Annotated in this window: 53 protein-coding genes and 1 tRNA gene (2 of these 54 running past the window's edge); 26 read left to right on the forward strand and 28 right to left on the reverse strand. The window is 59.3% G+C overall.

What is annotated here, in order from left to right:
- Positions 1 to 466 carry the 3' portion of a 3-methyl-2-oxobutanoate hydroxymethyltransferase gene (gene panB / locus V6R85_RS11475; RefSeq protein WP_111833883.1) on the forward strand. It extends 374 nt beyond the left edge of the window, so 466 of the gene's 840 nt are visible here — the last part of the coding sequence; its start codon lies off the left edge, out of view; its stop codon occupies positions 464 to 466.
- Between the two features lie 158 nt (positions 467 to 624).
- Here panB and rhaI read toward each other — a convergent pair whose 3' ends face one another.
- Positions 625 to 1,917: an L-rhamnose catabolism isomerase gene (rhaI, locus tag V6R85_RS11480; protein ID WP_111833930.1), complete on the reverse strand. Its 1,293-nt coding sequence runs from the start codon at positions 1,915 to 1,917 to the stop codon at positions 625 to 627.
- 188 nt (positions 1,918 to 2,105) lie between these two features.
- Positions 2,106 to 4,202, reverse strand: coding sequence for a bifunctional rhamnulose-1-phosphate aldolase/short-chain dehydrogenase (locus V6R85_RS11485; protein WP_111833884.1), 2,097 nt, complete (start codon positions 4,200 to 4,202; stop codon positions 2,106 to 2,108).
- A 200-nt stretch (positions 4,203 to 4,402) separates the two neighbouring features.
- Between V6R85_RS11485 and V6R85_RS11490 the strand changes: the two genes are divergently transcribed.
- From V6R85_RS11490 to V6R85_RS11520, 7 genes are all read left to right on the forward strand, one after another.
- Complete coding sequence (locus V6R85_RS11490) at positions 4,403 to 5,233, forward strand: DeoR/GlpR family DNA-binding transcription regulator (protein WP_003507004.1); 831 nt, start codon at positions 4,403 to 4,405, stop codon at positions 5,231 to 5,233.
- A gap of 47 nt (positions 5,234 to 5,280) precedes the next feature.
- Entirely contained in the window at positions 5,281 to 6,291 is a 1,011-nt protein-coding gene (rhaS, locus tag V6R85_RS11495; protein ID WP_003507005.1) for a rhamnose ABC transporter substrate-binding protein, read from the forward strand.
- Between the two features lie 209 nt (positions 6,292 to 6,500).
- Positions 6,501 to 8,036 carry a sugar ABC transporter ATP-binding protein gene (locus tag V6R85_RS11500; protein WP_162695478.1) on the forward strand — a complete coding sequence of 512 codons (1,536 nt, stop codon included), beginning with the start codon at positions 6,501 to 6,503 and terminating at the stop codon, positions 8,034 to 8,036.
- A gap of 13 nt (positions 8,037 to 8,049) precedes the next feature.
- Positions 8,050 to 9,051 (forward strand): ABC transporter permease, encoded by a 1,002-nt coding sequence (locus tag V6R85_RS11505; RefSeq protein ID WP_003507007.1) that lies wholly within the window; start codon positions 8,050 to 8,052, stop codon positions 9,049 to 9,051.
- Positions 9,048 to 10,058 (forward strand): ABC transporter permease, encoded by a 1,011-nt coding sequence (locus tag V6R85_RS11510; RefSeq protein WP_003507008.1) that lies wholly within the window; start codon positions 9,048 to 9,050, stop codon positions 10,056 to 10,058. The genes V6R85_RS11505 and V6R85_RS11510 overlap by 4 nt, the downstream gene beginning before the upstream one ends.
- Positions 10,059 to 10,061: 3 nt before the next feature.
- On the forward strand, positions 10,062 to 10,385 hold the full coding sequence (rhaM, locus tag V6R85_RS11515; protein ID WP_060724897.1) for an L-rhamnose mutarotase: 324 nt from the start codon (positions 10,062 to 10,064) through the stop codon (positions 10,383 to 10,385).
- Positions 10,382 to 11,764, forward strand: a complete 1,383-nt coding sequence (locus tag V6R85_RS11520) for an FGGY-family carbohydrate kinase (protein ID WP_111833885.1) — start codon at positions 10,382 to 10,384, stop codon at positions 11,762 to 11,764. The genes rhaM and V6R85_RS11520 overlap by 4 nt, the downstream gene beginning before the upstream one ends.
- 55 nt (positions 11,765 to 11,819) lie before the next feature.
- Here the strand turns inward: V6R85_RS11520 and V6R85_RS11525 are convergent, their stop codons facing one another.
- The 4 genes from V6R85_RS11525 to V6R85_RS11540 form a co-directional block, all read right to left on the reverse strand.
- Entirely contained in the window at positions 11,820 to 12,656 is an 837-nt protein-coding gene (locus V6R85_RS11525) for an alpha/beta fold hydrolase (RefSeq protein ID WP_003507013.1), read from the reverse strand.
- A gap of 253 nt (positions 12,657 to 12,909) precedes the next feature.
- The gene (locus V6R85_RS11530; protein ID WP_111833886.1) at positions 12,910 to 13,605 is read right to left on the reverse strand and encodes an FkbM family methyltransferase; all 696 of its coding nucleotides are present in this window, start codon (positions 13,603 to 13,605) and stop codon (positions 12,910 to 12,912) included.
- Positions 13,606 to 13,766: 161 nt separating this feature from the next.
- Entirely contained in the window at positions 13,767 to 15,689 is a 1,923-nt protein-coding gene (locus V6R85_RS11535; RefSeq protein ID WP_223564893.1) for a putative bifunctional diguanylate cyclase/phosphodiesterase, read from the reverse strand.
- 21 nt (positions 15,690 to 15,710) lie between these two features.
- On the reverse strand, positions 15,711 to 16,217 hold the full coding sequence (locus tag V6R85_RS11540; RefSeq protein ID WP_111833887.1) for a molybdopterin-dependent oxidoreductase: 507 nt from the start codon (positions 16,215 to 16,217) through the stop codon (positions 15,711 to 15,713).
- Between the two features lie 616 nt (positions 16,218 to 16,833).
- Between V6R85_RS11540 and V6R85_RS11545 the strand changes: the two genes are divergently transcribed.
- Both V6R85_RS11545 and V6R85_RS11550 read left to right on the forward strand, forming a co-directional pair.
- A complete protein-coding gene (locus V6R85_RS11545; RefSeq protein WP_099087377.1) occupies positions 16,834 to 18,270 on the forward strand; it encodes an NAD-dependent succinate-semialdehyde dehydrogenase in 1,437 nt (478 codons plus the stop codon).
- 150 nt (positions 18,271 to 18,420) lie between these two features.
- On the forward strand, positions 18,421 to 19,518 hold the full coding sequence (locus tag V6R85_RS11550) for a DNA alkylation repair protein (RefSeq protein ID WP_111833888.1): 1,098 nt from the start codon (positions 18,421 to 18,423) through the stop codon (positions 19,516 to 19,518).
- Positions 19,519 to 19,525: 7 nt separating this feature from the next.
- Here V6R85_RS11550 and V6R85_RS11555 read toward each other — a convergent pair whose 3' ends face one another.
- From V6R85_RS11555 to V6R85_RS11575, 5 genes are all read right to left on the reverse strand, one after another.
- Positions 19,526 to 20,551: a sulfate/molybdate ABC transporter ATP-binding protein gene (locus tag V6R85_RS11555; protein WP_087745830.1), complete on the reverse strand. Its 1,026-nt coding sequence runs from the start codon at positions 20,549 to 20,551 to the stop codon at positions 19,526 to 19,528.
- Between the two features lie 5 nt (positions 20,552 to 20,556).
- Positions 20,557 to 21,444, reverse strand: a complete 888-nt coding sequence (gene cysW, locus V6R85_RS11560; RefSeq protein ID WP_020012071.1) for a sulfate ABC transporter permease subunit CysW — start codon at positions 21,442 to 21,444, stop codon at positions 20,557 to 20,559.
- Between the two features lie 3 nt (positions 21,445 to 21,447).
- Entirely contained in the window at positions 21,448 to 22,287 is an 840-nt protein-coding gene (cysT, locus tag V6R85_RS11565; protein WP_080570316.1) for a sulfate ABC transporter permease subunit CysT, read from the reverse strand.
- Between the two features lie 57 nt (positions 22,288 to 22,344).
- Entirely contained in the window at positions 22,345 to 23,331 is a 987-nt protein-coding gene (cysP, locus tag V6R85_RS11570; RefSeq protein ID WP_020012073.1) for a thiosulfate ABC transporter substrate-binding protein CysP, read from the reverse strand.
- Between the two features lie 315 nt (positions 23,332 to 23,646).
- Complete coding sequence (locus V6R85_RS11575) at positions 23,647 to 24,717, reverse strand: enoyl-CoA hydratase/isomerase family protein (protein WP_111833890.1); 1,071 nt, start codon at positions 24,715 to 24,717, stop codon at positions 23,647 to 23,649.
- Positions 24,718 to 25,000: 283 nt separating this feature from the next.
- Here V6R85_RS11575 and V6R85_RS11580 point away from each other — a divergent pair, with 283 nt between their 5' ends.
- Positions 25,001 to 25,258, forward strand: coding sequence for a DUF2934 domain-containing protein (locus tag V6R85_RS11580; protein WP_003507032.1), 258 nt, complete (start codon positions 25,001 to 25,003; stop codon positions 25,256 to 25,258).
- A 67-nt stretch (positions 25,259 to 25,325) separates the two neighbouring features.
- Here V6R85_RS11580 and V6R85_RS11585 read toward each other — a convergent pair whose 3' ends face one another.
- On the reverse strand, positions 25,326 to 26,132 hold the full coding sequence (locus V6R85_RS11585) for an SH3 domain-containing protein (RefSeq protein WP_003507035.1): 807 nt from the start codon (positions 26,130 to 26,132) through the stop codon (positions 25,326 to 25,328).
- 256 nt (positions 26,133 to 26,388) lie between these two features.
- On the opposite strand from V6R85_RS11585, the gene ubiG reads away from it, so the two are divergent.
- Positions 26,389 to 27,141 (forward strand): bifunctional 2-polyprenyl-6-hydroxyphenol methylase/3-demethylubiquinol 3-O-methyltransferase UbiG, encoded by a 753-nt coding sequence (ubiG, locus tag V6R85_RS11590; RefSeq protein WP_111780448.1) that lies wholly within the window; start codon positions 26,389 to 26,391, stop codon positions 27,139 to 27,141.
- Positions 27,142 to 27,179: 38 nt separating this feature from the next.
- Here ubiG and V6R85_RS11595 read toward each other — a convergent pair whose 3' ends face one another.
- The 4 genes from V6R85_RS11595 to V6R85_RS11610 are packed head-to-tail and all read right to left on the reverse strand — an operon-like array spanning position 27,180 to position 29,602.
- Positions 27,180 to 27,608, reverse strand: a complete 429-nt coding sequence (locus V6R85_RS11595) for a DUF1178 family protein (protein ID WP_003507039.1) — start codon at positions 27,606 to 27,608, stop codon at positions 27,180 to 27,182.
- A complete protein-coding gene (locus V6R85_RS11600) occupies positions 27,605 to 28,465 on the reverse strand; it encodes a carbon-nitrogen hydrolase family protein (protein WP_003507041.1) in 861 nt (286 codons plus the stop codon). Before V6R85_RS11600 ends, V6R85_RS11595 begins: the two co-directional genes overlap by 4 nt.
- Before the next feature lie 30 nt (positions 28,466 to 28,495).
- On the reverse strand, positions 28,496 to 28,750 hold the full coding sequence (gene grxC / locus V6R85_RS11605) for a glutaredoxin 3 (RefSeq protein WP_060724909.1): 255 nt from the start codon (positions 28,748 to 28,750) through the stop codon (positions 28,496 to 28,498).
- Between the two features lie 60 nt (positions 28,751 to 28,810).
- Entirely contained in the window at positions 28,811 to 29,602 is a 792-nt protein-coding gene (locus V6R85_RS11610; RefSeq protein WP_111833891.1) for a ComF family protein, read from the reverse strand.
- Positions 29,603 to 29,745: 143 nt separating this feature from the next.
- On the opposite strand from V6R85_RS11610, the gene V6R85_RS11615 reads away from it, so the two are divergent.
- On the forward strand, positions 29,746 to 30,627 hold the full coding sequence (locus V6R85_RS11615; RefSeq protein ID WP_003507048.1) for a methyltransferase domain-containing protein: 882 nt from the start codon (positions 29,746 to 29,748) through the stop codon (positions 30,625 to 30,627).
- Positions 30,628 to 30,637: 10 nt separating this feature from the next.
- Here the strand turns inward: V6R85_RS11615 and V6R85_RS11620 are convergent, their stop codons facing one another.
- The 6 genes from V6R85_RS11620 to V6R85_RS11645 form a co-directional block, all read right to left on the reverse strand.
- The gene (locus V6R85_RS11620; protein ID WP_003507050.1) at positions 30,638 to 30,832 is read right to left on the reverse strand and encodes a Flp family type IVb pilin; all 195 of its coding nucleotides are present in this window, start codon (positions 30,830 to 30,832) and stop codon (positions 30,638 to 30,640) included.
- A 93-nt stretch (positions 30,833 to 30,925) separates the two neighbouring features.
- Positions 30,926 to 31,240: a hypothetical protein gene (locus tag V6R85_RS11625; RefSeq protein WP_020808898.1), complete on the reverse strand. Its 315-nt coding sequence runs from the start codon at positions 31,238 to 31,240 to the stop codon at positions 30,926 to 30,928.
- A gap of 230 nt (positions 31,241 to 31,470) precedes the next feature.
- Entirely contained in the window at positions 31,471 to 31,884 is a 414-nt protein-coding gene (mutT, locus tag V6R85_RS11630; RefSeq protein ID WP_020012084.1) for an 8-oxo-dGTP diphosphatase MutT, read from the reverse strand.
- Complete coding sequence (locus V6R85_RS11635) at positions 31,881 to 32,657, reverse strand: GNAT family N-acetyltransferase (protein ID WP_020808897.1); 777 nt, start codon at positions 32,655 to 32,657, stop codon at positions 31,881 to 31,883. Before V6R85_RS11635 ends, mutT begins: the two co-directional genes overlap by 4 nt.
- Positions 32,658 to 32,675: 18 nt before the next feature.
- The gene (gene argJ / locus V6R85_RS11640) at positions 32,676 to 33,917 is read right to left on the reverse strand and encodes a bifunctional glutamate N-acetyltransferase/amino-acid acetyltransferase ArgJ (protein WP_080864808.1); all 1,242 of its coding nucleotides are present in this window, start codon (positions 33,915 to 33,917) and stop codon (positions 32,676 to 32,678) included.
- 88 nt (positions 33,918 to 34,005) lie between these two features.
- Entirely contained in the window at positions 34,006 to 34,869 is an 864-nt protein-coding gene (locus V6R85_RS11645; RefSeq protein ID WP_026364016.1) for a peptidylprolyl isomerase, read from the reverse strand.
- 242 nt (positions 34,870 to 35,111) lie between these two features.
- Between V6R85_RS11645 and secA the strand changes: the two genes are divergently transcribed.
- The 5 genes from secA to V6R85_RS11670 all read left to right on the forward strand — a co-directional run bounded on the left by secA (position 35,112) and on the right by V6R85_RS11670 (position 42,897).
- Entirely contained in the window at positions 35,112 to 37,829 is a 2,718-nt protein-coding gene (secA, locus tag V6R85_RS11650; RefSeq protein ID WP_003507062.1) for a preprotein translocase subunit SecA, read from the forward strand.
- Between the two features lie 147 nt (positions 37,830 to 37,976).
- Positions 37,977 to 38,870 carry a DMT family transporter gene (locus V6R85_RS11655; RefSeq protein ID WP_080864806.1) on the forward strand — a complete coding sequence of 298 codons (894 nt, stop codon included), beginning with the start codon at positions 37,977 to 37,979 and terminating at the stop codon, positions 38,868 to 38,870.
- Positions 38,871 to 38,941: 71 nt separating this feature from the next.
- Complete coding sequence (gene mdoC / locus V6R85_RS11660) at positions 38,942 to 40,144, forward strand: glucans biosynthesis protein MdoC (protein WP_111833892.1); 1,203 nt, start codon at positions 38,942 to 38,944, stop codon at positions 40,142 to 40,144.
- 57 nt (positions 40,145 to 40,201) lie between these two features.
- On the forward strand, positions 40,202 to 41,617 hold the full coding sequence (uppV, locus tag V6R85_RS11665) for a Wzx-type polysaccharide biosynthesis protein UppV (protein ID WP_111833893.1): 1,416 nt from the start codon (positions 40,202 to 40,204) through the stop codon (positions 41,615 to 41,617).
- 8 nt (positions 41,618 to 41,625) lie between these two features.
- Positions 41,626 to 42,897, forward strand: coding sequence for a GNAT family N-acetyltransferase (locus V6R85_RS11670; protein ID WP_107677240.1), 1,272 nt, complete (start codon positions 41,626 to 41,628; stop codon positions 42,895 to 42,897).
- A 54-nt stretch (positions 42,898 to 42,951) separates the two neighbouring features.
- On the opposite strand, the gene uppQ is transcribed toward V6R85_RS11670, so the two are convergent.
- The gene (gene uppQ / locus V6R85_RS11675; RefSeq protein ID WP_111833894.1) at positions 42,952 to 43,587 is read right to left on the reverse strand and encodes a polysaccharide biosynthesis GNAT family N-acetyltransferase UppQ; all 636 of its coding nucleotides are present in this window, start codon (positions 43,585 to 43,587) and stop codon (positions 42,952 to 42,954) included.
- Positions 43,588 to 43,883: 296 nt separating this feature from the next.
- Here uppQ and V6R85_RS11680 point away from each other — a divergent pair.
- Both V6R85_RS11680 and V6R85_RS11685 read left to right on the forward strand, forming a co-directional pair.
- Positions 43,884 to 43,968: transfer RNA gene (locus V6R85_RS11680), tRNA-Leu, on the forward strand.
- Between the two features lie 268 nt (positions 43,969 to 44,236).
- Positions 44,237 to 44,752 carry a disulfide bond formation protein B gene (locus V6R85_RS11685; protein WP_111833895.1) on the forward strand — a complete coding sequence of 172 codons (516 nt, stop codon included), beginning with the start codon at positions 44,237 to 44,239 and terminating at the stop codon, positions 44,750 to 44,752.
- A 31-nt stretch (positions 44,753 to 44,783) separates the two neighbouring features.
- Here V6R85_RS11685 and V6R85_RS11690 read toward each other — a convergent pair whose 3' ends face one another.
- Positions 44,784 to 45,341 carry an HNH endonuclease gene (locus tag V6R85_RS11690; RefSeq protein WP_003507075.1) on the reverse strand — a complete coding sequence of 186 codons (558 nt, stop codon included), beginning with the start codon at positions 45,339 to 45,341 and terminating at the stop codon, positions 44,784 to 44,786.
- Positions 45,342 to 45,687: 346 nt separating this feature from the next.
- On the opposite strand from V6R85_RS11690, the gene V6R85_RS11695 reads away from it, so the two are divergent.
- From V6R85_RS11695 to V6R85_RS11705, 3 genes are all read left to right on the forward strand, one after another.
- Positions 45,688 to 45,987, forward strand: coding sequence for a hypothetical protein (locus V6R85_RS11695; RefSeq protein WP_165001489.1), 300 nt, complete (start codon positions 45,688 to 45,690; stop codon positions 45,985 to 45,987).
- Positions 45,988 to 46,122: 135 nt separating this feature from the next.
- Positions 46,123 to 46,728 (forward strand): transglutaminase-like cysteine peptidase, encoded by a 606-nt coding sequence (locus V6R85_RS11700; RefSeq protein WP_336377054.1) that lies wholly within the window; start codon positions 46,123 to 46,125, stop codon positions 46,726 to 46,728.
- 261 nt (positions 46,729 to 46,989) lie between these two features.
- Positions 46,990 to 47,781 (forward strand): metallophosphoesterase family protein, encoded by a 792-nt coding sequence (locus V6R85_RS11705; RefSeq protein ID WP_111833896.1) that lies wholly within the window; start codon positions 46,990 to 46,992, stop codon positions 47,779 to 47,781.
- Between the two features lie 31 nt (positions 47,782 to 47,812).
- On the opposite strand, the gene V6R85_RS11710 is transcribed toward V6R85_RS11705, so the two are convergent.
- The 4 genes from V6R85_RS11710 to V6R85_RS11725 form a co-directional block, all read right to left on the reverse strand.
- A complete protein-coding gene (locus V6R85_RS11710) occupies positions 47,813 to 49,039 on the reverse strand; it encodes a glycosyltransferase family 4 protein (protein WP_080866918.1) in 1,227 nt (408 codons plus the stop codon).
- Positions 49,036 to 50,373 carry a polysaccharide pyruvyl transferase family protein gene (locus V6R85_RS11715; protein WP_111833897.1) on the reverse strand — a complete coding sequence of 446 codons (1,338 nt, stop codon included), beginning with the start codon at positions 50,371 to 50,373 and terminating at the stop codon, positions 49,036 to 49,038. The genes V6R85_RS11710 and V6R85_RS11715 overlap by 4 nt, the downstream gene beginning before the upstream one ends.
- Entirely contained in the window at positions 50,361 to 51,845 is a 1,485-nt protein-coding gene (locus V6R85_RS11720) for a lipopolysaccharide biosynthesis protein (protein WP_003507087.1), read from the reverse strand. The genes V6R85_RS11715 and V6R85_RS11720 overlap by 13 nt, the downstream gene beginning before the upstream one ends.
- A gap of 162 nt (positions 51,846 to 52,007) precedes the next feature.
- A complete protein-coding gene (locus V6R85_RS11725; RefSeq protein ID WP_111833898.1) occupies positions 52,008 to 53,243 on the reverse strand; it encodes a glycosyltransferase family 4 protein in 1,236 nt (411 codons plus the stop codon).
- Between the two features lie 493 nt (positions 53,244 to 53,736).
- On the opposite strand from V6R85_RS11725, the gene V6R85_RS11730 reads away from it, so the two are divergent.
- The 3 genes from V6R85_RS11730 to V6R85_RS11740 all read left to right on the forward strand — a co-directional run.
- Positions 53,737 to 55,056, forward strand: coding sequence for a hypothetical protein (locus tag V6R85_RS11730; RefSeq protein ID WP_111833899.1), 1,320 nt, complete (start codon positions 53,737 to 53,739; stop codon positions 55,054 to 55,056).
- A gap of 143 nt (positions 55,057 to 55,199) precedes the next feature.
- Complete coding sequence (locus V6R85_RS11735; protein ID WP_111833900.1) at positions 55,200 to 56,312, forward strand: acyltransferase family protein; 1,113 nt, start codon at positions 55,200 to 55,202, stop codon at positions 56,310 to 56,312.
- 183 nt (positions 56,313 to 56,495) lie between these two features.
- A protein-coding gene (locus V6R85_RS11740; RefSeq protein WP_111833901.1) for a hypothetical protein crosses the window boundary here: on the forward strand, positions 56,496 to 56,828 show its 5' end (the start). 579 nt of this gene lie beyond the right edge of the window; the window shows 333 of its 912 coding nt (coding positions 1-333); the start codon lies at positions 56,496 to 56,498; the stop codon falls past the right edge of the window.

Consider the following 56,828-nt stretch of genomic DNA (forward strand, 5'->3'; position numbering starts at 1 on the left):
GGCGGAGACCATCGCCTTTCTGGTGGCGCGCGGCATTCCCGTCTTCGGCCATGTCGGGCTGATGCCACAGCTGGTGCACACCGCCGGCGGCTTCCGCTCGCTCGGACATTCGGACGCGGAAACGCAGAAAATCTGGCGTGACGCGATTGCAGTCGATCAGGCCGGCGCCTTCGCCATCGTCGTGGAAGGCACCGTCGAGCCGCTGGCCCGGGAACTGACCGAAAAACTCGCCGCGCCGACGGTCGGCATCGGCGCATCTCCGGCCTGCGACGGGCAGGTGCTCGTTTCCGACGACATGCTCGGCCTTTTCACTGACTTCAAACCGAAATTCGTCAAGCGTTTCGCCGATCTAGGTTCGACCGTTTCGGAAGCGGCGGCAAGTTATGCAGATGAGGTGCGCTCCGGCGTGTTTCCGGGGCCGGAGCATACGTTTCAGGTTCGCAGGCAATCGCCTTCGCGCGATTGAAGGATCCGGACTGACTTGCTGGACAACGCCCTGACTAAAACTCGGTGTCATCCTCGGGTGAAGCCCGAGGATGACGGAGGAGAGGTTGAGGCGACGCTGTCAGCTCTCAGCGGTATATTCGGCCTGATCGCAGGCTTTGCATCCAGCAAAGCGAACGACTACACAATCCCGCCACTACCGCCAACCGAAGCCGGGCGCTCCGCCGCAACCTGCTTGCGATAACCACTCGCCCGATAGGTCGCCACCGGATCGATAGCGCCGCCCGCCAGCTGCCGGGCCTTGGCGAGGATCGGCTCCACATCGGTACGGTAAGCCCTTTTCAGCATATCTGATGCCATCAGCGCATCATTATCCTGCTGATAGCCATCGAGAGCCGCGCGATCCACCAGCAGCGCCTGCGCGTAAGCGCGGCGGATTTCGTTGGCGCTGGAAATCAGGCTTTCTATCGGGTCCGTCACATTGTGCGACTGGTCGATCATATGGGCGGGATGGAAACCCTTCACGCCGCGATATTCGGCATCCACCAGTTCGTTGAAAACGAGGAACAGGCGATATGGCTCGATTGAGCCGGCATCCAGATCGTCATCGCCGTATTTGCTATCGTTGAAGTGGAAACCACCGAGCTTGCCGAACTGGATGAGCCGGGCGACGATCATCTCGATATTGGTGTTCGGCGCATGGTGGCCGAGATCAACGAGGCAGAAGGCCTTTTCACCGAGCGTATTGGCGATCAGGTAATTGGTGCCCCAGTCCTGCACGACAGTGGAATAGAAAGCCGGCTCATACATCTTGTGTTCGGAAAAGATACGCCAGTCATCCGGCAGCGCCTTGTAGATATCGGCCATGGCCGCAAGATAACGCTCGAAACTTCTGGTGAAGTTGCTCTGGCCCGGGAAATTGGAGCCATCGCCCACCCAAACCGTCAGCGCCTTCGAGCCGATGGCGTTACCGATCTCGATACATTCGATGTTGTGCTCGACGGCCTGCCGGCGCGTCGCGGCATCCGTGTGGCTGAGCGAACCATATTTGTAGGAATGGCTCTGACCCGGCGCGTCCGAAAACGTGTTGGAATTCATGGCATCGAAGCCGAGACCCAGCGCAGCGGCATGGGCCTTCAAACGCTTCGGGTCCTGTTTGTCCCACGGAATGTGAAGGGAGACGTTCGGCGTCGCCCGTGTCAACTGGTTGATGACAGCGCAATCATCCAGCTTGTCGAAAATACCGCGCGGCTCGCCCGCGCCGGGAAAACGGGCAAAGCGGGTGCCGCCGGTGCCAACGCCCCAGGACGGCACGGCAACGAAAAACTCCGCGACCTTGGCCGTGACTGCGTCGATATCGATATTGCGACGGGCCAGCTGGTTGCCAAGCGCCTGATAATCGTCCTTCAGCGCGCCAGCGCGTTTTTCGTTTTCGGCCGCGATGATGTCGGCGGCGATTTTCGTCTCGGTCATCTCTTCCTCCCGGGAATCGGTCCAGTGCATGCTAGTTCATCGCGCTCACCTCCGTCATTCCGGCCTTGAGCCGGAATCCAGCCGACGCACGTCTGTGCGGCGGAGAGAGTCTTTTCAGCCCAAGGACTTGGGCTGGCTGGATTCCGGCTCAGGGCCGGAATGACGGAAGTGAGAACGTGCCGAACGTCCTACCGCGTAAAGCTCTGCGCGTTGCCGGCATCGACATTGATGATGTTGCCGGTCGACTTGGCGGAAGCATCGGACGCCAGGAAGTAGATCGCTTCGGCGATGTCTTCCGGGAACACATTGAGCTTCAGCATCGAGCGCTTGCGGTAATGCTCCTCCAGATCGGTCACCTCGATCTTGGACGAGGCCGCGCGCTGCTCGCGCCACTCTCCGTTCCAGATTTTCGAGCCACGCAGCACGGCATCGGGATTGACGGTGTTGACGCGAATACCCGCTTCCGCCCCTTCCAGCGCGAGGCAACGGGCCAGATGAATTTCCGCAGCCTTCGCCGTGCAATAAGCGGAAGCATTGGGCGAGGATGCAAGGCCGTTCTTGGACGCAACGAAAACGACGTTGCCTCCGAGGTTCTGACGCCGCAGCAGCCGGAATGCTTCCCGCGAAACGAGGAAATAGCCCGTGGCGAGAATGTCGATATTCTTGTTCCACATGGCAAGTGTCGTGTCTTCCACCGGAGCGGAAGAGGCAATGCCGGCATTGGAGACGAGAATATCCACGCCGCCGAATTCCACGCTCGCTTCCGCGAAGGCGGAAATCACGGCATCTTCCTTCGTCACGTCAAGCTTGACGGTACGCACCGCGTCAGTGCTGTAACGCTTGGCGAAATCGCCCTTGGCCGCATCCAGCGCCGCTTCGTCAATATCGGCGAGCACCACGCAGGCGCCCTCGCCCGCCAGGCGTTCGGCGGTTGCACGGCCGATGCCGCCGGCGCCACCGGTGACAAAAGCCACGCGACCGGCAAGGCTCTTCGGCTTCGGCATGCGCTGCAGCTTTGCCTCTTCCAACAGCCAATATTCGATATCAAAGGCTTCCTGCTCGGGAAGGCCCTGATAGTCGGACACGGTGGAAGCACCGCGCATGACGTTGATGGCGTTGACGTAGAATTCGCCGGCGATACGGGCCGTCGCCTTGTCCTTGGCGAACGACAGCATGCCGACACCGGGGATCAGGAAAATCACCGGGTTCGGGTCGCGCATATCAGGTGAATTGTCGTGGCGGCAGGCTTCGTAGTAGCGCGTATAATCGGCGCGGTAAGCCTCCAGCGCCTCGTCGAGACCCGCCATCAACGCGTCCACATCAGGATGTGCGGTATCGAGATCGAGGATCAGCGGGCGGATTTTCGTGCGCAGGAAATGGTCAGGGCAGGAGGTGCCGAGCGCGCCGAGCGGCTTCAAATCCTTGGAATTGACGAATTCGAGAACCGGATCCTGATCGTCGAAATGGCCGAGCTTGCGCTCCTCGCGGCCGATGCGGCCACGGATTTCCGGCATTAGTCGGGCAGCGATGGCGCGGCGCTCGGCAACGGGCAGACTTTTCGCCACAGCACCGCCGAAAATCGTCTTGCCTTCGGTCTGCGCCGTAAACCATTCGATCGCCTTGTTGATGATGGCGAGCGTCAGTTCGTAACACGCCTTGGCGTCATTATCCCAGGTGAACAGGCCATGGCTTTCCAGCACGACGCCCTTGGCCTGGGGATTGGCTTTTACGAAAGCCTCAAGGTCGAGGCCGAGCTGAAAGCCCGGACGGCGCCAGGGAAGCCAGCCAATGTCATCGCCGAAGATCTGCTGCGTCAGCTCTTTCGAGTTTTTGGAGGCGGCAATCGCGATGATCGCATCGGGGTGCATGTGGTCGACATGATCATAAGGTACGAAACCGTGCAGCGGCGTATCGATGGAGGCCGCGCGCGGATTGAGGTTGAAGGTGCAATGCGGCAGGAAGCCGACCATGCGATCCTCGTCCTCCACACCCTTGTAAATGCCCTTCAGCGCTTCCAGCTTATCGAGATAAAGCGTCGCAAAACCGTCGAGCTTGATGGTGCCGACATCGCCGCCGGAACCCTTCACCCACATGACACGGACCTTCTCGCCCGTCAGCGGATCGGTTTCGAGCACCTTTGCGGATGTGTTGCCGCCACCGTAATTGGTGATGCGCTTGTCCGCACCCAGCAGATTGGAGCGATAAAGCAGCTTGCCCGGCTCATCGAGCGTCTTGGCGTAAGCATCGTCCCAACGGCTTTCGAGAAGGCGGGATTTTCCCGTCATGTCTTCCTCCCAATATCTGTCTGCATTCGCGGAGCCGATACCGGCCCGCCTCCTTTGAGGACAGATATCGCGCATCCAAAAGCACAATGTCAATCAAAAACGATCATAAATTTTCATGTTGCAGTGCGATATTGATTAATTTGATCGTTCTTGATTGACAACGTAAAGAGATTGCGAATAATCACGATCAGGAGGACCCCATGCACGAACGCGAACGCCATCGCATCATCTTGAGCGCCACACAGGAAAAAGCTGTCGTGACGGTGCAGGATATTGCCGAACTGACGGATGCGTCGGAAGCGACGATCCGCAGGGATATCGCGTCGCTGCACGTTCAGGGCAAGTTGCGCCGCGTGCGTGGTGGAGCCGAAGCGGTACATCCGCCGCAGCTCGGCAATCTCGCGGCAAGGCCGTTCCGTGTGTCCGAATCGGTCAACATCGACAAAAAACGCGCAATTGCGCGCAAGGCGGTTGATCTCTGCAATGATGGCGATGCGATCATCCTGAATGGCGGCACGACGACATTCCAGATGGTGCATTACATGGCGGCGCGCCGTCTGCAGGTGATGACCAATTCCTTCGCGATTGCGGAACATCTGGTCAAGCATTCCAAATGCAATGTCAGTGTGCCGGGCGGCGCGATCTATCGCGACCAGAGCCTCATCCTGTCGCCATTCGAGAATGATGCGATCCGCAATTTTTATGCACGACGCATTTTTCTCGGCGCACAGGGCGTGGGTGCGCTCGGCATCATGGAGTCAGACGCACTGGTCATCCAGAGTGAGCAGAAGCTGATGCGACAGGCGGAAGAACTGATCGTGATGGTCGATTCTTCGAAATTCAGAAAACGATCCAGCCTCATTTTATGCCCGCTCGAAAACGTCTCGACCATCATTACCGATGACGGGATTTCCGATGAGGCGGCGAGGATGGTGGAAGATGCCGGCGTCGAATTGCTGATCGCCGGCGCGGTGAAGGATGGCAAGACAGCCACCCCATCGGATGAAGAGGATTCTTCTTCGGTCGCCTGAGGAGCACCGGAGGGAGGAAAAAGGTTCAAAACGGGAGGAAAAGGGACATGAAACTTACACGCAGAACATTGACGAGCGCTCTGGCGCTCAGCGCGGCGCTCTCCGTCGCAGGACTGGGCGGCGTTGCCCAGGCAGCCGATGTGAAGATCGCACTGGTGGTCAAATCGCTCGGCAACGGCTTTTTCGAAGCCGCCAACAAGGGCGCGCAGGAGGCCGCAAAAGACCTCGGCGGCGTCGAGATCATCTATACCGGCCCGACCAGCACCACGGCGGAAGGCCAGATCGAAGTCATCAATTCGCTGATCGCGCAGGGTGTCGACGCCATCGCCATTTCCGCCAATGACCCCGACGCCGTGGTTCCGGCGCTGAAAAAGGCGGCGCAGCGCGGCATCAAGGTCATTTCCTGGGATTCCGGCGTTGCACCTGAAGGCCGCATTCTCCAGCTCAACCCCTCGTCCAACGCACTGATCGGCAAGATGTGCCTGCAGCTTGCCGCATCACATTTGGAAGGCGGCAAGGGCGATTTCGCCATTCTTTCGGCCACCACCACCTCCACGAACCAGAATATCTGGATCGACGAGATGAAAAAGCAGCTGAAGGATTTCCCCGGCCTCAACCTCGTCACGACAGTTTACGGTGACGACCTTGCCGACAAGAGCTACCGCGAAGCGCAGGGCCTGCTTTCCTCGCAGCCGAATGTGAAGGTCATCGTCGCACCGACGACGGTTGGCGTTCTCGCCGCCTCGCAGGCTGTAAAGGATGCGGGCAAGATCGGTCAGGTCTTTGTGACCGGCCTTGGCCTGCCGTCCGAAATGGCCGGCGCCATCAAATCAGGCGCGACCAAGGAATTCGCCATCTGGAACCCGATCGACCTCGGTTACTCCGCCACCCAGATCGCCTATCGCCTCGTAAAGGGCGAAGCCGATGGCAAGCCGGGCTCGGAAATCGAAGCTGGCCGCATGGGCAAGATCAAGGTTGGCGAAAACAGCGAAGCTGCTATGGCCGATCCCTTCGTTTATGACGCGAAGAATATCGATCAGTTCTCGAAGATTTTTTGACCTGAGTAGCAGCTGACGGCGAGCGGAGGGCACCCCCCTCTGCCCTGCCGGGCATCTCCCCCTCAAGGGGGAGATCGATATGCCGCACCCGCCCGTTCCATAGGCAGGGTGTTATCCGCTTGCCGATCTCCCCCCTTGAGGGGGAGATGCCCGGCAGGGCAGAGGGGGGTGCCCCTTGCCGCTCCACTCAAAACTGACCGGTAAGACGGATGATGCGTGCTGAAACCAAAATCTTAGACGTTACCGAGGCTTCCAGCGTGACGCCCATTCTGGAAATGCGCGGCATCAGCCAGATATTCCCCGGCGTCAAAGCGCTGGATGGTGTCGATATCGCGCTTTATCCCGGCAAGGTCACCGCTCTGATCGGCGAGAACGGTGCTGGAAAATCCACGCTCGTCAAAATCCTCACCGGCATTTACCGTCCTAACGAGGGCGAAATCCTTCTCGATGGCCAGCCTGTCCATTTTCACAGCGCGCAAGACGCCATCGATGCCGGCGTGACCGCCATTCATCAGGAAACCGTTCTTTTTGATGAGCTTTCCGTCGGTGAGAACATCTTTCTCGGCCATGCGCCAAAGGGTCGTTTCGGCCTCATTGACTGGAAGACCATCAATGCCCGCGCAAAGGTTCTGCTGGAACAGCTCGAAAGCACCATCGATCCGACGATCCGGTTGAAGGACTTGTCCATTGCCCAGCGCCATCTCGTCGCCATCGCCCGCGCGCTGTCGGTCGAGGCGCGCATCGTCATCATGGACGAACCGACGGCTGCTCTTTCCCGCAAGGAAATCGACGATCTCTTCCGCATCGTTGAAAACCTGAAACGGCAGGGCAAGGCCATCCTATTCATCAGCCACAAGTTTGATGAAGTCTATGAAATTGCAGAAAACTATGCCGTGTTCCGCGACGGCAGGATGGTCGGTGCGGGCAATCTTGCGGCCACACCGCAGGACGAAATCGTACGGCTGATGGTCGGCCGCGACGTGACGAACGCTTTTCCCAAGCAGGCTGTCACCCTTGGTCCGACAGTTCTTTCGGTGCGCGATTATTCCCATCAGACGGAGTTCCGCGATATTTCGCTCGAGCTGCGCAAGGGCGAGATTCTCGGCCTTTACGGGCTGATCGGCGCCGGGCGCTCCGAACTTTGCCAGTCGCTTTTCGGCATTACCCGCCCCGCTTCGGGACAGGTGACACTGGAGGGCCAGCCGATTGCGATCCGCTCACCGGAAGATGCGATCCGCGCCGGCATCGTTTATGTGCCTGAAGAGCGCGGCCGCCACGGTCTCGCGCTCGAAATGCCGATTTACCAGAATATGTCGTTGCCCTCCCTCACGCGAACCTCGCGCAAGGGATTTCTGGCCGCGGCCAATGAATTCGCGCTGGCGCGCAAATATGCCTCGCGGCTCGATCTGCGCGCCGCCGCCCTCTCGGTGCCCGTCGGCACGCTTTCTGGCGGCAACCAGCAGAAGGTGGTGATCGGCAAATGGCTCGCCACCCAGCCAAAGGTCATCATTCTCGATGAACCCACCAAGGGCATCGACATCGGCTCCAAAGCCGCCGTGCATGGCTTCATCAGCGAGCTTGCCGCCGAGGGGCTCTCCATCATCATGATTTCATCCGAACTTCCCGAAATCCTCGGCATGTCCGACCGCGCCATCGTGATGCGCGAAGGCCTGATGGCGGGCCAGTTCGAACGCGCCGATTTTTCTCCGGAAAAGCTGGTGCGCGCCGCCACCGGCAATGCCTGAGAGGGGCAAAACCATGCAACGTCTACTCAAAAATCGCGAATGGCTGCTGGCGGGTATCATCCTCATCATGATCGCCGGTTTTGCGCTGCGCGCGCCCGGTTTCGGCCGGCCGGCCAATCTCGTCAATATCTTCAACGATACTTCCATCCTTATCATTCTGGCGCTGGGCCAGATGGCGGTCATTCTCACCAAATCCATCGATCTCTCCGTTGCCGCCAATCTCGCCTTTACCGGCATGGCGGTGGCGATGACCAATGCCGCCTTTCCGGGCATTCCGCTGCCGCTTCTCATCGTCATGGCGGTCGGCATCGGCGCTTTTCTCGGTTCGCTTAACGGCGTACTGGTCTGGTGGCTCGGCATCCCGCCCATCGTCGTCACGCTCGGCACGCTTACCATCTATCGCGGCATGGCATTCGTGCTGTCGGGCGGCGGCTGGGTGAATGCGCACCAGCTTTCGCCGACCTTCCTCAATGTGCCGCGCACCATGATCCTCGGCATGCCTGTCCTTTCCTGGGTGGCGATCCTCATCATCGCTGGCGCCTGGCTGGTGCTCAGCCGCACCTCCTTTGGCCGCTCGGCCTATGCGTCGGGCGGTAATCCGAGCGCGGCCGTCTATGCGGGCATCGATGTGGGCCGCACGCGCTTCTTCGCCTTCGTGCTGTCAGGCGCACTTGCCGGCCTCGCCAGCTATCTCTGGGTATCGCGTTATGCGGTTGCCTATGTCGACATCGCCGCCGGTTTCGAGCTGGATAGCGTGGCGGCGAATGTGATCGGCGGCATCTCGATTGCCGGCGGCATCGGCTCGGTGGCAGGTGCAGTGCTCGGCGCGCTGTTCCTCGGCGTCATCAAGAACGCCCTGCCCGTCATCGGCATCTCGCCCTTCGCGCAGATGGCGATTTCCGGCGTAGTGATCGTGCTCGCCGTCGTCTTCAACGCCCGCGCCGAAGCCAGAAAAGGCCGCATCATCCTGCGTGACCGAGCCGCAGCCGATCAGGCCAAGGAGGCCGCAGCATGAGCACGCCATCTCAACCGACGCAGAACGCGCGCATCATTCCAGACAAGCTCGGCACGCCACTACGCCGCATCATGGCCAGTTGGGAAGTGCTGCTGCTTGGCGTTGCGATCCTCATCTTTATCGCGAATTCGCTGGCCTCGCCCTATTTCCTCAATGCCTGGAACCTGTCGGACGCGACCTTCAATTTCACCGAAAAGGCGATTATCGCCTTTGCGATGGCGCTGCTGATCATCGCCGGCGAAATCGATCTTTCCGTCGCCGCCATCATTGCGCTCGCCTCCACCGCCATGGGCGCTGCGGTGCAGATGGGCATCGGCACGCCGGGCCTCGTCGCCATCGGCATCGGCACCGGGCTTTTATGCGGGGCATTTAACGGTTTTCTGGTCGCAGGGCTGAAACTGCCTTCCATTGTCGTCACCATCGGCACGATGAGCCTGTTTCGCGGCATTTCCTACATGGTGCTGGGCGATCAGGCCTATGGCAAATACCCGGCCGATTTCGCCTATTTCGGTCAGGGTTACGTCATCTCCGTCATTTCCTTCGAATTCGTGCTGTTTATCGTCATGGCAATCCTCTTCGCCATCCTGCTGCACGCCACCAATTTCGGCCGGCAGGTCTATGTGATCGGCAACAACCCGTTCGCCGCCCGTTTCTCCGGCATTCCCGTTGAACGCGTGAAGTTCATCCTGTTCCTGCTCACCGGCCTGATGAGCGGCATCGCCGCCGTCTGCCTCACCTCGCGCCTCGGCTCCACCCGCCCGTCGATCGCTCAAGGGTGGGAGCTTGAGGTGGTGACCATGGTGGTGCTGGGCGGCGTTTCCATTCTCGGCGGTTCCGGCACCATCGCAGGTGTGGTCATCGCGGCCTTCGTCATGGGCCTCGTCACCTTTGGGCTTGGGTTGCTCAATGTGCCTGGTATCGTCATGTCGATCTTCGTCGGCCTGCTTTTGATCATCACCATCGCCATCCCCATCGTTGTGCGCCGCCTTCGGGCCATGAGAGGCTGAGCCATGCCGGAATTCGAAAAACACGCCTTCAGGATGAAACTCTTTGCCGGAAAAGAGGCCGAATATAAAAAGCGCCATGACGAGATATGGCCGGAACTGGTGGCGCTGCTGCATGAGGCGGGCGTCAGCGATTATTCCATCCATCTCGACCCGGAAACCAACATCCTTTTCGGCGTGCTGACGCGGCCGAAGAACCACGGCATGGCGGCACTGCCCGACCATCCCGTGATGAAGAAGTGGTGGGCGCATATGGCTGACATCATGGAGAGTAATCCGGACAATTCGCCCATTGCGAAAGATCTGGTGACGGTGTTCCATCTGCCATGACCGACAGCATCAAACCGGGCCGTGTCGCGGTCATCGATATCGGCAAGACCAATGCCAAGGTCGTCGTCATCGACACCGGCAGCGGAGAGGAGATTGCTGCCGAGAAACAGGCGAACCCTGTCCTTCGCGATGGAATTTATCCGCATTACGATGTGGAAATGCTCTGGCGCTTCATTCTCTCCGCCCTTCAGCGGTTCGGCCAGCAGCACGGTTTCGATGCGATTTCCATCACCACCCATGGCGCTTCGGCAGCGCTTCTCGATGGGACCGGCGATCTCGCCATGCCCGTGCTCGATTATGAACACAGCTATCCCGCAGCCATTCAGGAAGCCTATCGCGGTATCAGGCCCGATTTTGCCGAGACCGGCTCACCGCAACTTCCCGCCGGGCTGAACCTTGGCGCGCAAATCCATTTCCAGAAAGAGGCCTTTCCGGACGATTTCTCCAGAGTGCGAAGTATCGTCACCTATGCGCAATATTGGGCGGGGCGGCTGACCGGCGTTCAGGCCACGGAAACGACTTCGCTCGGCTGCCATACGGATCTCTGGAACCCGCGGCGGAAGAATTTCTCCTCGCTCGTCGCGCGTCTCGGCATCGAGCAGCTGATGGCGCCGGTTCGCTCCGCTTTTGATGTGCTGGGAACAATCCGCCCATCGCTGGCAATGGAAACCGGCCTTTCGCCGCATATGCCGGTCTATTGTGGCATCCACGATTCCAACGCGTCGCTCCTGCCGCATCTTCTGCGCCGGGACGGTGATTTTTCGGTCGTCTCCACCGGCACCTGGGTGGTGAATTTCGCCATTGGCGGCGCGGCGGGTGCGCTCGATCCCACCCGTGACACACTCCTGAATGTCGATGCTTTCGGCCGTCCCGTTCCCTCCTCCCGCTTCATGGGCGGCAGGGAATATGAAATGCTCGCGCAGCAATTCGGGACAACGGAAGACGAAGCGATAGACGCGGCTCTCGGCGGCGTGGTTGACAGGGGCATGATGCTGCTGCCGAGCGTCGTCAGCGGCTCCGGCCCCTTTCCGGACAAGGCAGCGCACTGGATCGGCGATGAAAATGCCACGGCTGCGGAACGGCACGCGGCGACGTCGCTTTATCTTGCCCTGATGACGGAATTCAGCCTTTCGCTCATCGGGCGGAAAGGTCCAATCCTTGTGGAAGGCCCCTTCGCCAGCAACGCCTTTTATCTGAAGGCGCTGGCCGGCTTTGCAGAGACGGAAGTAACGGCAGTCGAAGGGTCTACCGGCACCAGCGCAGGCGCGGCCCTGCTCACCGGCATCAAACCGCTTTCTGGTCGCGAGCGCCATTTCACGCCGCACGATATTCCCGGCCTCACTTCTTACCGCAATGCCTGGCGAGGCCGTCTGGCCTGATGCGAAACAAAAAATGCGGCCGAATGATCGGCCGCATTATGATTTTGCAGAAGGATCAGCCCTTGATGAAGGCCAGGAGATCGGCGTTCAGCACATCGGCGTTGACGGTGAGCATGCCGTGCGAGAAACCGGGATAGGTCTTCAGCGTGCCGTTCTTCAGGAGCTTCACGGCCTTCAGTGCAGAGTCGGCAATCGGCACGATCTGGTCGTCTTCGCCATGCAGCACCAGCGTCGGAACGCTGATATTCTTCAGGTCTTCGGTCTGGTCGGTCTCCGAGAAGGCCTTGATGCCATCGTAATGGGCCTTTGCGCCGCCCATCATGCCCTGACGCCACCAGTTCTGGATAACGCCTTCATGAACGGTCGCACCATCGCGGTTGAAGCCGTAGAACGGGCCGGCTGGCACATCGCGGAAGAACTGCGCGCGGTTTGCGGCGAGCGAAGAACGGAAGCCGTCAAAAACCTCCATCGGCAGGCCTTCCGGATTGGCCTCGGTCTTCAGCATCAGCGGCGGCACGGCGGAAACGAGAACCGCCTTGGCGACACGGCCGGCGGGTTCGCCATGTTTGGCAACATAACGGGCAACTTCGCCACCGCCGGTGGAGTGGCCGATATGGACAGCATTCTTCAGATCGAGAGCTTCGACGACGGCAAAGGCGTCGGCGGCGTAGTGGTCCATATCGTGACCGTCGGCAACCTGGGCGGAACGGCCATGACCACGGCGGTCATGGGCGACGACGCGAAAACCCTTGGAAACGAAGAACAACATCTGCGCATCCCAGTCATCGGAGCTGAGCGGCCAGCCATGGTGGAACATGATCGGCTGAGCGTCCTTCGGGCCCCAGTCCTTGTAGAAGATTTCGGTTCCGTCTGTCGTCTTAACAAAGCCCATGATCGTTTCTCCTTCGGTTGCGTTGGCATCTCCGGTGCAGCCTGTTGTGCGCCGGTTTGATGGAGGGATGATGACGCAGGATAACGGTTGCGACAATTGCAACAATAATTGAGAATGAATTGCTGTTTATGAAATTATCTTTTCGAACCGCATACCATTCCGGCACACGCGTCGACCCGCTCCACGCCCTCATGCACGGGTAAGAACGAGATGACAGGCGGACGGTTCCTTGAATTCGACACGCCCCTCGGCCTCAGTCAACCTCGGGATCGTACTCTCTGGGGCTCTCGTCCTTCGAGAACAGGACGCAGGGCCCGCGTGAACCGCGCGGATCATAGGCATATCCCTTGGCGGTCAGGGCCTGCATGATATCGCGAACCCCGGCGAGACCGTAAAGATGGTCATGCAGCTCCACGAATATCCGCTCCACGCCGGTCAGATCGGCCCTGCCAAGCAGGTCGCGTTCCGCGCCCTCGATATCCATGACAAGCGCGGTAATGCCCCGGCTGGCGATAAATTCATCGATATTGGCGGAGGAGATTTCGATGCGCTTTTCATAGGGGCCCTGGTTTTCGTCCATGGACGACATCCAGAGATCCTTGCGAACGTAAAAAGAATAGGAGCTCGGCTCGTCGGCGGTAAGAAGTCCCTGCGACAACACGACATTGCCGCGGCAATTCGCCTTGATCACCCGCTCTGCCAGCGCCGCCGTGGAGGGGTTGGCCTCGAAAGCCCAGACGGAAACGTCCTCAATGCCAGCAATGATCGACGTGATGATCCCGATACCGGAGCCCAGCTCCAGCACACGATCGCCGGGCTTGATGGCTTTCAGGACGCTGCGGGCCTCTTTCGCCTCGTAGCTGCCGTCGGTCAGCGCCTGCCAGATGACGGGCGACACCTCGTCGGAAGAAAGAGGCAGGGCAACTCCATGCACGTCCAGTATTTCCATGTCTCAAGCCTTTTCGCAAAACCCGGCCGCTTCGTCGGAATGATCCCATATCGACCGGGAATGCTCTACAGCATCGTTGCGGCAACCGGTATCGGTTTTCGCAAGCAACAATATGACTTGGTAAAAATTCAAGATACGACCGCCGTCAAACAGACCCCGTCTCAGACGGAACTCCAGGCCACCAGCTCCTTGGCCGGCAATGGCCTGCTGATCAGATATCCCTGAACCTGATCGCATCCCAGACGCCTGACGCATTCATATTGCTCTTCCGTCTCGATACCTTCGGCAATCGTCGTCATCCGCAGACTGCGACCGACACCGACCACGAATTCCACGATCGCCAGCGCATCGCGGTCGCTGGTGATATCGCGCAGGAACGAGCGGTCGATCTTGATCTTGTCGAAGGGTACGCCGCGCAAGTTGGCGAGCGATGAATAGCCGGTGCCAAAATCATCCATGGCGATCTTGATGCCGACGGCCTTCAGCCGCGACAGCGTATTGATCGTCTGGTCGCTCTTGTTGAGCAGGATCGATTCGGTGATTTCAAGCTCGAGCCGGCTCGGCTCCAGCCCGCTTTTCTCAAGCGCGCCCATGACGTTCTGGATGAGACTGGTGCTGTGGAACTGAACCGGCGACAGATTGACGGCCACCTTCATGTCCTCGTCCCAGCCCATCGCCTCGCGGCAGGCGGTCTCCATCACCCATTTTCCGAGCGAATGGATGAGACCGGTTCTTTCCGCCACGGGAATGAAAACGCTGGGCGGCACATCGCCCCGCACCGGATGTTTCCAGCGCAGCAGCGCCTCGAATCCGCAGAGCTTGCGGGTCTGCGTCGCCACCTGCGGCTGGTAATAGACTTCCATCTCGTCGTTCTGCAGCGCGGTCTGCAGATCGGCCTCGAAGGATTTCTTCTCGGTCAGCTGTTTCTGCATGCGGACCTTGAAAACGCTCGCCCGGCCGGGGCCGATAGCCTTGGCCTCATAAAGCGCCAAGTCGGCACGCTTGAACAATTCATCCGCATCGACGGCGCCGTGCGAAATGGCGATGCCGATGCAGGTGCCAATTTTGACCTCCTGCTCACCCAGCTGGTAGGTGCGGCTGATCTGGTCGATGAGCTTGGTGGCAAGGCGGCGGGCGGCGTCCTCGTTCAGATCGTCGGAGACGACGGCGAATTCGTCGCCGCCCAGACGGCAGACCATGTCATAATCGCCGCCGATGGCCGAAAGGCGCTGCGCCACGGCCTGAAGCAGCGCATCGCCCGCATCATGGCCGAGCGTGTCGTTCACGTCCTTGAAGCCGTCGAGATCGAGGAGAAGGATGGCCGTCGTTCCCGTACCGCCGAAGGATCGGCGCAATCTCTCTATCAATTCCTGCCGGAACAGCGCACGGTTCGGCAGGCCCGTCAGCGCATCGTGATAGGCATCATGCTCGAGCCGGACATTCTTCGCCTGCAATTCCAGCGTGGCGGCGCGCAGATCGTCCGTCAGGCCGCGCATGCTTTTCTGCGCGCGGTTCAGGAGGTCGTTCTGGCGAAGCAGCAATATGACAAGTGCTATACCGCACAGGATGAGGCCGCCTGCCAGCGCGGTGTAAACGATATGCAGCTTGCGCACATCCTCATGGGCCGTATCGATGAGATTGACGTCATAAGCGACGGAAGACGAGGCCAGCGTCGTCATCGGCGCGTCAAGTGCGCTCATTGCCGAAAGCAGATCCGGCACATCGGCCGGATTAAGGTTGTTCACCTGCTGCTCCAGACGGGCCAGAACGGCATCAAGACGGGTCACTAGATCCCGCCACTGCTGCTTTTCGTCGATGAAGGCGCCCAGATTGCCCTGCTTCAGAAGCTCAAGGCGGCTCAGCATGATGTCCAGACGCAGTTGCAACTCGTCCCGGTCGATCTTGCCGGGATTGAGCGCAAAGACGGCCAGCTTGTTCTGGAGGCGCAGATATTCGGCTACGGTCTGGCTGACGGCCCAGGAATCATTGTAGCGGGCGAATTTCTGCAGAGCGGTCTGCCGCTCGGCAATGACGAAAGCGATATAGCCCGTTGCCAGGACGAAGCAACAGATGATCACCGCCACAAGTTTTCGCAAACGGCACCTTTATTCCACTATCAGTTTGGCAACTTGCCATGCGGACCGCGAATAATAGGTCTGCTTCTGCAGCTCCGGGTCGCTGTCATAGGGATAGATGACGAACAACGGGCCTTTTTCGCGAACTGTCATGTAATTGCCATCCAGCTTGATCGCCAGGATAACGTTAAATTTCTTAAAATCTTCAATAGGTATCGTGCTGACATAATCGTTGAGAGCGACCGCCGTGACGCTGGTGCCCTTTGCACCGACGACATCCATCAGTTTCGCCAGCGAGACACCATCGAAACGGACACGGCCGTCATGCCAGGGCGTCGTCGTCTCCACCGTCTCCATGCCGAGCGCTTCCAGCATGTCACGATCAAATACCGCGGCGCCATCGGCATTCGTATTACTGATGTTTCCGGATATGGTTAATATCGGCTTTCCCTGCGGTTTGGCAATTTCCCCGGCTTCGGCACAGGAAAGCCACGCAAGCGACAAGAACGCACTGAGAAGTACCCGGACGAAACTCATACTTTTTCTCCATCGATAACGTTCAGGTCGAGGGTTTTCACCAACCTTTGAAGGTCAAGGGAACCGACGTTAGCAATATATATCAGGAACTGATGTTATATCCTCACTGAGATTTTATCCGTATTTTCTCTAGGTTTTGAGTAAACCCTTTGGATAATTTTTCCGTCTTATTGTAGTTTTTTACACTCGACGCCCTGTTATGACGCAGGCGGCAAGCCCCGGAGACCCCTCCCGATAATTCGTCAGGTGCGACAAAGGCCGAATTGTGGCGAGAGCCTCGCCGTCGCCGCACAGGTTCATCTGATTCGCGTGAGGCGGCCGGGCAGGCGTCGCCCCATCTCCGCGCCGGATTGAAATGACGAATGACAAATTCCGCATCATAGAAAAATCATGACGATTGCCGGGGCGCATGGTTGAAACATACCGCCCGGAACTTAATATAAAGGCTGTCGTTTCCGTTTCCGGCAATTCCAGAAGCCTCTTGTCGGAAATATCCAGACACATGTTCCGCGCAGCGAAAGCCGCGATGCCGGTTTCGTCCGGCCAGGACAATTCTGTTCACGTCTCCGGGCCGGACGGCATTCGCCGTATCGGCCGCATCATGAAGGTAGCCCCTATGCACACCTATCCCGACATCAAACTTCTCATTGATGGCGAATGGCGAGACGCCGTTTCCGGCAAGACGATCGCCGTGTCCGATCCGGCAACCGACGAGATCATCGGCGCGATCGCGCACGCCGAGAAGGAAGACCTCGATCTGGCGCTTGCCGCCGCCGAGCGCGGTTTCAAGCTGTGGCGCGACACCTCCCCCTTCGAGCGCTCGAAGATCATGCGCAAGGCGGCCGATATCCTGCGCGAGCGCAAGGACAAGATCGCCTATATCATGACCCGCGAGCAGGGTAAGCCGCTGGCGCAGTCGGGCACCGAAATCATGGGTGCCGCTGATACCATCGACTGGTTCGCGGAAGAAGCACGCCGCACCTATGGCCAGGTCATCCCGGCCCGCGCGAGCGGCGTTTCGCAGCTTGCCATCAAGCTGCCGGTCGGCCCTGTGGCGGCGTTCACGCCGTGGAACTTCCCGATCAACCAGATCGTCCGCAAGCTTTCCGCAGCGCTCGCCACCGGCTGCTCCATCATCGTCAAGGCGCCCGAGGAAACACCGGCATCGCCGGCCGAACTCATTCGCGCCTTCGTGGATGCGGGCGTGCCTGCCGGCGTCATCGGTCTCGTTTACGGTGTTCCATCCGAAATTTCGGAATATCTGATCCCGCATCCGGTCATCCGCAAGATTTCCTTCACCGGTTCCACGCCCATCGGCAAACATCTGGCCGCACTTGCGGGCAAACACATGAAGCGCGCCACGATGGAACTGGGCGGCCACGCGCCTGTCATGATCTTTGACGATGCCGATATCGACAAGGCGATCGAAGTGACCTCGCTTGCCAAGTTCCGCAATGCCGGTCAGGTCTGCGTCGCCCCCACCCGCTTCCTCGTGCAGGACGGCGTGGCCGATCGCTTCCTTGAAGGTTTCGTGGAAGCGACGAAGGCCATCAAGGTCGGCAACGGTCTCGAAGATGGCGTCATCATGGGCCCGCTCGCCAATGAGCGCCGCATTCCGGCACTGGAAGGCCTCATCAGCGACGCCGTTTCCCATGGCGCAGAATTGAAGACCGGCGGCCGTCGCATCGGCAACAAGGGCAATTTCTTCGAGCCGACGGTTCTCGCCAATGTGCCCACCACCGCCAAGATCATGAATGACGAGCCCTTCGGCCCGGTCGCGATCATCAACCGCTTCTCGAGCTTCGATGACGCCATCACCGAAGCGAACCGCCTGCCCTTCGGCCTTGCATCCTACGCTTTTACCGGTTCGGTCAAGACCGCGCACGCACTTGGCCAGCAGGTAGAGGCCGGCATGCTGACCATCAACCATAATGGCCTTGCGCTTCCCGAAGTCCCCTTCGGCGGCATCAAGGATTCCGGTTATGGCACGGAAGGCGGCTCGGAAGCGGTTCAGGCCTATCTGGAGACCAAATTCGTCAGCCAGATGAGCTGAAGTTAGTTTGTCACGAAACTTCTTCTCCCCGTCGGGGAGAAGAAGTAAGCGGTACCCACTCGGTCCGTCAGCACTCTTCGAAAGTTGCTCAGCCCTTGCCTCCAGCCTCATCCTGCCCTAAAAGAACAAAAAGTGAACTTTGAGGGCAATATGAGCGACACGGCGGCACCTTCATTGAAGGAAATCTTCAACCGCGAGAAACTGCGGCACATCGCCGATCAGACCAGGGCCGTTCATCCGCAGTTTGACATCTCAGCCTTCATGGCGCTCGCCACCGAAAACCTCGAGGCCTTGGGCATCATGCAGCGCATGCGGCAGGTGGCGACGAGCCTGCATGCGACACTTCCCGGCGACTATGCCCGCAACATCGAAATCCTGACCGCCGCAGCGCCGGGCATCGGCAACGGTTTTGCCTCCATTTCGCTGCCGGAATATGTGGCGCTCTACGGCCTCGATGATTTCGATCTTTCCATGGAAGCGCTGCATTATTTCACCCGTTTCGGCTCCTCGGAATTCGCCATCCGTCATTTCCTGCAAAGGGATATGGCCCGTACCCTTGCCGTGATGGAGACATGGTCACGACATGAAAACGAACATGTGCGGCGGCTGGCGAGCGAGGGCTGCCGGCCGCGCCTGCCATGGTCATTCCAGCTCAAACCCCTGATCGACGATCCATCCCCGGTCACTGGTATCCTCGAGGCCATGAAAGCTGATGAGGCGCTTTATGTGCGCAAATCCGTCGCCAATCATCTGAACGACATCACCAAGGACAATCCCGCTTTCGTGCTGGCGCTCATCGATGCATGGCCGAAGGAAAACCCGCATACGCGCTGGATTACACGCCAAGCCCTGCGCACGTTGATCAAGAAGGGCGACGCCGCCGCGCTTGCCCATCTTGGCGCACATGAGGAAGCGGAAATTGCACTTGCGGCATTTCAGGTTACGCCGGACAAGGTGGCTCTCGGCAACCCTGTGCGGATTTCAGCCTCTTTCACCTCGACGGCGAAACGCCCGCAGAAACTGGTGATCGACTACGCCGTGCACTACGTGAAGAAGAGCGGCGACGCCTCGGCGAAAGTCTTCAAGTGGAAAGAAATCGAGCTTCAGCCCGGTGAGACATGCGCGCTGTCGATCAGCCGCGCCATACGCGATTTCACCACCCGCAAACACTATCCCGGCCTTCACAGGGTTGAGCTGATGATCAACGGCAAGCTTGTGGCAGAAAGCGCCTTCGAGCTTCTGGGCTGACAACGGCTCATGCCGCCGGGAAAATCTTCGCCCGGCGGATGATGACGGAACCGCGGTCACCGGCGGCGACGTCGTTTTCCGGCGGCACGTCAAATTCCAGGATGTCGCCGCCATCGGTGCTGGCGATTACCCGGCGTTCACCCGCCCGGTCGAGAACCCGCGCCACCGAGGCCGGAATGCCCTCATGCAGATCTTCCCATTCGAGATCGCCGGGGCGGGCATAGATATCCACGACGCCATCTCCTTGCGCATAGGAGAAAGGCAGCTCATTGTCACCGACATAGACCTTGCCGCCGCGCGCCACGCCGGAGACCCGGTTGGCATCACCCAGAAAGCGCATGACGAAGGCGCTGTTCGGCTGGCGGCAGACCTCCTTCGGCGTGCCCTCCTGTACGATTTCGCCCTGATTGAGGATGACAACACGATCGGCAAGATCGAGCGCCTCTTCCTGGTCATGCGTCACGAAAATCGTGGTGATGCCGAGCGAATCGTGAATCTCGCGCAGCCAGCGGCGAAGGTCGCGGCGCACATTGGCGTCCAGCGCCCCGAAAGGCTCATCGAGCAGAAGTACCTTTGGATCGACCGAAAGCGCACGCGCCAGCGCCACGCGCTGCCGCTGCCCGCCGGAAATCTGCGCCGGGAAACGGTCGCCCAGACCATCAAGCTTCACCAGCCGCAAAAGCTCCCCAACGCGGGCGTCGATCGCCGCCTTGTCCCGCTTCACCTTCGAGACCTTCATGCCGAAAGCGATGTTTTGATGCAGAGTCATATGCGGGAAAAGCGCATAATGCTGGAACACAAAACCGACGCCGCGGTCACGCACCGGAATATTGGTGGCGTCCTCGTCGCCGAAAAAGATACGGCCGCCATCGCTATATTCGAGACCGGCGACCATGCGCAAAATCGTCGTCTTGCCGGAGCCTGAGGGACCGAGCAGTGCCAGAAGCTCGCCGCTTTCGATATCCAGCGAAACATCGCGCACGGCGCGGAAGGTATCGAAGGTCTTCACCACATTTTCGAGGCGGATTTTCATGGGAATCAGGTCTCCGTGGCGATGGCGGCGTCGCCGTTGGTCTTCTTGGCCCCGCGCCCGGCGCCGCGTCGTTCCAGCGCCACCTTGGCGATGATGGTGACGACGGCGAGCAAGGCAAGGATGGAGGCTGACGCGAAGGCGCCGGCCGTCTGGTAGTCGTGGTAAAGCAGCTCGATATGCAGCGGCAGCGTATTGGTCTGGCCGCGAATATTGCCCGATACGACCGATACCGCGCCGAATTCACCCATCACGCGGGCGTTGCACAGCACGACGCCATAAAGCAGCGCCCATTTGATATTCGGCAAGGTCACCGAAAAGAAGGTGCGCCAGCCGGATGCGCCAAGCGAGGTCGCCGCCTCCTCAAGATCACGGCCCTGCGCCTGCATCAGCGGGATCAGTTCGCGCGCCACGAAAGGCGCGGTCACGAACATCGAGGCGATGACGATGCCGGGCAGCGCAAAGAGTATCTTGATGTCATGCGCATCGAGGAACGGGCCGAACAAACCCTGAAGGCCGTAAACGAAGAGATAGGCGACGCCGGCGACGATCGGCGAAATCGAGAAGGGTATTTCGATCAGCACCAGCAGGAAACGCCGGCCCGGGAAATCGAACTTGGTGATCGCCCATGCGGCGGCCACACCGAAGGCGGTATTAACAGGCACGGCGATCAGCGCCGTCAGTACCGTCAGCATGATGGCGTGGCGGGTATCGGGATGGGTGATGGTAGCGGAATAGACCTTCCAGCCCTGCGAAAAGGCCTCGACGCCGATGATGACAAGCGGTGCGACGACCAGCAGGGCACCTATGACGAGCACGAAGGCAATCAGGCTGCGGCGAACAAGAGGCGCGTCGCCAACCCGTGGCGGCTTGCGGTGTGAAGAAACGGCACTCATGTCTCAGCCCCTCACCGTGTAACGAAGCGCGCGCGCCTGCAGGTAATTGGTCACCGCCAGCATCACGAAGGCGGTGATGAGCAGCACGGAGGCGATGGCGGCCGCCGCCTGATAATCATATTCCTCCAGCCGGATGAAGATCAGCAGCGCGGTGATCTCAGTCGAAAACGGCTGGTTGCCGGCGATGAAGATGATCGCCCCGAATTCGCCGAGGCTGCGGGCGAAGGACAGCGACAGACCAGCGAGCAACGCCGGCGTCAGGAGCGGCAGGATTATCTTGCGGAAAATTTCGAGATCGGAACCACCGAGCGATTGCGCCGCTTCTTCCAGCGCCGGATCGAGGTCTTCCAGAACCGGCTGCACGGTGCGAACGATGAAGGGCAGGCTGGTAAAGGCCATCGCCACCATGATGCCAAGCGGCGTGTAGGCCACCTTGATGCCGAATTGGGAAAGCACCGAGCCGAACCAACCGTTGCCCGCAAAAAGCGTCGTCAGCGCAATGCCGGCAACGGCGGTGGGAAGCGCAAAAGGCAGATCGACGATGGCGTCCACGATGCGCCAGCCGGGAAAGCGGTAACGTGTCAGCACCCAGGCAAGCGCCACCCCGAAAATGACGTTGAACAGCGTGGCGGCCAGCGCACAGAGCACGGTAACACGATAGCTGGCGACGGCGCGCGGAGAAGAGATGATCGACCAATATTCGGCAGGGCCTAGGCTTGCCGCCTTGAACACCAGCGCCGAGAGCGGCAGAAGCACGATGATGGCGACGTAAGTCAGGGTAACGCCAAGGGACAATTTCAGCCCCGGCAGAACATTCCGTTTCAAACCCCGCCCCCAATTCATCAAAAAGCGACCCGGCAGTTTCCCGCCGGGTCTTCTATCTGTTCTTTGTCGTTGTGATTAACGGCTGCCGTAAAGCGTATCAAGCGTCGCGCCGGATGCAAAATGCTCTTTCTGAATTTTGTCCCAGCCGCCGAAGACATCATCGACGTTGACGAGGCGAATGGCCGGGAACTTATCCTTGAACTCGCCAACGACCTTTTCATTGTGAACGCGGTGGCCAAATTCGGCGGCGATGCGCTGGCCTTCCTCGGTATAGAGGAAGTCGAGATAGCTCTTCGCCAGATCACGCGAGCCGCGCTTGTCGACCACCTTGTCCACCACGGCCACCGGGAATTCGGCGAGCAGGCTGACGGAGGGCACAACGCCTTCCACCTTGTCGGCGCCATATTGCTTGGCGATGCCGCGGGTCTCGGCTTCGAAGGTGATCAGCACGTCGCCGATCTCGCGTTCCACGAAAGTGGTGGTGGCGGCGCGGCCTCCGGTGTCGAAAACCGGCGTATTGTCGAAGATTTTCTTGACGAATTCCTGGACCTTCTTCTCGTCGCCGTTGAACTTCTCCTTGGCGTAAGCCGTGGCGGCGAGATAGGTGTAACGGGCGTTACCCGAGGTCTTCGGATTGGGGAAAACGATCTTCACATCGTCGCGGGCAAGATCGTCCCAGTCCTTGATACCCTTGGGATTGCCGGCGCGCACGAGGAAGGACGGGAAGGAATAGAACGGCGATGCGTCGTTCGCAAAATCCTTCTTCCAGTCGGCTGAAACGAAGCCCTGCTTCACCAGAAAATCGACATCGGTCACCTGGTTGAAGGTGACAACATCGGCTTCAAGACCCTCGACAATGGCGCGCGCCTGCTTGGAGGTGCCGGCATGCGACTGATCGACGGTTACGCCCGGATGCTGCTTGATAAACGCCTCGTTCTCGGCCGCAAAAACTTCGCGGGCGACATCGTAGGATGCGTTGAGGATGGTGGTCGGAGACTGCGCCTGCGCCGCACCTGCAAAAAGAGCGGCAACGGCAGTACCGATAATGAGAAGACGTTTCATGAATACCCCCGGCAATTCGAATGGTGTTCAACATAGCGGGCGGCGGCAACGCCCGCGAGAAACAACTGTGCCTTGCAGGGGTATGGATTGGAAATTTCACCCAAAGAATAAGCACTCAAAAGGTGATGATTTCATATAGGGCAAGAAGCCGAATTTCTTTTGCGTCACCCTTCCCAAAATCTCGGAGAGAACCATGAAATTCATTACGCCCGCAACATGTATTCGCATTGAGCGTAGCCCTCGTCCTTGTGCTTGTCACAGGAATGAGGGCGGAGATTCGCCAGTCTCCAGGCAACAGGCGCGGTCTCCACTGATCTAAAGGCGATGATCGGGAAACAGATTGCCGGAATGCCCGGCAAAATAGGGCGCCAGATTCTCCTCCCGCACCTCTTCCAGCCGCGCCGGTTGCCAGCGGGGATTGCGGTCCTTGTCGATAAGGGCCGCACGCACGCCTTCGTAAAAATCGTGCTGGCGCAATATCTCCGTGCCGGCGGCAAATTCCCGCTCCAGGCATTCGATGAGGCTCGCGCTTTCGCGGCCGAGGCGCAGCAGCTTCAGGGTCAGTTTCAGACTGGTGGGAGAGCGCTTTTGCAGGACCTCAAGGGTCTCGCGCGAAAACGCATCTTGGCGCGCCGAAAGTGCCGCGAAAATTTCTTCGACGGTATCAAAACGGAATGTCGCGTCGATAATATCCCGATTTAGGGATAAAACGCCTTCATCGGCCTCAACCGCCTGCGCCATGATCGCCGTCTCGATGCTGTCTATATCCGCCGCTTGCGACAGGTTCTGGACCAGACCGTCGAGACGGTCCGAAGGAACAATATAATCGGCAAAGCCGGCGTAGATGGCATCAGCGGCCGTAACCGCGTTGCCCGTCAGCCCCAGCCAGGTGCCGCATTCGCCCGGCGCTCGTGGCAGGAGCCAGGAGCCGCCAACGTCAGGGAAATAACCGATGCCTGTTTCCGGCATGGCGAGTTTTGTGCGTTCCGTGACGATGCGGTGGCTGCCATGGGCTGAAATGCCGACACCGCCGCCCATGACGATGCCGTCCATCAGGGCAATATAGGGCTTGCTGAAGCGGGCGATGCGATAGTTGAGCGGAAATTCTTCCCGCCAGAAATCAAGCACCTGCGGGTCGCCGGCCTTGCCAAGATCATGAATGATGCGAACATCGCCCCCGGCGCAAAGCCCCCTGTCGCCTTCCCCGGTCAACACCGCGCAGGCAACACCGGCATCCTCCTCGAAACGCTGAAGCGCCTGAAACAGGCCGCGAACCATCGCCAACGTCAGGCTGTTGATCGCCTTCGGGCGGTTGAGGCGAATGATGCCAGCCCCTCCCCCCTTCTTGACGATGACCTGCGCATCCGCTTCCGTTGTCTGTTCCAAGACCGCCTCCTCCGCTGCCCATTCATCCGGCCATCTTGGCGGCCTTGGGCCGATCACGCAACGTTGATCTTCTCTTGTAGGAACGTCTTTCGCCCAAACCGCTTTAACGGGGACAAAATGCCAGAAATCCGTTTTTGCAATGCAGCATGTTTGCTTGACGCCCGGAAAATCATGGCATGTAATGGGCTCTGGAAATGCCGGCATTGATTCCTGTCGAGCGTGTGCCGGACCAAGCGGAATGTCGCCTTCTCAAAGGCGCTGTAAACAGCAACGGGAGACGAGCATGCAGGTTTCGGAACACGAATGGATCAGCAAACGGGCATATACACTCTGGGAAAAGGAAGGCCATCCCACTGGGCGCGACGCGCACCACTGGGAACAGGCCAGGCATGAATTTTCGCTGCTGAAGACATCGGAAGCGACAAAACCCGCAACGCGCAAGAAGGCCGCTCCCAAGGTCGCGGCTGCCGATGCCGCACCGGATGCAGAAACCCCGGCGAAACCCAAGAGCCGTGCCCGCAAGGCTGCTGCCACGAAATAGGGGCTCGTGCCGTTAAGCTGAAGCCACCAATGAAAAAGCCCGACGAAATTCGCCGGGCTTTGTCTGTTTAGCGCGGGTCACAACCCGGATCACCGACCCGGCAGCCATCCCGGAGGTTTTCCGACGCAGGCGCACGGCGCGGGTCATCCCACTGGCGACGCTCGGCAGGAAGCCGGCCCTCATTCTGATTTGGCTGGCGATCGCGATTGCGATCCCGGTTCTCATCTTCGAAGCGCCGGCGATCGTCATCGCGACGGGGCCTGTCCTGATTTCTGTCGCCCTGGTTCCAGTCGCCATAACGACGTTCCCAGCGTCCGTCATTCGGACCGCCGCCCTGACGGGGATCGCGCCACTCGTCACGACGACCATCACGCCAGTCATCCCGGCGTCCGTCACGCCACTCGTCACGCGGACGCGGGCGATCCCATCCGGCACTCGGCGGCGGGGCGTTCCAGTAACCACCTGATGGCGGCGGACGACGCCAGCGGTCACGCTCGCGGTAGAAGTCGCGGTCGCGATAATAGCGGTCCCAATAACGGCCGACTTCAAAGGTGATAACCGGCACGCCGAGATCGCGGTAATAACGCGGTTCGACATAGACCCGGTTCTGCCGGTAGGTCGTGGCGATGTAACGCCCAGCTACCCAGCCGCGACCGCCCACGAACGCGACATCGCACCAGGGCGTGTCGGAAAGGCAGCCATGGACGGTGAGCGGCGCGCCATTCGGGATCACCACAACAGCCGGATAGGCCGTGCTCGGGCCGGAGCGCATATTCACATTCGCGGTGGCGAAACCGCGCGTCGCAGCTTCGGCAAGTGCCGGCGCGGCGAGCATGGCCACCAGCGCAATTGCGCCAAACAGTTTTTTCTTCACTTCTTTCTCCTCAAGCAAAGGCCCGCTTTGCCCTTGTCGGCATCCACCACTTCGATGGACGAGTATGCGTTCCGCATACTGCCACGATCGGAAAATACGCGTTGCTGCATGAACGCAGCATGAAACAAATGAGACGCCTCATCAGTTCCACCTGCGGCAATGAGCGCCCGACAAATTGCCGCCGGAATGGACCGCCGGTCTTGACTTCGGGGGGCAATCATCCGACTTCAATGCAACAGCAATATGGAGCAGAACCATGAGCGAAACCGCACAGACGACCGTCGACCAGAGCGAAGTGGATCGCTTCTCCGCGATGGCTGCGGAATGGTGGAGCCCGACCGGCAAGTTCCGCCCGTTGCACAAGTTCAATCCGGTGCGGCTCGAATATATCCGCAACCGGATCTGCGACAATTTCGGCCGCGACCCGAAGGCGCACCGCCCGCTGGAAGGGCTGCGCATACTGGATATTGGCTGCGGCGGCGGCCTTCTCTCCGAACCCGTTGCGCGCATGGGCGCGGATGTGGTGGGCGCCGATCCCTCGGAAAAAAATATCGGCATCGCCTCCACCCACGCCCGCGAAAGCGGGGTAATCGTTGACTACCGCGCCGTGACCGCCGAACAGTTGCAGGAAGCTGGCGAGACCTTCGACGTCATCCTCAACATGGAGGTGGTCGAACATGTGGCCAATGTCGATCTCTTCGTCACCACCTGCGCAAAAATGGTGCGACCCGGCGGGTTGATGTTCGCCGCCACCATCAACCGCACGCTCAAAGCCCGGGCACTGGCAATCTTCGCCGCCGAAAACGTGCTGCGCTGGCTGCCGCGCGGCACGCACCAATATGAAAAGCTCGTTCGCCCGGAAGAGCTTGAACGGCCGCTGGTGGCAAGCGGCATGGACATCATCCACCGCACCGGCGTGTTCTACAACGTGCTGCAGGACCGCTGGAATCTTTCACCTGACATGGAGGTCAACTACATGATGCTGGCGAAACGACCGGCGCAAGGCTAACACGGGGCGCTCTGTGAGTGATGTCGTTCTAAAGAAATTCAGTTGACGTCATCAGGCAAAACCGGCAGCGGCGCGATCTCTATACCCTCATCCAGCAGGGCCTTGGCTTCCTGCGCAGAGGCATTGCCGATGATGCCGCGCTCATCCGCCTCGCCATAATGGATCTTGCGCGCCTCTTCGGGAAATTTATCGCCGACATCCTCGGCATTGGCGCGGATATTGGCGACAGCCTCGCGGATTTTCGCCATCGCCTCTTTCCTGGCCGTATCCATGGCGAGCGTCTGGCGTTCGTCTTTCTTGCGGGCGGTGGAGACCGAGGGCGCCATCAATAGCTTGGAGACCTGCACGGAATTGCAGACCGGGCAGGACAGGAAACCGCGCTGCAACTGATTGTCGAAATCGTCGCTACCGGCAAACCAGCCTTCAAACTCATGGCCCTTTTCACAGGCCAGCGCATAACGGATCACGCCGCTTCACCTCCGGCAGGTTTCAGGGGAATGACGGTGTCCAGTCCGAACTCGCGAGCATTGCGCAGATTGGGAATCTTGCCACGCGCAGCCGCGACCAGCGACGTGTCGATCTCGGCGATGATTATCTCTTCTCCAGCGCCGCCGGCAATGGCCAGAACCTTGCCCCAGGGATCGATGATGATGGAATGGCCAAAGGTCTCCCGCCCGTCCTCATGCACGCCGGCCTGCGCGGCAGCAATGACAAAAGCGCCATTTTCAATGGCGCGGGCGCGCAGCAGGATCTCCCAATGCGCCTCCCCCGTCTGCCGGGTGAAAGCCGCCGGAACCGTCAGAACCTCTGCACCGGCCAGTGCTTCAGCGCGAAAAAGCTGCGGAAAACGGACGTCGTAACAAATCGCAAAGCCGAATTTCGCCAGCGGAAGTTCAGCGATACGCGCCACCTCGCCGGGTTGATAAGCAGCGCTTTCGCGCCAGCTTTCACCATTGTCGAGATCGACATCGAACATATGGATCTTGTCATAGCTGCAGATGCGCGAACCATCCGGCGCGAAGAGAAAACCGCGATTGGCGATCTTGCCATCCGGCCGGGCAATCGCGGTCGAGCCGACATGGACATGAATGCCGAGTTCGCGGGCGAGACGCGCGGCCGTCGCAACGATGATATCGCCATCGTCATCCTGCAATTGCGCACGCAACGCCTGCCTGTCCTTCTGAATGGCGCCCGTCATTTCCGGGGTCTGCACATAAACGGCGCCCTCGGCTGCAGCCGCCCGCACCAACCGTTCCATATCGGCGGCGTTTTTTGCCGGGTCGACGCCGGAGCGCATCTGAATGGCGGCAGCCTTGAAACTCATCATATCCTCCATGCCCGCAAATCGGGCCGATCAGGCGGCCAGCAGCACGTCCAGTTTGCCGGCGCGCTCCAGCGCGTGCAGATCATCACAACCGCCCACATGCTCGCCATTGATGAAGATTTGCGGGAACGTTGTACCGCCGGATTTTTCGATCATTTCCTGCCGGTATTCGGGCGTCGTCGTAGCGTTATATTCGGCGTAATCCACGCCCTTGCTGTCCAGCAGCGCCTTGGCGCGCGCGCAATAACCACAAAAATCCCGCGTATAGATCGTTACCGGTGCCATGTTTTCAAAGCCCTCGCAAACGTGCGGTAAAACGCACGATAAAGTTATGTCATTCAGGTTTCATATAGGGCCGGAAATGGCCATTGCAAAGGTCAAAACCGTCACATCCACGGCACCGGCCTTGCGCAGGGCGCGGCTTGCCGCACCCACCGTCGCACCGGTGGTATAGACGTCGTCCACCAGCACCACGCGCTTGCCATGGACATCGGTTTCCCGGCCGGGCGCGAGCGCGAAAGCGCCGCGCACATTGTCCTGTCGGGCAAGTGCCGAAAGCCCCACCTGCCGCTCGGTCGGCTTCACGCGCAACAGCGTGCCGGCAAGCACGGGCTTGCCGGCGGCCTTGGCCAGATGCCGTGCCAGCTCGGCGGATTGATTGAAACGGCGGCGCAGGAAACGGTGCCGATGCAACGGAACGGGCACGATGCAATCACAGTCACCCACCGTTCCGTCACTTGCCCTCAGCATCCACAGCGCCATCAGTCGGGCGAGATCGGTCCGGTCCTGATATTTCAGCCGGTGCACGAGCTTGCGGGCGGTTCCCTCATGGCTTGCGACGGCACGCAGCCGGTCAAAGGGCGGCGGTTCGGCAATGGCCCGCGCGCTCACAAAACCGTCTCCGTGATCCCGCGCGAAGGGAATGCCCAGAACCTCGCAAAAGGGGCGATCGATAAAGCCCACATCCCGCCAGCAATCCGCGCATAAGGCACCCTCGCCGCCGGTCATGCGGGTGCAGCCCGCGCAGGTTGGCGGGTAGACCATACGGAAGAGCGCGCGCCACATGTCTCCTGCTGCCGCCGGCACGGCCGCGGACTTCGATAGCAACGCCGAAAACAGACTTTCACCAGCACCCATGAGGTTGACTTTACCGCTGAACGGGTGCCTTTGCGAGAGCGATAGTTCCGTCCCGTCACCGGGAGAACGATGCCCGCAGCGGCATGACAGTAACGATACGGCCCGCCGATCCCGAAGGCGTTTGAGGCCGAGCAGGCAAGACGATGGATATTCTCTTTGACCAGGCCCTAATCGAACAAAACCGTCACCGGGCGTGGGCCAGACGCGATGACAAGGCCCTGTTTCTTCTCGATATGGCGGCCGAAGAGCTGGCCGACAGGCTCGCCATCGTCGAGCGCCAGTTCGAGACCGCGATCGAACTTCATGGCGGAACCGGCGTCACCGCCCGACGCCTGGCGGAGACCGGCAAGGTCGATACCATTCGCCGTATCGAAACCGAGAGTTCTTTTGCGACGGATGCAAATATTCCCGAGGCCGCTTCCATGGAGCATCTGCCGCTTGAGGAGGCCTCCGCCAATCTCATCGTCTCACCACTTGCCCTGCATCTGACCAACGACACCCCCGGTGCGCTGATCCAGATCCGGCGGGCATTAAAACCGGACGGTCTGTTTCTCGGCGCCATTCCCGGCAGCGGCACCCTGCAGGAACTGCGCGATGTGCTGCTGACCGCAGAGGCCGAACTGACCGGGGGCGCAAGTCCGCGTGTCATTCCCTTCGCCGATGTGCGCGATGTCGGCGCGCTTTTGCAGCGCGCCGGGTTTGCGCTTCCCGTTACCGATGCGGAAAGCTACACGGTTCGTTACGATTCTATTTTTCCGCTGATGCGGGACCTGCGCGCCATGGGCATGGCCAACCCGCTGGCAAGCCGCAGCAGAAAACCGCTCAACCGCGCCTTTTTCCTGCGCGCAGCGGAGCTTTACGCCGAGCGCTATTCAGATCCTGACGGGCGGATAAGGGCGACATTTTCCATTATTTACGTATCAGGCTGGGCCCCGCACGAAAGCCAGCAGAAACCGCTAAAGCCCGGCTCCGCCAAGGTGCGGCTTGCCGATGCCTTGAAGACAACAGAGGTGAAGCTGTCCTGAGCGATCAGCCCTACAGGTTCGACTGGGCAAAAGTATCTACGATGAACTGAAACACGGCATTGATATTGCTGCTGATGTTGCCTGCGCCAGCGATGAGGGCGGCGGAGAGCAGCCCCACGATCAAGCCGTATTCAACGGCTGTCGCACCGTCTTCGTTTTTGCAAAAATTGATAAAAAAATGCAGCACAGGATATTCCCCATCCACCGGTGCGTTCCGACAACCGGCATCTGCCCTGTTGAAATCAACACTATCCTAGGTCGGCGATGTGAGAAATCCGTTACCGTTGATGGTAAACGATCAGCAACCGCTCTCGTTGCTGTAACCCGTGACCACGCAGGGCATCTCCGGCATCGGCTGGGTGATGCTGCGACGAATGGAATAGGTCTTGCCGACATCGGTCTTCTTGATGGAGCCCGTGCTGATCATGTCGTAATTTTCGGGAAACTGCGCCACGCGCGTGGAAGATTTTCCGGCAAGCATGGGGGTGATGATCAGGGAAAGGGCGATAACCGCCGTGCCAAAAAGCAGCGCCACATTGAGCACGCCGGTGCGACGGGATTTGTTGGAATACAAATGACGACCTTCCACCGTCTTCCAGAAATCCTCGTTCATGACCAACCTCGTCTCGCGCAGTTTACCGCTTCTTTAGCTTAACAATCTGCCAGAGGGTGCTGAACGATCTCTTAACACAGCCCCGTTTTGGTACGGTAAAGCGCTGGCAACAGGGCATTTTCACGAAGCTGTGACGGGATGACCTTACAAGGGTGGGATCCAGCCTCGCACTCGACAATTGCGTACTCGACAGGCTGATCCCGATCGCGCGCAAACGCCACGCCGCCAGCTTACAGCAGATCCTGCAGGAAGGGGATGAGCGGCTCATCGGCCGGCGGCATGGGGTAGTCACGCAGAGCCTGCGGCTTTACCCATTTCAGCGCCTGCCCTTCCCGGCCATGCGCAATGCCCTCATAACGGCGGCACACGTAAAGCGGCATCAGGAGGTGAAAGGTCTCATAGGTGTGGCTGGCGAAAGTCAGCGGTGCAAGGCAGGCGACCTTGGTCTTGATGCCCAGTTCTTCGTCCAGCTCACGGACAAGGGTTTCCTCCGGCGTCTCGCCGTGCTCCACCTTGCCGCCCGGAAACTCCCACAGGCCAGCAAGCGACTTGCCTTCAGGACGCTGCGCCAGAAGGATGCGCCCATCCTGATCGAGGAGCGCGCAGGCGGCGACCAGCAGAATTTTCTTGCCCGCTTCGCTCATTTTTCGTCAACCTTGCGCCAGTAGCGATAGAGGTAGGCATCGGTGAAACCGAATTTTTCATAAAGCGCGATTGCGGGCACATTTGTCGAGACGACCTGCAACCAGGCGCTTTTGGCACCGCTGATCCGTGCCCAGCGCAGCGCCGACGCCAGAATCTGCGTACCGAGGCCCTTCTGGCGCTGCGACTTGTCAACGTCGAGCGACAGGATACCGGCAAGATCGTTATCCTGCACGCAGATCACAGTCGCAAGCGGGCTGCCTTCAACTTCCTCGTTGATGAACAGGCCGAGCGTCGGCTTGATCGAACTAACGATTTCTGCGATCGCTGATCGCTGGGCCGGGTCGCTATCGCTGACCTTGATGCTCGCCTCGACAAAACGGCCGATATCGTGGCTCGGCAGGCTGACCAGCGTTTCCGGCAGTTCCATGCCGGTAAGATCAGCCGTCATGACCCTGACCTCTTCGACCATGGACCAGCCGTCCTTGACCAGAAAGTCCTTGAGTTGCGGCGGCATCAGCGTCGTTTCACGCACCACCAGCGGACGGCCGAAATCCTCGAAGCGCTTGCGTGCCTTTTCCAGCCGCACGGCGCTGTTTCCGTAGTCGGAAGGGTCGAGCGGCACCACGCAGTTGATCCGCTTGGAGGGATGCGAGCCTGTGAGGCGGATTTGCCAGCTGCCGTCATAAATCACCGACGAGGCAGGCCATGCCCGGAAGCTGACGGCTTCCAGACGGCGAACCAGCGGCAGATTGACGGCCTTGTTGTCCTGCATTCTCTTCGGCTCCAACGGTCAGCTCCGGTAGTCGCCGTTGATCGCAACATATTCCTTGGTGAGATCACAGGTCCAGACAGTGGCCTTGCCCTGACCGAGACCAATATCCACCTTCACCGGAATGTCTTCGAGACGCATCACCGCGGTCGTCTCCGCTTCCGAATAATCCGGATCGCGCTCGCCATTAACCGCCACGCGCACGCCGCCGAACCAGATCGCGAGACGGTCGCGGTCTGCCATTTCGCCGGATTTGCCGACGGCCATGACGACACGGCCCCAATTGGCGTCTTCGCCGGCAACCGCGGTCTTCACCAGCGGCGAATTGGCGATGGAAAGGGCGATCTTCTTGGCGGCGGCATCGTTTTCCGCGCCAGTGACAGTGACTTCCACCATCTTGCGCGCGCCTTCGCCGTCGCGAACAACCTGCAGGGCCAGATCCTTCAGGAGATCGTTCAGCGCGACGCGGAAGCCGGCAAGGCGCTCGTCATCGGCGCTCGTCACCTTCACCTGGCCGTCTTCAGCAGCAGCACCCGTGGCAAACAGCATCAGCGTGTCGGAGGTGGAGGTGTCGCTGTCGACCGTCACGGAATTGAAGGTCGGGCCGACACCGGCCGAAAGCAGCGCCTGCAGGGCTGCCGGCTCAATGTCCGCATCCGTCACCACGAAGGAGAGCATCGTCGCCATGTCGGGCGCGATCATGCCGGCACCCTTGGCGATACCGTTGATGGTAACGATGACGCCGCCGATTTCGGCAGTGCGGGTCGAAACCTTGGGATAGGTATCGGTCGTCATGATCGCCTTGGCGGCTTCCTGCCAGAAATCGGCTTCGGCCATACCGTTCATATCGCCCAGAACACCGGCGAATTTGGTGGCGTCCAGCGGCTCGCCGATCACGCCGGTCGATGCCAGAAATACCTCGTTTTCGGAGCAACCGACGGCAGCGGCGGCGGATTTCGCCGTCAACTCGGTCGCTGCCTTACCCTTGACGCCGGTAAAGGCATTGGCGTTGCCGGAATTGACCACCACGGCACGCGCCACGCCGCCGCCGAGATTGGCGCGGCAGAAATCAACCGGGGCAGACGGGCATTTTGATTTGGTGAAGACGCCGGCGACACTTGCCGGCGTGTCGAACACCATCAGCAGAACATCCGTGCGGTTCTTGTACTTGATGCCGGCGGCGGCCGTCGCCATGCGAACACCGCGCAGCGCGGGCATGTCGGGATAGGATTTCGGAGCGAGCGGGGAAACGGCAACGGACATGGGAAGCGCCTGAAATTCTGGAAAGGAGGATCTGGGAATGCCTGAGATGAAACGGGGCGGCCCATAGCCGCCCCGTAACCTGAATTTTTTACTGCTGCGGCTGAGCCTGCTGTTCCTTCGAGGCTTCGTCGTAGCCCTTCTTCAGCGTTTCATCCATGATTTCGATCTTCTGGTCAGCCTTTGCCTTCTCGATGAGGGCAACGTACTTGTCACGCATGACAAGCTGACGAACCTGCGGCTCAACCTGCTCGAAAGCCGGCGGCGGGGCGATGCGCTTGTCTTCCAGCTTGATAACGTGGAAGCCGAACTGGGTCTTCACCGGGGTCTTGGTGTAGGCGCCCTTTTCGAGGCCGAAAGCAGCTTCTTCGAATTCCGGAACCATGCGGCCCTTGCCGAACCAGCCGAGATCGCCGCCGTCATCCTTGTTGGAATCGGTCGACTTTTCCTTGGCGAGGGCTGCGAAATCCTTGCCCGAATCAAGCTGCTTGATGATGTCTTTCGCTTCGTCCTCGCTGGCGACGAGAATATGCGCGGCCTTGATTTCTTCTTCCTGCGGCAGGGCTGCGACTTCCTTGTCGTAGCGCGCCTTCACCTCGTCATTGGTGACGGCCTCGACCACATGCTTGCGGAAATAGGCGTTATGCAGCTCACGGTCCTGGATGAATTCCATGCGCTTCTTGAAATCTTCAGTCTTTTCCAGACCTTCGGCGCTGGCGTTCTTTACCAGAAGCTTGACGTCGATCGCGCCGGAAAGGGCTGCGACCTTCTTCTGCTCGTCGGGAAGCTGCGCGAGCTGCGGGTCGAGGTTGCTCATGGCGAGGTCGAGTTCGGACTGGTGGATTTCCAGATCGCCGACCTTGGCGACAACCTTGTCTTCCTGTGCGAAAGCCGGAAGCTGGAGGCCGAGCGTGGCCACAATCACCGCAGCCGCAATTTTATTATAGCGCAACATTTTGAACCTTTCGGGGACAATGCCGGCTCCAGACATGGTTTCCGGCTCTGAAAAAACTTCCAAACACCGGATTGTGGCCATTCTGTAACGGGCAGAACCGTTGACATCATTTGCCCCCCCTCTTATCTGTCACGCAACCTCGCGTCCAGATACGTTGAAGGGCGAAGTCCGTCATTTGTGCTGAAAACAGCGTGACGGAGAAAAGCGCCCGGCAAAACGGAATTTCAGAAAGGGCCAGTAAGATGGTCAGTCTCGGCGGTATAGCCCGCAAGTTGTTCGGTTCGGCAAATGATCGCCGCGTCCGCTCCTATAAAAGCAAGATCGCAGCCATCAATGCGCTGGAAGACGCCACCAAGGCGCTCTCCGACGAGGCGCTGGCGGCCAAGACCGCCGAATTCCGCCAGCAGCTGGCAGACGGCAAGTCGCTGGACGACCTGCTGATCCCGGCTTTTGCCGTGGCCCGCGAAGCATCGCGCCGTGTTCTCCACATGCGTCCCTTCGACGTGCAGCTGACGGGCGGTATGATCCTGCACGGCGGCGCCATCGCCGAAATGAAGACGGGTGAAGGCAAGACGCTGGTGGCAACGCTTGCGGTCTACCTCAACGCGCTCGCCGGCAAGGGTGTGCATGTCGTTACCGTCAACGACTATCTTGCCCAGCGCGACGCCGCCACCATGAGCAGGCTTTACCGCTTCCTCGGCCTCACCACCGGCGTGATCGTGCACGGGCTGGACGACGACCAGCGCCGCGAGGCTTATGCCTGCGACATCACCTACGCGACGAACAACGAACTCGGCTTCGATTATCTGCGCGACAACATGAAATATGACCGCGCGCAGATGGTGCAGCGCGGCCACAACTACGCGATCGTCGACGAAGTCGACTCGATCCTGGTCGACGAGGCGCGCACGCCGCTCATCATTTCCGGCCCGCTGGACGACCGTTCCGATCTCTACAACACCATCGACGCCTTCATTCCGCTTCTGTCGCCGGAAGATTACGAGATCGATGAGAAGCAGCGCTCGGCCAACTTCTCCGAAGAAGGCACCGAAAAGCTCGAAAACCTGCTGCGGCAGGCGGGTCTCCTGAAGGGCGAATCGCTTTACGACGTCGAAAACGTCGCCATCGTCCATCACATCAACAATGCGCTGAAGGCCCACAAGCTCTTCACCCGCGACAAGGACTATATCGTCCGCAACGACGAGATCGTCATCATCGACGAATTCACCGGCCGCATGATGCCCGGCCGCCGTTATTCCGAAGGTCAGCATCAGGCTCTCGAAGCCAAGGAAAAGGTGCAGATCCAGCCGGAAAACCAGACGCTTTCCTCCGTCACCTTCCAGAACTACTTCCGCATGTATGAAAAGCTGGCCGGCATGACCGGTACGGCCTCGACGGAAGCGGAAGAATTCGGCAACATCTACGGCCTCGACGTCATCGAGGTACCGACCAACCTGCCGATCCAGCGTATCGACGAGGATGACGAGGTTTACCGCACCGGCGAGGAGAAGTTCCAGGCGATCATCACCGAGATCAAGGCGGCGCATGAACGCGGCCAGCCGGTTCTGGTGGGCACGACCTCCATCGAGAAATCCGAGCTTCTTGCGCATATGCTGCGCCAGTCCGGTTTCTCCGACTTCCAGGTTCTGAACGCCCGTTACCACGAGCAGGAAGCCTATATCGTTTCGCAGGCCGGTGTTCCCGGCGCCGTCACCATCGCCACCAACATGGCCGGCCGCGGTACCGACATCCAGCTCGGCGGCAACGTCGAGATGCGTCTGGAGCGCGAGCTGGAAGGCATGGAGCCGGGTCCGGAGCTTGACGCCAAGGAAGAGGCCATCCGCGCCGAGATCAAGGTGCTGAAGGAAAAGGCGCTCGCCGCCGGCGGTCTTTACGTCATCGCCACCGAACGCCATGAAAGCCGCCGTATCGACAACCAGCTGCGTGGTCGTTCCGGCCGTCAGGGCGACCCCGGCCGTTCGAAATTCTACCTGTCGCTCCAGGACGACCTGATGCGCATCTTCGGTTCCGAGCGCATGGACAGCATGTTGCAGAAGCTCGGCCTGAAGGAAGGCGAAGCAATCGTCCATCCGTGGATCAACAAGGCGCTGGAACGCGCCCAGAAGAAGGTCGAAGCCCGCAACTTCGAGACCCGCAAGAACCTTCTGAAATATGACGATGTGCTGAACGACCAGCGCAAGGTGATCTTCGACCAGCGTCTCGAGCTGATGGAAGCCGACAATATCGGCGAAACCGCAGCCGACATGCGCCACGAAGTCATCGAAATGCTCGTCACCAAGCATGTTCCGGAAAATGCCTATGCCGAACAGTGGGATATTGCGGGCCTCAAGGCCGGCATCGCCCAGTTCCTGAACCTCGACCTGCCGGTAGAGGACTGGGCCAAGGAAGAGGGCATCGCCGAGGACGATATTCTTGAGCGCGTCACCGAGGCCGCCGACAAATACGCCGCCGAGCGCGCGGAACGTTTCGGCCCCGAGATCATGACCTATGTCGAACGTTCGGTCATTCTCCAGACGATCGACCATCTGTGGCGCGAACATATCGTCAATCTCGATCACCTCCGCTCCGTCGTCGGTTTCCGCGGTTATGCCCAGCGCGATCCGCTGCAGGAATACAAGGCGGAAGCCTTTGAACTGTTTCAGGCGCTGCTCGCCAATCTGCGCGAGGCCGTTACCGCCCAGCTGATGCGTGTGGAACTGGTGCAGCAGGAACCGCAGCAGCCGGAACTGCCGGAAATGACCGCGCATCATCTCGACCCCAATACGGGCGAAGATGAAATGGCGCAGGGCATGCAGCCCACGCCCGTCAATTTCGTGCCGGCCGAGGAACGCGATCCGAACAACCCCACCACCTGGGGCCGTATCGGCCGCAACGAAATGTGCCCCTGCGGCTCCGGCAAGAAATACAAGCACTGCCACGGCGTTTACGAACAGGCGTAAGGCGCTTGTTATCAGTCTGAAATCAATCGCCCGTAACCCGCGTTACGGGCGATTTTGTTTGGGCCGGGTCATTGCCGGTGAGCCGACTGTTGACTGGTCTCGGCGCTTTCCATAAGGGAGCCTGATCATTTTCTGGAAACTGCTTCCATGGCCCCTCGCGATCTCGCCGCCTATATTTTTCTCGCGCTCGCGTGGGGAGTTTCTTTTCTGCTGCTTTTACAAGTCGTAGCAGCCTTCGGCTGGATCGGCGCCGTCACGCTTCGTTCACTCATGACCGCTGCCGCCCTCTTTCTCATTGCGCGGACGGTGCGTCGAAAGCTGACATTCTCGGCCGGCTGGCGCGCCTTTACGGTTGTCGGGGCAACAACGGTCGCGGGGCAACTGATCGGCCTGTCCTACGCCACACCGCAGATCGGCACTGCTATGGCTGCCATATTGGTGGCGACCATTCCGCTTTTTTCCATGCTCATCTCTCAGCTATGGGGTATTGAGCGTCTGACGCGTCAGGGCATTGCCGGTCTCGTTATCGGCTTTGCCGGCATCGTTCTGCTTGTCGGCTTTCCCGCCGTTCCCGTTACAACCACCTTCATCATCGGCTGCGCCGCTGCTGTCGCCGCCTGCATCTGCGCGGCCTATGGCAGCAATTTCGCCAGCCGCCACCTGAAGGGCGTAGGTTCCTGGGAAATCACCATAGGCTCATTCCTGACAGGCGGCCTGATGACCCTGCCGCTTCTCTTCGTGGTCCCATTGCCGAGAACACCTGATCTCATCGATTACGGTTATCTTTTGATACAGGCGGTGGTCATGAGCGGCCTTACCTACATCACCTATTTCAAGCTGGTCTCCTCGATCGGTGCAACCAAGGCGATCAGCGTTGAATTCGCCGTCACCGTCGTGGCAGTTCTCGTCGGTGCTTTGGTGCTGGATGAACCGCTTTCGCTTCCCCAGCTTTTCGGCGCCGGCATCATCATTTTGGGCTGTGCGCTGGTCCTTGACCTTATGCCCAAGAAAAAGGCTCCACCCACCCCTTCCGGTGCGTGAAGAGTTTATTAGCGTTTTCCACCAATAGTCGTGCTGGTCATTGCTGATCGCGTTTGCGGCACGGGGGAAAAATGCAACCGGGCAAGTCAGACTACGAGCATTATTGGGACCCGCTCAGGGCTCTCCTCATGCTGCTTGGCATTCCCTATCACGCCTCCCTCATCTACAGCCATGCGTTACCATGGGACATCAAGGATTTTGACACCAGCCCGCTTCTGAGCGCGCTTGGCGCCGTGCTCTCCACCTTCCGCATGCCGGCTTTTTTTGTGGTGGCCGGATATTTCTCCACCATGGTCATCGGCAAGAAGGGCAAGATGCGCTGGCTCAGGCAGCGTTTCCTGCGCCTCGGCGTGCCCTTTATTGTGGCGGTCCTTCTGCTCGGGCCATTGCAGCTTTTCCTGCTGCAACTGGCCGGCGTCGCCAAGGGCGAGATCCCGGCCGACCGGCTACTGGAGAGCCTGCCCGGCCTGCTGCGTCCGAGCGAACAGTGGATCATGCATCTGTGGTTCCTGCCGGCCCTAATCGTTTATTCCATTCTACTTGCCAGCCTGCTGTTTCTTACGGAACATCAGCCATTGGCACATGCGAAAGACTGGTTCGACAGCCTGCGGCAGCAACATGCCACACTGTTTTTCGCAGCACTCTGCACTGCGCCTATCCTGTGGGAATTGATGACCTACGGATCCGGCCTGCTTGCGGCAAAGAACGGAAGCAGACTCTTTCTTCTCTATGAGCGCGCTTCCGACCCCTATGCGCGCTACCTGCCATTTTTCCTTGTCGGGGCCCTGCTGCACCGTGATCGCGCCCTCTTTCACCGCTTTCGCCAGACGGGACTTCTCACCGGCATCGTCGCGGCGGGCGCCATCGCAACCTCGGTGAGCCTGCGGCTGCAAAATCCCCTTTCGAATTCGGCCCTGCTGGTGCTGGTTTCGGCAATTGCGGCGGTGGCCACGAGCCGTCTGTTGATCGACCTTGCCTGCCGTTATTTCGATCGGCCAAACCGCTTTGCCAGACGCATGACGGATGCATCCTTCACCATCTACCTGTTTCACCATCCACTGATTTACGCCTTCGGAACGCTCTTCATCCTGATCGCGCTGCCGCCGATCCTGGAATTCGCCATCATCGTCGCGGCCACCACAGTGGTGGCCTATATGCTGCATCAGGTGATACGGCTCAGCCCGCTCGCCCTTTTCCTGTTCAATGGCATCCGCAGGCCGAAGGTGGTGGACGATATTGGCACACAGGCCGGCGCCTCCCAAACCCTTCGTTAAGGATGAAGCGCGTATAATCGGCTTGCCTATTCAACTGGAAATGATGGCGTGTGGATCATGGCTATCCTCAACACGGCGGAAAAAGCCTTACCCGCAGGCCTGCGCGCGAAGCTTTCGCCGCTGGTAGCGAAAGTCGCCGTCCTTCTTTCCAGCGGAGATGAGGTTTCCCGTGCGCAGCGCATGGCGCTGGTTGCGTTTGCGGTGCGCATCGTCAGCGCCGGCATCGCCTTCATTTCCCAGATCATCCTTGCCCGCCTGATGGGGGAGTTCGAATATGGCCTGTTCGCCTTTGTCTGGGTCCTGGTGATCCTGTTCGGCAACCTCTCCTGTCTCGGCTTTCACACCACCGTCATCAGGTTTTTACCCGGCTACCGTCTGGAGGATGCCCATGACAAGATCATGGGACTGACCTCGACGGCGCGTGTCTTCGCCATGTTTTCGGCCAGCGCGCTTGCGATTTTCGGTTTCGTTTTCCTGTACTTCTTCGGCGAGCGCATCGCCTCCTATTATCTCATTCCCGTGTCGCTGGCGCTGTTCACCCTGCCGATGGTGGCGCTGGGCGATGTGCTGAACGGCACCGCGCGCGCCAATGGCTGGGCGGTTTCCGCTCTCAGCCCCACCTATATTGTCCGCCCGGTGCTGATCCTGCTGTTCATGCTGGTGGCAATCGGTTTCGGCGCGGAAAAAACCGCGACGACGGCCATGCTCACGGCCCTTCTTGCCACCTATGTCACCACGCTTTTCCATTTCATCTTCATGGACCGCCGGCTCAACCGGCATTTCCGCAGCACGGCCCGCAGGGTTCATTTCCGCCACTGGATAAGGTTCGCCTTTCCGATGTTCCTGATCGACGGCATCGGGTTTTTGATGACCAATTCCGATGTGGTGATTGTCGGGCTTTATCTGCCGCCGGATCAGGTCGGCATTTATTTCGCCGCGGCAAAGACCATCGTGCTGATGCAATTCGTGTTTTTCTCCGTGCAGGCGGCAGCCGCCCCGCGTCTGGCCGCCCTGATGTCGGCCAATGACAGACAGGGGCTCGCCGGTTTCGCCAGTCAGGCCGCACGCTGGGCCTTCTGGCCGTCACTCGCCGTTGGCAGCGTGGTGCTTCTGGCCGGCCCGTTCCTGCTATCGCTGTTCGGTCCCGGCTTCGTTCAGGGTTACGAGCTGATGTTCTTCCTTTTCGCCGGTTTCCTCGCCAAAGCGCTGATCGGCCCGGGAGAAACATTGCTGAATATGGCCGGCAAACAAAAATTGTGCGTCGTGCTTTATATTATTATCTTTGGTTGCAACATTGCACTCAACATGGCGCTCATTCCGGTCTATGGTCTGGCAGGGGCCGCGGCAGCGGTGGCGATAGCCATGTGCATAGAAGCTGTGCTATTGCATATTGCCATTCGCCGCACACTCGGGATCGTCCTTTTTGCCTTCAACGATCCCCGGGCGGGCCAAAACACTGGGAAGGCGGTGTAACGATAAGCATGTCCAGCGATCCAAAGAATCCGGATTTTCAGGACCCGCGCATCGCCGCACTGATGGCGTCTGCGGAGCGTGACCGTCCCGTAGCCGACAGCAGCCGACGCGTGGGGCGCGATGGCCGGGAATTCTGCATCTATCCGGGTCAGCTCGGTTACGACATGCAGGAAGAACTCGACTTTCTGTCCAACCGCGTGATGGAGGCGAATGTCTTCTTCACCGGACGGCTTCTCGCACCCGCCATGCCGCGGATCGAGGACAAATCCGTGCGCTTCGCCCTTATTCGCGACGAGAACGGCGCCAGAAGCCGTATGCGCTTCCTGATGCCTTTTACCGTGGAAAAGCCCGGCTTTTCCATCGGCCCTTCCATCATTCGCGTCTGGGCCAATCCGTTCGGGCCGCTTGGCACGCCGCTGGTTGATACCGAAGGGGCCGCCGAAACCCTCGACAATCTTTTCGATGCCCTTTCCGACCGCAACATGCGGCTGCCCAACGTTCTGGTGCTGCCGGATGTTCGGCTGGAAGGGCCTTTTGCCCGCATGTTCAAAGCCATCGCGCTCAGCCGCAACCTGCCGGTGACGACGACGGGCAATTATCACAGACCGATGCTGGAAAGCCTGCTTGATGGCAGGGCCTATCTGCAAAACGCCCTTGCGCCGCACCATCTGCGTGAAATGAACAGGCAGTGGCGTCAGCTCGAAAAACTCGGGCCCCTCGCCTACACCGTTACCCGACAGCCGAAGGACGTGCGCTATCGCATGGAGGAATTTCTGGCGCTGGAGGCGAGTGGCTGGAAAGGCCGCAAACGCACCGCGCTGGTCAACGACCGTTATCGCGCCGCCTTTGCCCGCGAGGCGATCACCAATCTGGCCGAAGCGGATGCGGTGCGTATCCACACCATCGATCTCAATGGCAGCGCCATCGCCTCCATGGTCGTCTTCATCACGGCCGGTGAGGCCTATACGTGGAAAACCGCTTTCGACGAGAGCTATGCGCAATTTTCTCCCGGCAAGCTGCTGGTGCAGAAATTGACCGACTGGCATCTGGATGACGCCAATATTCTGCGTAGCGACAGCTGCGCCGTGCCCGATCATCCAATCATGAGCCGCTTCTGGCAGGAGCGCCAGGAAATGGGCACGCTGGTGGTTGGGCTTGCCCAGAACAGCGACCGCGACGTGCGGCAGGTTTCCACCCAGGTGGACATGTATCGCAACACCCGCAACCTCGCCCGCAGCCTGCGGCAGAAGATCCTGTCCTTCGGACGCAAGGGCAATTGACCCGAAGGACGCCGGCGGCGTCCTTCGGAATCTATGATGCGGTTAAAGCCCACTTCAGCGCGAGGCCGTCCGGATCATCTTGCACAATTGCGTCAGAGCCGCATCATATCCGCCGCCCAGAATATCGACACAACGGCGGGCGAGCTTGATCTGCTCGGTCCGCGACATATCGTTATAGGCTTGGAGAGCGTTGCGCACCGCGCCGGGAGACACCGTGCCCGGGCCGCCGGGAGTGGTGGTGCTACCGCCGGGATTTCCGGGCGTACCGGTCGAACCGGAGCCGCCGATACCGACGCCGACACCGAGACCAACACCGCCCGAGCCGCCGACATTGGCCCCGACATTGGCATTGATGCCGTTCGAGCCGCCAACGGAGGCGTTCACGCCCGCATTGACGCCACTGGAACCACCGACGGATGCATTAACATCCGCATTGACCCCATTGGTACCGCCGACCGAAGCGTTGACATCCGCGCCCAGTCCGCCGCCGCTTCTACCGCCGACATCCGCACTGGCGTTGACACCACCGCCGCCGCCAACGGAGGCATCGACCCCGAGCCCGCCGCTGCCATTGCCACCAACACTGGCATTGACCCCATTCTCACCACCGACGCCGATATCCAGCGCATGCGCATGGACCGGCAGGATCAGGCAGGCAGACAGTAATAAATTGCGAGAAAAAGCCCTCATAATTTCCTCCCTATGAGTTTGGCCATTCCCGCCCCGCGTGGAAACTCCACCCTGACATCATAATTCAATTAGTAATTGCGCATATTCTAATTTATTAGAGGTGCCTAATATTACCCTAATGCTGCAACTGCAGGTGTCGCGATCTGGCACAGCCACCGGCCGCAACATTTTGATCGGCGGCCTCGGCAAAGACGGAAAACCGCCCGCGCAAACACGCGCAATTCAAAAGGATAAGTCAGCTTTGGGGTTGCACGCATGGCCCTCACCATGATAGACGCCGTGGCATTACCACCGTTGCCCCAATGGCGGAATTGGTAGACGCGCCGCACTCAAAATGCGGTTCCGAAAGGAGTGCTGGTTCGATCCCGGCTTGGGGTACCATTTCCAAAAGCGCATTGATTTCTCTAGGCTTTGTCCAGCACCCGCCAGTGAGTTCTTCAACGGCCCCATGCCGGCCGGCAAGCTCACGAAACTTTGCTTGCGCACCCCCCGAATATTGCCAGGCTTTCATTTGCCAGATGCGGCGGACTGGATTAGACGAATCCCGTTACACCCCGTGAGGACCGGCGACTTAATTTCGCCATCACGCCCGCCTTTTTGAAAGCCCGTCCGGGATATCTGCTTCTTCGCGAAGTTTGAGGAAAACAACATGGCCAATGCGACCACCGCCGACAATAGCCGCACGCTCGCCGCTCTCGGCGTCACGGCGGGAATGATCTTCACCGTCGGCTCCGCCCTCGGTTTCCAGCATATTGGCGGTTATACGCCCTGCGCGCTGTGCCTGCTGCAGCGCGATCCCTATTATTACGCCATTCCGCTGGGCGTATTGGCCGTTGCGACCAGCGTCTTCAAATTGCCGGTTCAGATCACCCGGGTGCTTCTTGCCCTTATCGGCGTGGCGATGCTGATCGGCGCCGGGCTCGGCGTCTACCACGCCGGCGTGGAATGGGGTTTCTGGGCAGGGCCGATTACCTGCGCCACCGGGGCGCCGTCCATCACGACGAATGCCGGCGATCTCCTGGGTAATCTGAACGCCATCAAGGCACCCTCCTGCAACGACGCGGCCTTGCGGGTGCTCGGCCTTTCCTTCGCGGGCTGGAATGTCATCGCAAGCGTTGCACTTACGGCAGTCGCCTTTTTTGGCGCGAGCCGGAAAAGCCGGTAAGCGGAAAAGCCGCATTGCAGTCCTGAAAAGATCAGGGCTGCAGTTCGGTATCCCAGTAAAGATAGTCCATCCAGCTTTCGTGTAGATAATTGGGCGGGAACAGCCGCCCGTTATTGTGCAAATCCTGAACCGTGGGCTGGAAGGGCCTCTGCGCCGGGAACATGCCCGCCTGCTTGGGAAGCTTGCTGCCTTTTTTAAGGTTGCAGGGAGAGCACGCCGCAACGACATTGTGCCAGGTGGTTTCACCGCCATGCGCGCGGGGAATCACATGGTCGAAGGTCAATTCGTCCCGCGTGCCGCAATACTGGCATTCGAACTTGTCCCGAAGGAAAACGTTGAAGCGTGTGAAGGCGGGGTTGCGGGTGGGCTGCACGTAAGTCTTGAGGCTGACGACGCTCGGCAGCCGCATGGAAAAGCTGGGGGATGACACCGCGTGATCATATTCTGCAATGATGTTCACACGGTCTAGAAAGACAGCCTTGATCGCGTCCTGCCAGGACCATAACGACAAGGGATAATAACTCAGTGGCCTGTAGTCTGCGTTCAGAACGAGCGCCGGCAGGGCCTGTGGTGAAACTGCAATCGTCAAGGGCTTCTCCTGAGCGATTCGGCATCTGCACTTGTATATTAGGTCCGTTGTTACAGGATTGTGAAGCCTATAAATGCAGCGGCAAAGAGCTTAATTTTTGAGCCCCAGAATGGCGTTTTTCGCATTCCTGACGATCGAGCGGCACGGTGACGCCTCCTGGCGACGTGGCACCGCTGGCTGATGCGGCAGGGAGGCGATTCGGCCTTTGCCAGACACAAATCCTTCTCACACCGGATGCAATATCGGTGATATGATTACCCCCGACAGACGCTGAAAAAGCAATGCGCGCCGGGCGTGGCAAATGTGCGGCGGCGTCATCCATTATTTCGTCCATGGAGGAACGGCCATGACGGTGGGCAGGCAGCAAGCAGCAGCATTGCGCAGGAGGCTTGCGGCCGGGGTTCTGGCCGCCACGATCGGCTTCTCCACGGGTGCCCATGCGCAGCAATATCAGAATTTCGAAGTGACGCCGGATGGCCGCGGCGGGGCGCAGGGAACGATCGGCGGACGCAATTTCGAAGTTTACCGGAATTACGACCGGCCGCCGGCAAGCAGAGCCTCACCCGATACACAGCGAGAACTCCGACGAGCCGTCCCGCAACAGACCTGTATTGTCGACACGGAAGGTCGAACCCGCTGCAAGTGAGCGCGAACCCAATTTTTCAACGCGCTGTAACAAAATTAGATTTCATTAAAATGCAATCTATCGACTTAAACGGCCCGCAAGAATGGGTCGCTATGGTGCCAGCACAAGAGAAGGCAACTGTGCAGGGGCAAGGACATGGCGAAGAGAACAATCCGTCTGGCAACGTTTTTTGCCGTCGCTGCCGGCATGGCGGCGAGCATTGCGACAACGGCATCGGCCGTGCAGCTTGGTGGCCTTGCCCAAAAGCCTGGCGCATCGCGGCCCGGCCTCTTCATGACCACGAGCCGTCCGACCATCGCGCCCATTGCCTTTGCCAAATTCTGTGAAAGCGCCGCCGACCAGTGCATCCGGACTGGTGACCGCGATACGGTGGAGCTGAGCAAACAGAAGCGTGTGGAACTCCAGCGCATCAACGCCGAGATCAACACCTCGATAATCTATGCCAGTGAAGGGGACGGCGAAGACGACTGGAAACTGAACCCGGCAAGCGGCGACTGTGACGATTATGCGGTGACCAAGCGGCAACGCCTCCTGCGCGCCGGCTGGCCTTCCGGCGCCCTGCGCATTGCCACTGCCCGCACGACGGATGGCATAGGTCACGCCGTTCTGGTCGTCAACACCAGCCAGGGCGATCTGGTGCTGGATAACCGCACCAATGTCGTCAAGCCGTGGAAAGCGGTGGATCTGAAATGGATCAAGATCCAGTCGCACGAGGACCCGCGTGTCTGGCTGAAACTCTAGAACATGTCTTTACGCTGAAACCGCCCTTTCGGACGACAGGCATTCGACCGCCGGTTAAGGCAACGTATCTTTCGGTCATCAAAGAGGGTATTCTCTCCTCGCAGGATTGACGCGTCCCGCTTTACAAAAGCCGCCTCTCGCCGCTTCGTCCGGCGGGTTTTGGCGGCTGACCCAGCATTGCGTCAACGCAGCTTGGGCGGGTGATGCGGCTGCCGCTTTCAACACTCTTGACCTTGTGCAGGAGAGACAGTATCGGCAGCTATGCCCAAGGTGCTCAACTGGATTCGCGGTCGTAAACAACCAGCCTCCCGCGACGACCGGAGGCGACGCAGAATCGACCTTGGCGACAAGCCAGCCTCCTTTCCGATCTATGCCATTGGCGACGTGCATGGCAGCCTCGACCTGCTTTTGCAGGCGGAGCGGAAAATCCTTGCCGATCTCGGACCCGACCTCTCTCCCGCGCTGGTCGTTCTCCTCGGCGATTATGTCGATCGCGGGCGCGATTCCCGTGGCGTTCTTGAACATTTGCTGAAGCCACCGCCGACGCCGCTGCGCCGTATTGCACTTTGCGGCAACCATGAGCAGCTCTTCCATGATTTTCTCGAAAATCCGCAGGAGAACATGCACTGGCTGGACTTTGGCGGCCGCCAGACGCTCCTGTCCTACGGGGTCGACATAGACTATTTCCTGCAAAAGGGCCGCTTGAGACTGCAGCCGTTCAGGGATGCTCTGCTCGGCGCAATTCCGCAAACCCACCGCCAGCTTTTATCCAGCCTGCCGATCTATGCCCGGATAGGGTCTTATATTTTCGTGCATGCCGGCTTGAGACCGGGATTGCCGCTGGAGGCGCAGACCGATGAGGACATGCTCTGGATCAGGGAGCCGTTCCTTTCACAAGGGGCCGGGCTGGACCTCGTCGTCATCCACGGCCATACACCGGTAACCGAGCCGGAAACCGGCCCGCAGCGGATCGGCATCGACACGGGTGCATTCACCACGGGCAGGCTTACCGTTCTCAGAATTTCGGATGCGGGCTTACACCTGATTGGTTAAGCGCGTTGCCGCGACCTCAAGACTAGCGGTTTCAACCAATTCGCCTGCCGCTCAGAATATTATCAAGGGTCGTCATTTGCTGGCGATTCCATTCAATGGCGTCCTCAAACGCCCTGTTTCCCAGTTCCTGCCGCTGATCGTGGCTCGAGGCGAGCTGCAGGATCGCGTCGGCGAAACCCCTGTGGTCATCATCGTCCACAATGACCACACCGCGCCGGTATCGTTCCGAAAGCCCCCTCGCGCCCGTGCGGGTGCTGATTGTGGGAACACCGGCAGCCAGGGCATCGAGCAGTTTTATATTGATGCCTGTTCCAAGCGTGATGGGATTGATGGAAAGCGGCGCGCGCGTGAAGGCGTCCTTCACATCATCCACGCGGCCGAGCTTGAGAATGCCCTCTTCATCTTCAATCTTGCCACATATACCGCCCGCCAGCACCAGACGTATATCCGGCCGGGCAGCCCTTACCAGCGGCATGATGTTCCGGAGAAACCCCTTCAGGGAAATGATGTTGGCGTCATTACCGGAACCGAGAAACAAGAAGTCGCTCGGCGTGAAGTCTTCCACTTTTCCATTGAGATCGAGAATATGGCTGACGGTTGCGAGAGCCGGCGGCTCTTCCCCCAGCCGCTGCCGGAACGCGTGCTCCTCTTCCTCCTGAATGGCGACAACCACATCCGCACGGCGCAATGCCCGGCATTCCACCGCCGGCGGCACCGAGAACCAGTATCCATATTTGTTGGCGGTATTGATGAACGCCTTGTGCCGGTCGGCGAAGGAATCATGGGTATCGAGAATACGCAGCACGCCCTTCGGCAAGCCCAGAAACGCCCTCGAATGAAACGCATATTCCACAATGACGGCATCGATCCCCAGCCGGCGTTGAATATCACGAAGCTGCCGACCCATTTCCGGATAATAGAATTCATCCAGCTGGTTATAAAAACCACGCTCGCGACCAAGCATCCGATGGAGCTTGCGAAGGGCCCGAAACGACGTCAAGCCAACCTCGAAACCAAAATCGCCGGGAAGCCGGTTCCTAAGGCTACCCCCCTGCCGGGAAACAAGGTGCAGGTGATCCGGTCCGAATTCAGCCTCATGCCCCGCCAGATCGAAATCGGTGGCAATCGTGCCATCGACATGGATGAAATGCACCTCGTGCCCTAGGCCGCGCACGGCGCGCGTCAGCTGCAGAATCCTGCTTCGCGCGCCTTCATTGGCGGGAACGACCGGAAATGCCGAGACGAAAGCGACTTTCATGAAAGGACGGAGGCACGCGCCGGGAAAGTCTCGAACAACTGAAAATTCCTCTTGGACATCGCCAGAATTTCCGGCAGCCTTTTCCCGACGTTTTCACGGATTTCGTCAGATTGGTCGATAAATTCGATCAGTGCGCTTTTGATTCCATCCTGCGTAAGGAAGGAAGACGGAGAAAGCAGATCGGCAGCGGAGAGACCGAAATGCTGATAGAGCCCTTCGAACTTTCCCTGATAGGCGATGCATATCGCTGGAACGCCTTTGCCCAGCGCGGCAATGGCGAGATGCATGCGGCCGCTGACGAGGCCGTCAAGCTGGCCGGCGACGCCTTTCAAGACGGGCGCTGACCATTTTCCGTCGAGATAACGGACCCTGTCGGTTCTGGACGCAGGCACACGCTCGGCGATAGCCTTGAGATAGGCCTGATCGCCCACATTGTCGCGATAGTCATGCGGGATGAGCAGCCAGCACACCGGCCTGGCATCGACGGCAAATTGCAACGCTTCCGCCGCATGCCTGATGACCGCCTCGGTCTGCGCGTGGTCGGCGTTTTTGAACAGCATGGGATGCAGGTTGAAACCCATGACCCGGTATCCCTCGGCCCGCTTTCGCGCGATCCATGAACGCGTGCCCTCGTCAGGCTCAGAAGGAACGAGACTGAACGCGGAATCGGAAACGAGCGCCGCATTTGTCTTCGCAAAGGTCTGTAGGCGCTCAAGCGAGATAACGTCACGCACCTTGAGCGAGCACTCCGGATGAAGGGAACGATAGAACATTGCCAAGGGGGCATGCGGCGTTTCATTGAAGCTGAAGCCGAGGATGACGTTCTTTATTCCGGCAGCGGCGGCGAGATCCGCACTCGCAAGAAGTTTTGCGCTGACCAGGGGGTGGTAATATCCATCCATGACATCGGCGCCGACAACGACGACACTATCATATTGTCTTGTCGCAAACTGCTGCGCCAGGGCTTTTATGAAATCGGGCTTGCCAAAGATATCGACGGGAACAAAGCCCCTCTGGTAAGCGGAATCGGCGTAATCCATCCCATCGACAAGGATGTCTATCTCGACATCGGGATTACTCGCACGCGCGTGTTGCAGCGTCGCGGTGATCATCGCATCATCGCCCAACGAGCCAAAAAGCGTGATGGGATCGCCGGCCACGATCAAAAGCCGGCTTAACCGGTCGCCGGCAGCGGCGGGTTTCATGCCCGCCTTCAACGCCTGCAGATCGTCAAAGAGTTGCCGAAACGCGATATCCCTTCTTCGCCGCTCGATATATTTCACCGCTCTCTGGCGCAGCGGTGCTGGCAGTATTTTTTTTATCAGCTTGCGCATTTGCTTTCCTTTCGGGAAATGATTTTGCCCATGACGAGCGCGATGGCGGACCGGGCCTCGTTTCGCGCAGTCAGCACCAGAAGCAGAAGATAGGCCACGCCGAAAATGGAGCCGAGCAGGATGCCGGATATGAAATCGCCGGCGCCCAGCAGCTTGACCTCGGGACGCATCCATTGAACGAGCAGGAAGCAGAAACCGCTGGAGGCGAAGCTCGGCAGAAGCAGGAGGAATATTCGCCACAGCCCGATGCCAAGCTCGCGGGCGATGAAGAAAAATGTGAAGGGCGTGGAGGTCAGCTGCCCGACGGCATAAACAATGACGATTTCCCTGATGCTATCAGTCGGAACCAGCAGGATCAGCAGGATCGTCGAAACCGCCTTGATGCTTCCGGCAATCAGCACCTTGTTCGGTTTGCCGCGCGCGGAAAGGAAAGGCGCGTTTTGAAACTGAACACATTGCAGCGCGCCGAGCAGAAGCAGCGGTTGCGCCACCCCGTCGGCACCCTGCCATCGCACACCAAATAGCACGTTGCAGATTTCCGGAGCCAATGCCGCGGCGAGCACGAAGACCGGTGTGGAGAAGATCGCCGACATGGTGATCGACTGCTTGTAGAGCGCCGCCATTCGTTCCCGCTCGTGCGATATGCGCGAAAGCACCGTCAGTGAAACGTCATAAAGCGCCGCCTGAAGCAATTGCATCAGAAGTTGATAGAGCCTGCTGCCGACGGTGTAGAGGCCGAAGAGCGCGACCCCGTAATGTCCGAGAATCATGAAATCGATCAGGCGCGTGGCCGCGAAATCGACAATACGAAGGCCGAGCGCCGACGAACCGAAGCGAAGCAGTTCAACGAAGGTTCCGGGATTGAGGGTGGCGCCCGGCAGCCAGTGCGGCTTTCGCCAGAGCCAGATCAGCGTGACGATGGTGGCGACATAGGTCTGAACGACGAGGCTCCAGACACCGAGGCCGATGATTGCGAAAACAATCGCCACGCCGCCACCGATGATGTTCGATATGAAGGTTCTGATCGCCAGCGGCTTGAAAGCCAGCGCGCGGCGATAATTCACCTCCTGAAACATCGATGCCGTGTTCAGCGGCAGCAATATGCAGATCGCCACGATGACCGGCGCCAGCCCTTCGACCTCAAACCAGCGCTCCAGTTCCGGAGAGAACACGCAGACGGCAATGGCCAGCAATGTCGCCACCGCAACCGAGGCATAAAACGGCAGATTGACGTCGCTGGGCTCCAGATTGCGTTTCTGCACGATCGCATCCGCGAATCCGAATTCCGACAGCATCTGGATCAGCATCAGCACCAGCCCGGCGGTGGCGACCATGCCGTAATCGGTAGGGCTGAGGAAACGGGCGAGGACGATGAAGAGAATGGAGGTGAAAAGCTTGCCGCCCCAGTTCTGGACGATGGACCAGAACACGCCTTTCAGGGCCGCATTGCCTATCGACGTTGCCTCGGACATCAATCCACCACCTGCAAAACCAGCCACATCAACGCACCCGGCGCAGCGACCGCAAAACAGTCGACGCCCATGCCAGGAAGGCGGAGGCTGCCGTTATTGCTTCCCACCATATGCTCTCTCCTTCGAAGAAAACCGCTGTAACGGACGGGGTCCGTTGCCGGTCTAAGATGCACGCAGGGTTCGGCTTTGCCGGTGGCTCGTCAGGACGTCCTCATAAAGTTTCACATAGTTTTCGCCGACCCGGCGCGAGGTGGATTCCTCGACGATGTTTCCGAAATCGGCCTCCGTCGGCAATTCTTCGCGCGAAAGCGTCAGCACGCGGCGAATACGGGCAGCGAGATCCTTGGCGTTGCCCGGTTCGAACAGCCAGTCGTGGTTGGTCTCGCCAATCAGCTCCGGAATGCCGCCGGAGGCTGCGCCGATGACCGGCACACCCATGGCATAAGCCTCGTAGATCGTGCGCGGTGAAGGCTCGGCCCAGAAGGAGGGAACGATGAGCACATCGATCTCTTCGAAAAACTCCTTCGGCCTGGCCCAGCCGACGAACTCGATCGGCAGATCACCGGCCTGGGCCGTGAAACGCTCGATGGAATCATCCATCGCATGACCGGCGACCAGACAGCGCCAGTTGCCGTGACCGATTTCCTTGAAGGCATCGACCATGTTGCCGACGCCTTTTTCCGTGTTGATGCGGCCGATGTAACCGAAGGTCAGCGGCCTGCCGCTGCGGTCAATCTGCCGGCGGGCGACGGGATCGCCCTCGGGAACCGTGCAGGAATAAAAGATGACGCGGCGCAGGCTTTCCGGAATGTGGTGGAATAGCCCGTGATTGACGTGCGTCTTGAGGATTTCGGTGCCGACGCTTGCGACAGCGCCGATATAACGCTGCGTGAATTTCTTGGTGAAATTCACCACCTGACAGCCGAGATGGAGGTGCTCGCAGGGCTTTCCGCCCTTGAACATGGCGGCATTGCCGCACAGGAGATCATATTCGCAGATCGTGTGAACGATCGGAATGCCGCGCTTATGCGCCGCCCGCCACACCAGCGTCGTCACATCCAGCAGCGAATGAGTGTTGAGAACGTCAGGTTTGAAATCGTCGAGAACGGCCTCGAACTGCTTTTCGACGTCGAAATTCCATTGCTGCTTGAGCTTCTGCATGCGCCGCTGCTGCGGGGAATATTGCGGCCAATCCTCAAGCCAGAAATCGTTGTTGTGGAACATGCGGTAAACGGAGACGCCGTTGCGCACCGTTTTCGGTTCGGCCTGCCGCTCTATGCAGGCAGCGCCGACCGTATGTCCCATGGAGACGAGTTCCTCGGCGAGATGTTCGACCGAGCGTTCGCATCCACCAACGATATGCGGCGGATAAAGGCTGCTAAGATGGAGAATTCTCATGCGGATACGCTCTATTTTCCTTCATCGAAAATCTATGGCGTCCATCCCGGGCTCAGTCGTCTCCGTAAATTCCCGGAGACCAGTGAGACATCTGCAAAATACAAAGAGCCGGAGCGGAACTAATGTTTGAAAATATGAATTACGAAAATCTACTTTTCAAAAAGCACGGGAATTGGCGGCATTTCAAGTGATTTTTTTCGCGGCGCGGTAAAAGCCATGCGGTGTTGCGAAAAGAACCGCTCTCATGTTACGGTTTAGCCACTTTAAAGTGCAGGCAAGCGGGAGCAATCGGCTCCGTTGCGGCTGATGACAATACTACATTTGATAATATCTGTTTTATTTCAGAGACATGGATTTTTGAGCGACCGTAAATGCCAAAAACTTCCAGGACATTCTGATCTCGAGATGCGGACAGCCGTGATCGTCATTTAAACGGCGACATCCATGTGATGGCGCTTGCTTATACTCTCTCCGGACGTACCAGGAGGCGCAGATGAATGGAAAACAGCCGATCGCCATGGGTGGCCTGACGCGGCGCAACCTGCTTTCAGCCGCACCCCTTGCATTGGTCGCCGCCTCCGGTTTGCCTGCCATTCCCGCGCGGGCGCAGGCGGTTGCTTCCGCCAATACCGAAGCCTTTCTGGACAGTGTGGGGGTGTGTGGCCACTTCACCCGCACCACAGGCGTCTATCCGGAACAGTTCGACCGGATCATGCCCGAGATCGAAGCACTGGGCGTCCGGCATCTGCGCGATGACGGGCTCATCGCCGCCAGAAACAGCCCCGTCTTTCAGCGGCTGCGCCGGATCGTGGCGGCGGGCCTTCGCCTCACCATCATATGTTACGACAATCTCAACCCTTATGTCTCCACGCCGCTCGACAGGCTTGCGGATTTCTACGACTGGTCCGACGCGGGTATCGATATTTTCGAGGGCAGCAATGAACCGAACCTGACGAAGGATCCGCAAAACGCCCCGCGCATTTCGGCGGAGCATCAGGCCGCCCTGCACGCCGCCGTCCGCTCGATTCCGCGACTGAGCGCGGTGCGCGTTGCGGCGCCAAGCTATGTCCTTGAGAACAGGGCGCTGGCATTGGACCTGAAGGATGTCTGCGACTACGGCAATATCCACCCTTACGCGGGCATGGAGCACCCCGAAACGACCGGTCCGGGGGCGCTCTCAAAATCCGTTGCCGCTTCGGCGCATATAGCAGCGGGCCGGCCGGTGCTCGCCACGGAGATGGGCTACCATACCTCGCTGCAAACCGAGACCTTTCATTTCCCCGTCACCGAAGACATCAAGGCACGCTATATGCCGCGTATGCTGCTCTGGTGCTTCATCAGCGGTATCCGCCGGTCCTATATCTATGAAATGGTTTCAAGCTTTGCTGCGGATGAGACAAACCCGGAATCCTCCTTCGGTCTCCTGCGCCATGATCTGAGCCGCACCCCCGCTTACGAGGCCGTTCGCGCCCTTCTTTCCCTCTGCAAGGCAGAACGGCAAACCGGGCAGGAGGAACGGCAGATCGATTTCCTCACGGCCGATCCCCAAAGATTGTCCCTGCATCTCGCAAGGCCGGACGGTGCTTTGCTCGTGCCGGTCTGGCTTGGAATTTCCGGCTGGCAATGGCCTGCGCGGATCGAAAACCCGCCCGCCGAACGGGTTGCGACATTTTCGGTGGCCGGCCAGCACAGTCACGTTGTCGCACACCGTTTCCGCGATGACGGCTCCGTGAGCCAGCAGACAATAACGCAGGAAAGCGGGCAATACCGGCTTTCGGTCAGCGACCAGCTTACCGTTCTGGAAGTTTTCTGAGCAGTGCGGAGGAAATGCCGCATCGCAAAATTGTGTGTATCGCGTCGTGCTGTTGCATGCTAGCCTGCTTGAATAATGGACTTCTACCCCGCAACCGCGGGCGCAATATATTACTAAATATATCTTTATTTTATAGATTGACGATGATGAAAAACTTTAAAGAAGCGCCCGCTGCCGGGGCGCAGCGTCTCGATGTTCTTCAGGTAATGCGCGCCGTCGCGGCAACCATGATCGTTGCGTTGCACGCTGATGTGAACTGGCAATTCACGCTTTTCCCGCTGCATCTGCTGAGGCTGGGCGGCGGTGTCGACCTGTTTTTCGTCATTTCCGGCTTTGTCATTGTTTATGCGTCCCGGCCCTATTTTACAGCGCCGGGCGGCCGTTCCGCCTTTCTGCTGCGCCGGTTCCTGCGCATCGTCCCGCTTTACTGGTTTGTGCTGACCCTGCGGCTTGCCATGGCCGCCAGCGTGACTCTTATCAGCGCCAAGGCCTTTCCGCCGTTACAGTCGATCCTCACATCCTATCTGTTTATTCCCTATGACAGCATGGGTTATGGCGACGCCTATCCGTTTCCGCTGATCGATCTCGGCTGGACGCTGAATTACGAAATGTTCTTTTACATCGTTTTTGCGGTGTTCATCTTCCTGCCGCTGGAGCGCGCGGTATTCACGACAGCCGCCGTGCTGTTTACCGCCGTCATGGTCGGCTCCGCCTTCGATCTCGGCCTGCCGTTCAGCTTCTGGTTTCAGCCGATCATTCTCGAATTCGTCGCAGGCATGTTCATTGCGGTCCTCTTCCTGCGAGGCGTCCGCCTGCCGCCCCTGCTCGGGCTCGCAACGGCGCTGTGCGGCCTGGCGATCTGGATGCTGACCGATCTGAGCAGGATTGGGTTCCAGTGCGATCCGGGCTGTTACTCGTTTTCACGGCTGTTCGTTTTCGGCGGCGGCGCAATTCTGCTGATGGCAGCGGCGACCCTGACCAGAAACATCTCCCTGCCCCGTTTCGCGCAGCCGCTGGCAAAACTCGGCGATTCATCATATGCGCTTTATCTGCTGCACCCCTTTATCTTCCGGGGCTTCAAGATCGCGCTCGGCGGCGTCACTTACCCGCCGGAGTGGAGCAACGTCGTTTATCTCGTCATCGTCGTCAGCACCGTCGCCATAGCCCACGCCTTCCACGTCCTTGTCGAAACACCGGCCAATATCTGGCTGCGTGACCGGCTGATAACATCACCACGGAAAGTCGCCGTGTCCTGAATAAAACAGAGAAGGCAAGGGCGGCGGCCGTTAACAATAGCTGAGGGTTTCCGCTGCGGGTTTATTTTAGCGCTTGATCCTTTGCTTGGGCTGTGCGATTTAAAAAGAAATTTTAGATGTTGGGTAACCATCCCCAACGTTGGATGTATTTAAAGTCGTATTTTAAAAGATTTGGAGAGTTGGATGCCCCGCATTCGTAACGGCTCGATGCTCGTTGGTGCGATGTTTGTTGCCAGCATGGGTCTCTTTTCCACTGTCGCCAACGCACAAAACGTGGATTCCGTGCCACCGGCCGCCGCGCAGCAGACCCCTTCGGTCGAAAGCGCCGCAACAGGCGCGCCCGTCAAAGCCGCCGATGAAACCACCGCTGCATTTCTTGCCCGCGTCAACACCACCAATCCGGACACGGTTTCCATTACCGCGGCTGAACTGTTCAAGCAGTCTCCGACGCAGGGAATGATCAAGGATCTGGTCACCATCGCTTCCAGCACGGATGCGGCAACGGTCGACGTGACC

It is taken from the genome of Agrobacterium sp. CCNWLW32 (assembly GCF_037083425.1).
GTDB lineage: Bacteria > Pseudomonadota > Alphaproteobacteria > Rhizobiales > Rhizobiaceae > Agrobacterium > Agrobacterium radiobacter.

What these genes read in the sequence shown, in the direction of transcription:
- V6R85_RS11625 (WP_020808898.1), bottom strand. Translation starts at nt 31,240, where the DNA reads ATGAACGAGGATTTCTGGAAGACGGTGGAAGGTCGTCATTTGTATTCC.
- V6R85_RS11645 (WP_026364016.1), bottom strand. Translation starts at nt 34,869, where the DNA reads ATGTTGCGCTATAATAAAATTGCGGCTGCGGTGATTGTGGCCACGCTC.
- V6R85_RS11730 (WP_111833899.1), top strand. Translation starts at nt 53,737, where the DNA reads ATGAATGGAAAACAGCCGATCGCCATGGGTGGCCTGACGCGGCGCAAC.
- V6R85_RS11610 (WP_111833891.1), bottom strand. Translation starts at nt 29,602, where the DNA reads ATGGGTGCTGGTGAAAGTCTGTTTTCGGCGTTGCTATCGAAGTCCGCG.
- uppQ (WP_111833894.1), bottom strand. Translation starts at nt 43,587, where the DNA reads ATGAGGGCTTTTTCTCGCAATTTATTACTGTCTGCCTGCCTGATCCTG.
- V6R85_RS11670 (WP_107677240.1), top strand. Translation starts at nt 41,626, where the DNA reads ATGTCCAGCGATCCAAAGAATCCGGATTTTCAGGACCCGCGCATCGCC.
- V6R85_RS11725 (WP_111833898.1), bottom strand. Translation starts at nt 53,243, where the DNA reads ATGAGAATTCTCCATCTTAGCAGCCTTTATCCGCCGCATATCGTTGGT.
- V6R85_RS11545 (WP_099087377.1), top strand. Translation starts at nt 16,834, where the DNA reads ATGCACACCTATCCCGACATCAAACTTCTCATTGATGGCGAATGGCGA.
- argJ (WP_080864808.1), bottom strand. Translation starts at nt 33,917, where the DNA reads ATGTCCGTTGCCGTTTCCCCGCTCGCTCCGAAATCCTATCCCGACATG.
- V6R85_RS11555 (WP_087745830.1), bottom strand. Translation starts at nt 20,551, where the DNA reads ATGAAAATCCGCCTCGAAAATGTGGTGAAGACCTTCGATACCTTCCGC.
- V6R85_RS11485 (WP_111833884.1), bottom strand. Translation starts at nt 4,202, where the DNA reads ATGACGGGAAAATCCCGCCTTCTCGAAAGCCGTTGGGACGATGCTTAC.
- V6R85_RS11710 (WP_080866918.1), bottom strand. Translation starts at nt 49,039, where the DNA reads ATGAAAGTCGCTTTCGTCTCGGCATTTCCGGTCGTTCCCGCCAATGAA.
- V6R85_RS11500 (WP_162695478.1), top strand. Translation starts at nt 6,501, where the DNA reads ATGATGCGTGCTGAAACCAAAATCTTAGACGTTACCGAGGCTTCCAGC.
- V6R85_RS11695 (WP_165001489.1), top strand. Translation starts at nt 45,688, where the DNA reads ATGACGGTGGGCAGGCAGCAAGCAGCAGCATTGCGCAGGAGGCTTGCG.
- V6R85_RS11735 (WP_111833900.1), top strand. Translation starts at nt 55,200, where the DNA reads ATGATGAAAAACTTTAAAGAAGCGCCCGCTGCCGGGGCGCAGCGTCTC.
- rhaM (WP_060724897.1), top strand. Translation starts at nt 10,062, where the DNA reads ATGCCGGAATTCGAAAAACACGCCTTCAGGATGAAACTCTTTGCCGGA.
- V6R85_RS11615 (WP_003507048.1), top strand. Translation starts at nt 29,746, where the DNA reads ATGGATATTCTCTTTGACCAGGCCCTAATCGAACAAAACCGTCACCGG.
- cysT (WP_080570316.1), bottom strand. Translation starts at nt 22,287, where the DNA reads ATGAATTGGGGGCGGGGTTTGAAACGGAATGTTCTGCCGGGGCTGAAA.
- V6R85_RS11600 (WP_003507041.1), bottom strand. Translation starts at nt 28,465, where the DNA reads ATGAGTTTCAAGGCTGCCGCCATTCAGATGCGCTCCGGCGTCGACCCG.
- V6R85_RS11685 (WP_111833895.1), top strand. Translation starts at nt 44,237, where the DNA reads ATGGCCAATGCGACCACCGCCGACAATAGCCGCACGCTCGCCGCTCTC.
- V6R85_RS11525 (WP_003507013.1), bottom strand. Translation starts at nt 12,656, where the DNA reads ATGGGCTTTGTTAAGACGACAGACGGAACCGAAATCTTCTACAAGGAC.
- V6R85_RS11705 (WP_111833896.1), top strand. Translation starts at nt 46,990, where the DNA reads ATGCCCAAGGTGCTCAACTGGATTCGCGGTCGTAAACAACCAGCCTCC.
- rhaS (WP_003507005.1), top strand. Translation starts at nt 5,281, where the DNA reads ATGAAACTTACACGCAGAACATTGACGAGCGCTCTGGCGCTCAGCGCG.
- V6R85_RS11540 (WP_111833887.1), bottom strand. Translation starts at nt 16,217, where the DNA reads ATGAGTTTCGTCCGGGTACTTCTCAGTGCGTTCTTGTCGCTTGCGTGG.
- V6R85_RS11510 (WP_003507008.1), top strand. Translation starts at nt 9,048, where the DNA reads ATGAGCACGCCATCTCAACCGACGCAGAACGCGCGCATCATTCCAGAC.
- uppV (WP_111833893.1), top strand. Translation starts at nt 40,202, where the DNA reads ATGGCTATCCTCAACACGGCGGAAAAAGCCTTACCCGCAGGCCTGCGC.
- mutT (WP_020012084.1), bottom strand. Translation starts at nt 31,884, where the DNA reads ATGAGCGAAGCGGGCAAGAAAATTCTGCTGGTCGCCGCCTGCGCGCTC.
- V6R85_RS11700 (WP_336377054.1), top strand. Translation starts at nt 46,123, where the DNA reads ATGGCGAAGAGAACAATCCGTCTGGCAACGTTTTTTGCCGTCGCTGCC.
- V6R85_RS11520 (WP_111833885.1), top strand. Translation starts at nt 10,382, where the DNA reads ATGACCGACAGCATCAAACCGGGCCGTGTCGCGGTCATCGATATCGGC.
- V6R85_RS11530 (WP_111833886.1), bottom strand. Translation starts at nt 13,605, where the DNA reads ATGGAAATACTGGACGTGCATGGAGTTGCCCTGCCTCTTTCTTCCGAC.
- grxC (WP_060724909.1), bottom strand. Translation starts at nt 28,750, where the DNA reads ATGGCACCGGTAACGATCTATACGCGGGATTTTTGTGGTTATTGCGCG.
- V6R85_RS11550 (WP_111833888.1), top strand. Translation starts at nt 18,421, where the DNA reads ATGAGCGACACGGCGGCACCTTCATTGAAGGAAATCTTCAACCGCGAG.
- V6R85_RS11635 (WP_020808897.1), bottom strand. Translation starts at nt 32,657, where the DNA reads ATGCAGGACAACAAGGCCGTCAATCTGCCGCTGGTTCGCCGTCTGGAA.
- V6R85_RS11720 (WP_003507087.1), bottom strand. Translation starts at nt 51,845, where the DNA reads ATGTCCGAGGCAACGTCGATAGGCAATGCGGCCCTGAAAGGCGTGTTC.
- rhaI (WP_111833930.1), bottom strand. Translation starts at nt 1,917, where the DNA reads ATGACCGAGACGAAAATCGCCGCCGACATCATCGCGGCCGAAAACGAA.
- ubiG (WP_111780448.1), top strand. Translation starts at nt 26,389, where the DNA reads ATGAGCGAAACCGCACAGACGACCGTCGACCAGAGCGAAGTGGATCGC.
- cysP (WP_020012073.1), bottom strand. Translation starts at nt 23,331, where the DNA reads ATGAAACGTCTTCTCATTATCGGTACTGCCGTTGCCGCTCTTTTTGCA.
- V6R85_RS11490 (WP_003507004.1), top strand. Translation starts at nt 4,403, where the DNA reads ATGCACGAACGCGAACGCCATCGCATCATCTTGAGCGCCACACAGGAA.
- cysW (WP_020012071.1), bottom strand. Translation starts at nt 21,444, where the DNA reads ATGAGTGCCGTTTCTTCACACCGCAAGCCGCCACGGGTTGGCGACGCG.
- secA (WP_003507062.1), top strand. Translation starts at nt 35,112, where the DNA reads ATGGTCAGTCTCGGCGGTATAGCCCGCAAGTTGTTCGGTTCGGCAAAT.
- V6R85_RS11715 (WP_111833897.1), bottom strand. Translation starts at nt 50,373, where the DNA reads ATGCGCAAGCTGATAAAAAAAATACTGCCAGCACCGCTGCGCCAGAGA.
- V6R85_RS11505 (WP_003507007.1), top strand. Translation starts at nt 8,050, where the DNA reads ATGCAACGTCTACTCAAAAATCGCGAATGGCTGCTGGCGGGTATCATC.
- mdoC (WP_111833892.1), top strand. Translation starts at nt 38,942, where the DNA reads ATGCAACCGGGCAAGTCAGACTACGAGCATTATTGGGACCCGCTCAGG.
- V6R85_RS11580 (WP_003507032.1), top strand. Translation starts at nt 25,001, where the DNA reads ATGCAGGTTTCGGAACACGAATGGATCAGCAAACGGGCATATACACTC.
- V6R85_RS11655 (WP_080864806.1), top strand. Translation starts at nt 37,977, where the DNA reads ATGGCCCCTCGCGATCTCGCCGCCTATATTTTTCTCGCGCTCGCGTGG.